51 protein-coding genes, 22 tRNA genes, 3 rRNA genes and 1 pseudogene are annotated in these 57,671 nt (G+C 39.0%); 19 read left to right on the top strand and 58 right to left on the bottom strand.

Going from position 1 to position 57,671, the window contains the following annotated elements; all coding sequences use genetic code 11:
• Window positions 1–58: 58 nt before the first annotated feature.
• The 9 genes from JFU18_RS18810 to JFU18_RS18770 form a co-directional block, all read right to left on the bottom strand.
• A complete protein-coding gene (locus JFU18_RS18810) occupies window positions 59–919 on the bottom strand; it encodes a M15 family metallopeptidase (protein ID WP_201034432.1) in 861 nt (286 codons plus the stop codon).
• Between the two features lie 82 nt (window positions 920–1,001).
• On the bottom strand, window positions 1,002–2,108 hold the full coding sequence (locus JFU18_RS18805; protein ID WP_201034433.1) for a HAMP domain-containing sensor histidine kinase: 1,107 nt from the start codon (window positions 2,106–2,108) through the stop codon (window positions 1,002–1,004).
• The gene (locus tag JFU18_RS18800; RefSeq protein WP_085312668.1) at window positions 2,101–2,799 is read right to left on the bottom strand and encodes a response regulator transcription factor; all 699 of its coding nucleotides are present in this window, start codon (window positions 2,797–2,799) and stop codon (window positions 2,101–2,103) included. Before JFU18_RS18800 ends, JFU18_RS18805 begins: the two co-directional genes overlap by 8 nt.
• Window positions 2,800–3,004: 205 nt before the next feature.
• The gene (gene menC, locus JFU18_RS18795; RefSeq protein WP_201034434.1) at window positions 3,005–4,111 is read right to left on the bottom strand and encodes an o-succinylbenzoate synthase; all 1,107 of its coding nucleotides are present in this window, start codon (window positions 4,109–4,111) and stop codon (window positions 3,005–3,007) included.
• Window positions 4,112–5,557, bottom strand: coding sequence for an o-succinylbenzoate--CoA ligase (locus tag JFU18_RS18790; protein ID WP_201034435.1), 1,446 nt, complete (start codon window positions 5,555–5,557; stop codon window positions 4,112–4,114). It abuts the gene before it with no gap.
• Window positions 5,558–6,010: 453 nt separating this feature from the next.
• Window positions 6,011–6,829 carry a 1,4-dihydroxy-2-naphthoyl-CoA synthase gene (gene menB / locus JFU18_RS18785; protein ID WP_002089233.1) on the bottom strand — a complete coding sequence of 273 codons (819 nt, stop codon included), beginning with the start codon at window positions 6,827–6,829 and terminating at the stop codon, window positions 6,011–6,013.
• Between the two features lie 68 nt (window positions 6,830–6,897).
• On the bottom strand, window positions 6,898–7,710 hold the full coding sequence (gene menH, locus JFU18_RS18780) for a 2-succinyl-6-hydroxy-2,4-cyclohexadiene-1-carboxylate synthase (RefSeq protein WP_201034436.1): 813 nt from the start codon (window positions 7,708–7,710) through the stop codon (window positions 6,898–6,900).
• Window positions 7,707–9,461 carry a 2-succinyl-5-enolpyruvyl-6-hydroxy-3-cyclohexene-1-carboxylic-acid synthase gene (gene menD, locus JFU18_RS18775; RefSeq protein WP_201031998.1) on the bottom strand — a complete coding sequence of 585 codons (1,755 nt, stop codon included), beginning with the start codon at window positions 9,459–9,461 and terminating at the stop codon, window positions 7,707–7,709. Before menD ends, menH begins: the two co-directional genes overlap by 4 nt.
• Entirely contained in the window at window positions 9,458–10,852 is a 1,395-nt protein-coding gene (locus JFU18_RS18770) for an isochorismate synthase (RefSeq protein ID WP_201034437.1), read from the bottom strand. The genes menD and JFU18_RS18770 overlap by 4 nt, the downstream gene beginning before the upstream one ends.
• 193 nt (window positions 10,853–11,045) lie before the next feature.
• On the opposite strand from JFU18_RS18770, the gene JFU18_RS18765 reads away from it, so the two are divergent.
• Together JFU18_RS18765 and JFU18_RS18760 are read left to right on the top strand one after the other, a co-directional pair.
• The gene (locus JFU18_RS18765; protein ID WP_002015811.1) at window positions 11,046–11,999 is read left to right on the top strand and encodes a 1,4-dihydroxy-2-naphthoate polyprenyltransferase; all 954 of its coding nucleotides are present in this window, start codon (window positions 11,046–11,048) and stop codon (window positions 11,997–11,999) included.
• Between the two features lie 124 nt (window positions 12,000–12,123).
• Window positions 12,124–12,855 (top strand): yteA family sporulation protein, encoded by a 732-nt coding sequence (locus JFU18_RS18760; RefSeq protein ID WP_201032000.1) that lies wholly within the window; start codon window positions 12,124–12,126, stop codon window positions 12,853–12,855.
• 43 nt (window positions 12,856–12,898) lie between these two features.
• Here the strand turns inward: JFU18_RS18760 and cspD are convergent, their stop codons facing one another.
• On the bottom strand, window positions 12,899–13,099 hold the full coding sequence (gene cspD, locus JFU18_RS18755; protein WP_001193051.1) for a cold-shock protein CspD: 201 nt from the start codon (window positions 13,097–13,099) through the stop codon (window positions 12,899–12,901).
• Window positions 13,100–13,420: 321 nt separating this feature from the next.
• Between cspD and JFU18_RS18750 the strand changes: the two genes are divergently transcribed.
• Complete coding sequence (locus JFU18_RS18750) at window positions 13,421–14,203, top strand: TIGR00266 family protein (protein WP_002015806.1); 783 nt, start codon at window positions 13,421–13,423, stop codon at window positions 14,201–14,203.
• A 79-nt stretch (window positions 14,204–14,282) separates the two neighbouring features.
• Here the strand turns inward: JFU18_RS18750 and JFU18_RS18745 are convergent.
• A pseudogene (locus JFU18_RS18745) lies at window positions 14,283–14,369 on the bottom strand (MerR family DNA-binding transcriptional regulator); the annotation flags it as partial.
• A gap of 142 nt (window positions 14,370–14,511) precedes the next feature.
• Here JFU18_RS18745 and JFU18_RS18740 point away from each other — a divergent pair.
• Window positions 14,512–15,234 carry a lipase family protein gene (locus JFU18_RS18740; protein ID WP_002034520.1) on the top strand — a complete coding sequence of 241 codons (723 nt, stop codon included), beginning with the start codon at window positions 14,512–14,514 and terminating at the stop codon, window positions 15,232–15,234.
• Window positions 15,235–15,310: 76 nt separating this feature from the next.
• The gene (locus JFU18_RS30230) at window positions 15,311–15,445 is read left to right on the top strand and encodes a hypothetical protein (protein WP_000911070.1); all 135 of its coding nucleotides are present in this window, start codon (window positions 15,311–15,313) and stop codon (window positions 15,443–15,445) included.
• 157 nt (window positions 15,446–15,602) lie between these two features.
• Here JFU18_RS30230 and glgP read toward each other — a convergent pair whose 3' ends face one another.
• The 8 genes from glgP to JFU18_RS18700 form a co-directional block, all read right to left on the bottom strand.
• A complete protein-coding gene (gene glgP / locus JFU18_RS18735; protein WP_201034438.1) occupies window positions 15,603–18,011 on the bottom strand; it encodes a glycogen phosphorylase in 2,409 nt (802 codons plus the stop codon).
• Window positions 18,012–18,029: 18 nt separating this feature from the next.
• Window positions 18,030–19,460 (bottom strand): glycogen synthase GlgA, encoded by a 1,431-nt coding sequence (glgA, locus tag JFU18_RS18730; RefSeq protein WP_201034439.1) that lies wholly within the window; start codon window positions 19,458–19,460, stop codon window positions 18,030–18,032.
• A 137-nt stretch (window positions 19,461–19,597) separates the two neighbouring features.
• A complete protein-coding gene (glgD, locus tag JFU18_RS18725) occupies window positions 19,598–20,632 on the bottom strand; it encodes a glucose-1-phosphate adenylyltransferase subunit GlgD (RefSeq protein WP_201034440.1) in 1,035 nt (344 codons plus the stop codon).
• A gap of 18 nt (window positions 20,633–20,650) precedes the next feature.
• A complete protein-coding gene (glgC, locus tag JFU18_RS18720) occupies window positions 20,651–21,781 on the bottom strand; it encodes a glucose-1-phosphate adenylyltransferase (protein WP_000057600.1) in 1,131 nt (376 codons plus the stop codon).
• A complete protein-coding gene (gene glgB / locus JFU18_RS18715; RefSeq protein WP_085312677.1) occupies window positions 21,729–23,666 on the bottom strand; it encodes a 1,4-alpha-glucan branching protein GlgB in 1,938 nt (645 codons plus the stop codon). The genes glgC and glgB overlap by 53 nt, the downstream gene beginning before the upstream one ends.
• 634 nt (window positions 23,667–24,300) lie before the next feature.
• Entirely contained in the window at window positions 24,301–25,245 is a 945-nt protein-coding gene (locus tag JFU18_RS18710) for an L-lactate dehydrogenase (RefSeq protein ID WP_002089250.1), read from the bottom strand.
• 620 nt (window positions 25,246–25,865) lie between these two features.
• On the bottom strand, window positions 25,866–26,036 hold the full coding sequence (locus tag JFU18_RS18705; RefSeq protein ID WP_002067841.1) for a hypothetical protein: 171 nt from the start codon (window positions 26,034–26,036) through the stop codon (window positions 25,866–25,868).
• Window positions 26,037–26,181: 145 nt separating this feature from the next.
• A complete protein-coding gene (locus tag JFU18_RS18700) occupies window positions 26,182–26,781 on the bottom strand; it encodes a TetR/AcrR family transcriptional regulator (protein ID WP_002067839.1) in 600 nt (199 codons plus the stop codon).
• Window positions 26,782–27,104: 323 nt separating this feature from the next.
• On the opposite strand from JFU18_RS18700, the gene JFU18_RS18695 reads away from it, so the two are divergent.
• Window positions 27,105–28,328 (top strand): MFS transporter, encoded by a 1,224-nt coding sequence (locus tag JFU18_RS18695; RefSeq protein ID WP_201034441.1) that lies wholly within the window; start codon window positions 27,105–27,107, stop codon window positions 28,326–28,328.
• Window positions 28,329–28,650: 322 nt separating this feature from the next.
• Here the strand turns inward: JFU18_RS18695 and JFU18_RS18690 are convergent.
• The 25 genes from JFU18_RS18690 to JFU18_RS18570 all read right to left on the bottom strand — a co-directional run bounded on the left by JFU18_RS18690 (window position 28,651) and on the right by JFU18_RS18570 (window position 35,461).
• Window positions 28,651–28,722 (bottom strand) — tRNA-Glu (locus JFU18_RS18690).
• A gap of 6 nt (window positions 28,723–28,728) precedes the next feature.
• Window positions 28,729–28,819, bottom strand: a tRNA-Ser gene (locus JFU18_RS18685).
• Between the two features lie 6 nt (window positions 28,820–28,825).
• Window positions 28,826–28,900: transfer RNA gene (locus tag JFU18_RS18680), tRNA-Asn, on the bottom strand.
• A gap of 7 nt (window positions 28,901–28,907) precedes the next feature.
• Window positions 28,908–28,984 (bottom strand) — tRNA-Ile (locus tag JFU18_RS18675).
• A 6-nt stretch (window positions 28,985–28,990) separates the two neighbouring features.
• Window positions 28,991–29,061: transfer RNA gene (locus JFU18_RS18670), tRNA-Gly, on the bottom strand.
• A gap of 13 nt (window positions 29,062–29,074) precedes the next feature.
• Window positions 29,075–29,150 (bottom strand) — tRNA-Lys (locus JFU18_RS18665).
• Window positions 29,151–29,160: 10 nt separating this feature from the next.
• A tRNA-Thr gene (locus JFU18_RS18660) sits at window positions 29,161–29,236 on the bottom strand.
• Window positions 29,237–29,250: 14 nt separating this feature from the next.
• Window positions 29,251–29,326, bottom strand: a tRNA-Phe gene (locus tag JFU18_RS18655).
• Between the two features lie 14 nt (window positions 29,327–29,340).
• Window positions 29,341–29,416, bottom strand: a tRNA-Asp gene (locus JFU18_RS18650).
• A gap of 3 nt (window positions 29,417–29,419) precedes the next feature.
• Window positions 29,420–29,496, bottom strand: a tRNA-Met gene (locus JFU18_RS18645).
• Between the two features lie 27 nt (window positions 29,497–29,523).
• Window positions 29,524–29,616: transfer RNA gene (locus JFU18_RS18640), tRNA-Ser, on the bottom strand.
• A 17-nt stretch (window positions 29,617–29,633) separates the two neighbouring features.
• Window positions 29,634–29,710: transfer RNA gene (locus JFU18_RS18635), tRNA-Ile, on the bottom strand.
• Between the two features lie 4 nt (window positions 29,711–29,714).
• Window positions 29,715–29,791 (bottom strand) — tRNA-Met (locus tag JFU18_RS18630).
• Window positions 29,792–29,811: 20 nt separating this feature from the next.
• A tRNA-Ala gene (locus tag JFU18_RS18625) sits at window positions 29,812–29,884 on the bottom strand.
• Window positions 29,885–29,898: 14 nt separating this feature from the next.
• Window positions 29,899–29,972, bottom strand: a tRNA-Pro gene (locus JFU18_RS18620).
• Between the two features lie 11 nt (window positions 29,973–29,983).
• Window positions 29,984–30,057 (bottom strand) — tRNA-Arg (locus tag JFU18_RS18615).
• A 3-nt stretch (window positions 30,058–30,060) separates the two neighbouring features.
• A tRNA-Leu gene (locus JFU18_RS18610) sits at window positions 30,061–30,149 on the bottom strand.
• Between the two features lie 16 nt (window positions 30,150–30,165).
• Window positions 30,166–30,240, bottom strand: a tRNA-Gly gene (locus JFU18_RS18605).
• A gap of 29 nt (window positions 30,241–30,269) precedes the next feature.
• Window positions 30,270–30,350: transfer RNA gene (locus JFU18_RS18600), tRNA-Leu, on the bottom strand.
• Window positions 30,351–30,374: 24 nt separating this feature from the next.
• Window positions 30,375–30,450: transfer RNA gene (locus tag JFU18_RS18595), tRNA-His, on the bottom strand.
• Window positions 30,451–30,460: 10 nt separating this feature from the next.
• Window positions 30,461–30,536 (bottom strand) — tRNA-Thr (locus tag JFU18_RS18590).
• 4 nt (window positions 30,537–30,540) lie between these two features.
• Window positions 30,541–30,616, bottom strand: a tRNA-Val gene (locus JFU18_RS18585).
• Window positions 30,617–30,621: 5 nt separating this feature from the next.
• Window positions 30,622–30,737, bottom strand: a 5S ribosomal RNA gene (gene rrf / locus JFU18_RS18580).
• Window positions 30,738–30,838: 101 nt separating this feature from the next.
• Window positions 30,839–33,763, bottom strand: a 23S ribosomal RNA gene (locus tag JFU18_RS18575).
• A gap of 146 nt (window positions 33,764–33,909) precedes the next feature.
• Window positions 33,910–35,461 (bottom strand): 16S ribosomal RNA (locus JFU18_RS18570).
• The 16S, 23S and 5S rRNA genes sit together here with 22 tRNA genes alongside, the layout of an rRNA operon.
• A 551-nt stretch (window positions 35,462–36,012) precedes the next feature.
• Between JFU18_RS18570 and JFU18_RS18565 the strand changes: the two genes are divergently transcribed.
• Both JFU18_RS18565 and JFU18_RS18560 read left to right on the top strand, forming a co-directional pair.
• Window positions 36,013–36,696: an MgtC/SapB family protein gene (locus JFU18_RS18565; RefSeq protein WP_002143579.1), complete on the top strand. Its 684-nt coding sequence runs from the start codon at window positions 36,013–36,015 to the stop codon at window positions 36,694–36,696.
• Between the two features lie 95 nt (window positions 36,697–36,791).
• Window positions 36,792–37,787 carry a potassium channel family protein gene (locus JFU18_RS18560; RefSeq protein ID WP_201034442.1) on the top strand — a complete coding sequence of 332 codons (996 nt, stop codon included), beginning with the start codon at window positions 36,792–36,794 and terminating at the stop codon, window positions 37,785–37,787.
• On the opposite strand, the gene JFU18_RS18555 is transcribed toward JFU18_RS18560, so the two are convergent.
• The 5 genes from JFU18_RS18555 to JFU18_RS18535 all read right to left on the bottom strand — a co-directional run bounded on the left by JFU18_RS18555 (window position 37,774) and on the right by JFU18_RS18535 (window position 40,952).
• Window positions 37,774–38,187, bottom strand: coding sequence for a YugN-like family protein (locus tag JFU18_RS18555; protein WP_002131278.1), 414 nt, complete (start codon window positions 38,185–38,187; stop codon window positions 37,774–37,776). The two genes, JFU18_RS18560 and JFU18_RS18555, sit on opposite strands and share 14 nt — an antisense overlap.
• Window positions 38,188–38,322: 135 nt before the next feature.
• Window positions 38,323–38,496: an IS3 family transposase gene (locus JFU18_RS30550; protein WP_374101403.1), complete on the bottom strand. Its 174-nt coding sequence runs from the start codon at window positions 38,494–38,496 to the stop codon at window positions 38,323–38,325.
• A gap of 44 nt (window positions 38,497–38,540) precedes the next feature.
• Window positions 38,541–39,203, bottom strand: coding sequence for an IS3 family transposase (locus JFU18_RS18545; RefSeq protein WP_201050328.1), 663 nt, complete (start codon window positions 39,201–39,203; stop codon window positions 38,541–38,543).
• Window positions 39,204–39,211: 8 nt separating this feature from the next.
• Window positions 39,212–39,508, bottom strand: a complete 297-nt coding sequence (locus JFU18_RS18540) for a transposase (RefSeq protein ID WP_201031948.1) — start codon at window positions 39,506–39,508, stop codon at window positions 39,212–39,214.
• Window positions 39,509–39,599: 91 nt separating this feature from the next.
• Window positions 39,600–40,952 (bottom strand): glucose-6-phosphate isomerase, encoded by a 1,353-nt coding sequence (locus tag JFU18_RS18535; RefSeq protein WP_002015845.1) that lies wholly within the window; start codon window positions 40,950–40,952, stop codon window positions 39,600–39,602.
• 282 nt (window positions 40,953–41,234) lie between these two features.
• Between JFU18_RS18535 and JFU18_RS18530 the strand changes: the two genes are divergently transcribed.
• Window positions 41,235–41,468, top strand: coding sequence for a DUF378 domain-containing protein (locus JFU18_RS18530; RefSeq protein WP_002034535.1), 234 nt, complete (start codon window positions 41,235–41,237; stop codon window positions 41,466–41,468).
• Between the two features lie 112 nt (window positions 41,469–41,580).
• Here JFU18_RS18530 and yugI read toward each other — a convergent pair whose 3' ends face one another.
• The 3 genes from yugI to JFU18_RS18515 all read right to left on the bottom strand — a co-directional run bounded on the left by yugI (window position 41,581) and on the right by JFU18_RS18515 (window position 43,862).
• Window positions 41,581–41,925, bottom strand: coding sequence for a S1 domain-containing post-transcriptional regulator GSP13 (gene yugI, locus JFU18_RS18525; RefSeq protein WP_002015848.1), 345 nt, complete (start codon window positions 41,923–41,925; stop codon window positions 41,581–41,583).
• 252 nt (window positions 41,926–42,177) lie between these two features.
• Window positions 42,178–43,368, bottom strand: a complete 1,191-nt coding sequence (locus tag JFU18_RS18520; RefSeq protein ID WP_201034443.1) for an aminotransferase — start codon at window positions 43,366–43,368, stop codon at window positions 42,178–42,180.
• Complete coding sequence (locus JFU18_RS18515) at window positions 43,365–43,862, bottom strand: Lrp/AsnC family transcriptional regulator (RefSeq protein ID WP_201034444.1); 498 nt, start codon at window positions 43,860–43,862, stop codon at window positions 43,365–43,367. Before JFU18_RS18515 ends, JFU18_RS18520 begins: the two co-directional genes overlap by 4 nt.
• A 262-nt stretch (window positions 43,863–44,124) precedes the next feature.
• On the opposite strand from JFU18_RS18515, the gene JFU18_RS18510 reads away from it, so the two are divergent.
• Both JFU18_RS18510 and JFU18_RS18505 read left to right on the top strand, forming a co-directional pair.
• Complete coding sequence (locus JFU18_RS18510) at window positions 44,125–45,105, top strand: 2-hydroxyacid dehydrogenase (protein ID WP_201034445.1); 981 nt, start codon at window positions 44,125–44,127, stop codon at window positions 45,103–45,105.
• A 110-nt stretch (window positions 45,106–45,215) separates the two neighbouring features.
• Entirely contained in the window at window positions 45,216–46,055 is an 840-nt protein-coding gene (locus tag JFU18_RS18505) for an alpha/beta fold hydrolase (RefSeq protein ID WP_002034539.1), read from the top strand.
• A 328-nt stretch (window positions 46,056–46,383) separates the two neighbouring features.
• Here the strand turns inward: JFU18_RS18505 and JFU18_RS18500 are convergent, their stop codons facing one another.
• Entirely contained in the window at window positions 46,384–46,635 is a 252-nt protein-coding gene (locus tag JFU18_RS18500) for a YugE family protein (RefSeq protein ID WP_201034446.1), read from the bottom strand.
• Window positions 46,636–46,752: 117 nt separating this feature from the next.
• On the opposite strand from JFU18_RS18500, the gene JFU18_RS18495 reads away from it, so the two are divergent.
• The gene (locus JFU18_RS18495) at window positions 46,753–47,904 is read left to right on the top strand and encodes a MalY/PatB family protein (RefSeq protein ID WP_201032005.1); all 1,152 of its coding nucleotides are present in this window, start codon (window positions 46,753–46,755) and stop codon (window positions 47,902–47,904) included.
• A gap of 117 nt (window positions 47,905–48,021) precedes the next feature.
• Here the strand turns inward: JFU18_RS18495 and JFU18_RS18490 are convergent, their stop codons facing one another.
• Entirely contained in the window at window positions 48,022–48,561 is a 540-nt protein-coding gene (locus tag JFU18_RS18490; protein WP_201032006.1) for a superoxide dismutase family protein, read from the bottom strand.
• A gap of 68 nt (window positions 48,562–48,629) precedes the next feature.
• Window positions 48,630–48,806, bottom strand: a complete 177-nt coding sequence (locus JFU18_RS18485; protein WP_000982764.1) for a hypothetical protein — start codon at window positions 48,804–48,806, stop codon at window positions 48,630–48,632.
• Between the two features lie 173 nt (window positions 48,807–48,979).
• On the opposite strand from JFU18_RS18485, the gene kapB reads away from it, so the two are divergent.
• A complete protein-coding gene (gene kapB, locus JFU18_RS18480) occupies window positions 48,980–49,363 on the top strand; it encodes a kinase-associated lipoprotein KapB (protein ID WP_201032007.1) in 384 nt (127 codons plus the stop codon).
• Window positions 49,364–49,403: 40 nt separating this feature from the next.
• Here the strand turns inward: kapB and kapD are convergent, their stop codons facing one another.
• Window positions 49,404–50,027 carry a 3'-5' exonuclease KapD gene (gene kapD, locus JFU18_RS18475; protein WP_063218136.1) on the bottom strand — a complete coding sequence of 208 codons (624 nt, stop codon included), beginning with the start codon at window positions 50,025–50,027 and terminating at the stop codon, window positions 49,404–49,406.
• Between the two features lie 290 nt (window positions 50,028–50,317).
• Between kapD and JFU18_RS18470 the strand changes: the two genes are divergently transcribed.
• Window positions 50,318–51,643 carry an ArsB/NhaD family transporter gene (locus JFU18_RS18470; RefSeq protein WP_078185140.1) on the top strand — a complete coding sequence of 442 codons (1,326 nt, stop codon included), beginning with the start codon at window positions 50,318–50,320 and terminating at the stop codon, window positions 51,641–51,643.
• 103 nt (window positions 51,644–51,746) lie between these two features.
• Here JFU18_RS18470 and JFU18_RS18465 read toward each other — a convergent pair whose 3' ends face one another.
• Complete coding sequence (locus tag JFU18_RS18465) at window positions 51,747–52,214, bottom strand: hypothetical protein (RefSeq protein WP_002034556.1); 468 nt, start codon at window positions 52,212–52,214, stop codon at window positions 51,747–51,749.
• Between the two features lie 118 nt (window positions 52,215–52,332).
• Between JFU18_RS18465 and JFU18_RS18460 the strand changes: the two genes are divergently transcribed.
• A complete protein-coding gene (locus JFU18_RS18460; protein ID WP_201034447.1) occupies window positions 52,333–53,046 on the top strand; it encodes a DNA alkylation repair protein in 714 nt (237 codons plus the stop codon).
• Window positions 53,047–53,391: 345 nt separating this feature from the next.
• Window positions 53,392–54,768, top strand: a complete 1,377-nt coding sequence (locus tag JFU18_RS18455; protein ID WP_002034552.1) for a glycine--tRNA ligase — start codon at window positions 53,392–53,394, stop codon at window positions 54,766–54,768.
• A gap of 37 nt (window positions 54,769–54,805) precedes the next feature.
• Here the strand turns inward: JFU18_RS18455 and JFU18_RS18450 are convergent, their stop codons facing one another.
• On the bottom strand, window positions 54,806–55,189 hold the full coding sequence (locus tag JFU18_RS18450; RefSeq protein WP_002034550.1) for a hotdog fold thioesterase: 384 nt from the start codon (window positions 55,187–55,189) through the stop codon (window positions 54,806–54,808).
• Window positions 55,190–55,285: 96 nt separating this feature from the next.
• Here JFU18_RS18450 and JFU18_RS18445 point away from each other — a divergent pair, with 96 nt between their 5' ends.
• From JFU18_RS18445 to JFU18_RS18435, 3 genes are all read left to right on the top strand, one after another.
• On the top strand, window positions 55,286–56,029 hold the full coding sequence (locus JFU18_RS18445) for a DUF3298 and DUF4163 domain-containing protein (protein ID WP_002089296.1): 744 nt from the start codon (window positions 55,286–55,288) through the stop codon (window positions 56,027–56,029).
• 50 nt (window positions 56,030–56,079) lie between these two features.
• Window positions 56,080–56,673 (top strand): biotin transporter BioY, encoded by a 594-nt coding sequence (locus tag JFU18_RS18440; protein ID WP_078185138.1) that lies wholly within the window; start codon window positions 56,080–56,082, stop codon window positions 56,671–56,673.
• Between the two features lie 149 nt (window positions 56,674–56,822).
• Window positions 56,823–57,671, top strand: coding sequence for a hypothetical protein (locus JFU18_RS18435; protein ID WP_201050326.1), 849 nt, complete (start codon window positions 56,823–56,825; stop codon window positions 57,669–57,671).

The raw sequence follows: 57,671 nt of genomic DNA, 5'->3' as shown, positions 1-57,671 counted from the left end.
ACGGCAATCTATTTCTTATATGCCAAAAGACTGACCCAAAACGGACCAGCCTTTTTCTCTATTCCTGAACCGTCACAATAACCCCGTCCATATTGTTCCCCGAAATTTCATACTGCTTATTCGCTGGAACATTCACTTTCATATTACCCGAAACTTTATAATACGAAACCGTATATTTCTTACCTTCAACATCAGTTGAAATTTCTTTTTTCTCTTTGAGGAAGTCTAAATATTCCTCTAATGTAATTTTCTCTTTTTGCATAATCGCACTATGTGGTAAGCCAACATAACGTATATGCCACGGCTCATATTGAATGCCTGTAATATCGCTTTTATTTTTCGGATAACGTAAAACAAATCCGTGCTTCCATACATTATCTTCAATCCATTTTCCTTCAGGCGCTTTCTCCATTTTCTTTTGAGTAGACCCAACGTCGAGTGATAATCCTAAATTATGTTCACTATATCCTGCTGGAAGTGCATAATCAGATCCCATTTCTTTATATAATTTACTTTGTTCTTGAAAATCTCGGTAACCGCTACTCATTAAGAAATGCTGTACTCCATCTTTCCCAGCTGCATCGACAACGTTCAAAAACTTTTTTACAACACCCTCTGATAAGCGAAGATTTCTATCAAATATTACATAGCCTCTTACTAATTCACTATTGTGATTTACATTTATAATATCGGACCTAACACTATCTTTTTTAACCGGATAATCTTTATTAACTAATAATAGATCACCTTTATAAATTTGTTCCTCTGTAACCTCTATCTTTTCAGTGTTCGCGGCTTTTACTTTGTAATCTTTTTCTGCAATTTTAACATCGATCTCCTTTTGAAATACTGGTGATATATAAAAGCCTACACATGCTGTACATACTATAAAAAGAGAAATAAATACCCACTTTTTCATTTCTAGTTCCCCCTTAACGTGACTTACGTATAGAATAGAAAAAACTATTAAAATAAAAAGTGGGGTAAAGTTTAAATTTTTATTAAATTGCTTTGCTCTCTTCTTTTGGTAATCTCACTTCAAATATCGTTCTAATTACATTACTTTCAGCAGAGATTGTCCCATCATGCTGTTCGATAATATTTTTCGCGATAAATAATCCAAGACCTGTTCCACCCTGCTGCTCTGATCTTGCTTTATCACCTGTATAAAACATATCAAAAAGATACGGTAAATCTTCTTCTGGAATGCTATCTCCGTAATTAATAATTTGTACAACTACCTCTTCCCGATCAATATATCCGTTCACATCAACAAACTTTCCATCGTATCCATAGCGAATCGCATTCGTTAAAAGATTTTCAAATACTCGAGCTAACAATTTTCCGTCACCGTTAATAGGTAAATTCGAATCCATATTCAATCTCGCTTCTAAATCCTTTTTTTCTAATGATGGATACAATTCTTCCTCTAACTGTATAAGTAGTTCACTTATATCAATTGGTCTTTTTTCCAGCTGCAACATGCCATAATTCATTCTCGTTATTTCAAATAATTCATCAAGTAAGCTTTCAAGCCTTTCAGATTTCGTAAAAGCAATTGTGGAAAAATGCTTAATTTGTTCTTTCGTCAAATTCTCATCTTTAAGAATTAAATCTAAATAACCTAAAACAGATGTTAACGGCGTTCTTAAATCATGAGCTAAGTTAACAATTAACTGATCCTTACTACTTTCCGCAAAGTCTCCTCGTTCAACCGCTTCTTTTAATTTCTCACTCGCTACATTCATTTCGCGGGCGATATATCCAAACTCATCATTTGATGAAACACGAACTTGATTTGTAAAATCACCGTTCGCCAAATGATGAATCCCGTTTGAAATCTCATCAAAATACTTTAAATAAGGCCTTGTAAGGAAGAAGAAAAACATAATGGATAGAGGGATGAAGATAATTAAAAAGAAATTAATATCCCCAATTTGTCTTACCATTGAACGAAATTGGGCTAAAGGATCCTCATAACGAACTACTAATTTATAATAGATCCGTAATCCTTTATAAATTAAATACGTTACGCCACCAGCTAATATCATGCTTAACGCAAATAGCATAACCATCTTTGAGCGAAAGCTTCTCATTTTTTTAGCCATTGAAAGTATACCCTACTCCCCATACCGTTTTTATTAACTTATTCTTTCTTTTATCTTCCCCAAGTTTTTTCCGCAGTGTACGAATATGTACCATAACTGTATTTCCACTTTCGTAATACCCTTCAGCCCATACTTGCTGAAAAATATTTTCCACACTGTACACTTTCTTCGGATGACTCGCTAATACATATAAAATATCAAATTCTTTTGGTGTTAATTCAATTGGCTCTCCGTACACATTTACTGTTCTTCGCTCAGGATCAATAGCGACTCCGCCTATTTCTAAAGCAGATTTATTCTCCGCTACTTTCGGCTGATTTAACGTAAGAAATCGACGTAATTGTGCATTTACACGCGCAACTAATTCAATCGGTGTGAAAGGCTTCGTCATATAATCATCCGCACCTAGCACAAGACCTGTCACTTTATCAAAATCAGATGTTTTCGCACTTAAGAAAATGATTGGCATATGATGTTTCGCACGAATCTGGCGTGTCACCTCATATCCATCCATTTTCGGCATCATAATATCTAAAACCACTAAGTCAATTAGCTGAGTTTGAATAATATGCATGGCTTCTTCTCCATCAGCTGCTTTAACGACGTGGTACCCCTCTTTTTCTAAATGTATCTCAATTAAATCAGCAATTTCTGCCTCATCATCAGCTATTAAAATTGAAATGTGCTTCATTTTACTCCCCCTACTTTATTCTGTTTTCATACGCTCGATTTTAAACTAGTCTATCCAATTTGTACAATAAGAAAAGGCTACCCGTAAGAGTAACCTTGATAAATGAAATTATATCGGCGATTTTTTAAATATATCGACTTACCGAAAATTAACGAGAAAATCATCCCGCTATTTGCAGGTAGTCAGTACTAATAAAAGCTCCTATTCATCGCTCAAAAATAATCCGCTGCTTTGTTATTTCTTCCAACCTGCCTCGATCTACTTCATACTCACGTTCAATACTTTGCGGTACCCTTACTTTTCCGCCTTCAAGCATCACTTCCGGTGAAATGATATCCTTCTCCCAATGTCTACTAGAAGCAGATATATCTCCAGGAATCGTAAAGTTTGGCAATGAAGCGAGTGCAACATTTTGAGCTCGTGAAATTCCCATTTCTACCATGCCACCGCACCAAACTGGTATGTTATGCTCCATACAATAATTATGGATTTGAACGGACTCTGTTAATCCGCCCACTCGCCCTGGTTTAATATTAACGACGCGGCAACTGCCAAGCGTAATCGCAACACGTGCGTCTTCTAAACTATGGATGCTTTCATCTAAACAAATCGGTGTCTCAATTTTCTTTTGCAGTTGTGCATGATCCAGAAAATCGTAATCCGCTAACGGTTGTTCAATCATCATAAGCCTAAATTCATCTAGTCGTTTCAACTTCTCCGTATCCGCTAATGTATAAGCTGAATTTGCATCAGCCATTAACGGGATGTTCGGAAACTCTTTGCGAATTTCTTTCAGTAATTCGTAATCATGTTCTGGCTTTATTTTCACTTTAAAGCGCTCGTATCCTTCTTCCGCGTACTTCTCGATTTGTTTTAACATAACGGGAATTGTATTGATCCCAATCACAACGCCGACTTCAATTTCAGACCTATTTCCGCCAAGCAATATCGCTAACGACTGCTTTTGACGCTTCGCATATAAATCCCAAACAGCACCTTCAATTCCGGCCTTTGCCATTCGGTTTCTCTTTATATGTTTGAACAAAGACGGTACTTCATTCGGATGAGAGATTTCAGCTTTCAATAAATCTAGTAATAAAAAATCCTGAAGTACATGCAGCGCTGTCTTCACCGTTTCCTCCGTATACCACGGTTCAGAAAATGCAACGACTTCACCAAAACCAATGTATCCATCTGTATCTTCTAATTCAATGACGATACTTTCACGCTTTTCATAAGTCCCGTAACTTGCCGCAAACGGGATAATGAGCGGCATTTCCGTTATATAAAGTGTCGCTTTTTTTATTTCCACCTACATCTCCTCCACTAATTGTCTTAACTCTCGTCTTAACAATTTCTTCGAAGCATTTCGTGGTAATTCCTCTAAGAAACATGCTTTCTTCGGCACTTTATATTTCGCTAATTTCTCTTCGCAAAAACGAAGAATTTCTTCTTCTGTTACGTCTACACTTTTTACAACAAAAGCAGCTGGTACTTGTCCCCAACTTTCGTCAGCCATACCGACAACACCCGCTTCTGCTACCGCCGGATGAGAGAGCAATACTTCTTCAATTTGAGCTGGATATATATTTTCTCCGCCAGAAATAATTAAATCACTGCGGCGATCTAATACGTATAAAAATCCTTCTTCATCTAAATAACCGAGGTCACCAGTATGAAGCCATCCATTTCTGATCGCCTCATGCGTCGCATCTTCACGGTTAAAGTAGCCACCTGTTACGTTCGGTCCTTTTACTACAATTTCTCCTTCAGCACGGGGCGGCACAACTACGCCGTCTTTTTCAATACGAAGCTGACACTGAAATAGTGGTTTTCCGGCTGATCCTACTTTCGTTAACATGTAATCTGCTGTTAACGTACAAATTTGCGATGATGTTTCTGTCATACCGTACGTTTGATACACAGGAATTCCTTTTTCCACACATGTTTCTAATAACGGCTTCGGTGCTGGTCCTCCCCCAAGTAACATGCATCGTAAAGAAGATGGATATGTACCTTCGCCAAGTCGTTCTAATAAATCTGTTAGCATTTTAGAAACGACAGAAATAATCGTAACGCCTCTCGTTTGAAGTGCTTTATGAATAAAATTAGCATCATATTTTGGAACGAGTAAAATGCGCATACCGTACATAATATTTTTCATTAAAAGAGATAACCCGCCAACGTGGAACATTGGCATACAAGCTAACCAACAATCATCATCACGAAGCCCTAAATTAAGCGAAGAACCGACTGCACTTGCCCAGTGGTTACCGTACGTTAAAACAACGCCTTTCGGTTTCCCTGTCGTCCCTGACGTATAAATAATTGTCATCGCTTCTTCTAAAGAGAATTCTTCTTGTATAAATGCTTCCGCCTTCGGTCCTTGCATCACTTCAGCAAATGAACATACTGGAACATTTTCCGTCTCAAACTCTTGATCCGTCACTAAACAAACAACTTCCGCATCATCCATTTGCCAAAGTAGCTCTTCTCTTGAAAGACGCGTATTTAAAAGCACAGCTACTGCACCTATGTAAGATAGGGCGTGAATAACTGTAATCATCTCCATACCATTTTTCATCAGAACAGCCACCTTTTGCGCCCGCTTCACTCCTACATGCGTGAGGTGTTCACAAACAGATACTACTTTTTCATGCAGCTGCACGAAAGTAACCTTCTCCTCTTCAATTTCAATTGCAGTGCGATCAGGTGTTAAAAATGCACGTTGCATTAACCAATTCGGCATCGTCTCCATCACTCATTCTCCTTTCATGAAAGAAAGAGACCTGATATGACATCAAGTCTCTTAGTTGTTTTGTTTCCGGTGTGATCTTTTAGGAGCGTCTCACATTGTGTGCGAGCCGCTTCCGTCTAAGAACCTTCCGCACGAGAAAGTAAAAAACACTTTCTGTGCGAAAGAACCTTAGCCTACGAGGCTAAACAGTCGGCTCCGCTTTTAAAACATCCAGCTACAGCGGCTAGAACAGTCGGTCGTTTCACGCCTTCCTACGAGGCAAAAAACGCCTCTACGTCAGGAGTTCCAACGCCCTCTTGTTCTAAGCGAGCCGCTTCCGCTTTTGGTTTCATCCAGCTACAGCGGCTAGAATGTTCGGTGGCTTCACTTCTTCCTACGAGGCAAAAAGCGCCTCTTTGTCAGAAGCTCCATCCCCCTCACATTCTAAGCGAGCCGCTTCCGCTTTTGGTTTGATCACGGGAAACGAGGGAATTGACCGAAGTCCGGAGTGCGTTTTTCTTTGAACGCGTCGCGGCCTTCTTTTGCTTCGTCAGTTGTGTAGTACAATAACGTTGCGTCTCCAGCTAGTTGTTGAATACCAGCTAAACCGTCTGTGTCTGCGTTGAATGCAGCTTTTAGGAAACGAAGTGCCATTGGGCTGTTTGCTAAAATTTCTTGTGACCATTGTACTGTTTCTGCTTCAAGTTCTTCTAATGGTACTACTGTGTTTACTAAGCCCATATCAAGCGCTTCTTGTGCGCTGTATTGACGGCATAGGTACCAAATTTCGCGAGCTTTCTTGTGGCCTACCATACGAGCTAAGTAACCAGCTCCGTATCCACCGTCAAAGCTTCCTACTTTAGGACCAGTTTGTCCGAATACAGCATTGTCTGCAGCGATTGTTAAGTCACATACGATATGAAGTACGTGTCCACCACCGATTGCATAACCTGCTACCATTGCGATAACCGGTTTAGGGATTGCGCGAATTAGACGTTGTAAGTCTAATACGTTTAAACGTGGGATTTGGTCGTCACCTACATAGCCACCATGACCGCGAACTTTTTGGTCGCCGCCAGAACAGAATGCACGTCCACCTTCACCTGTTAAAATGATAACGCCAACATTTGCATCATCACGAGCGTGTGCAAAAGCATTGATTAACTCCATTACCGTTTTAGGACGGAATGCATTATGTACTTCAGGGCGGTTAATCGAAATCTTTGCGATGCCATTGTATGTTGAATAAATAATATCTTCGTAATTGCCTTCTTTTACCCATTCAATAGTCATTACTATTACCTCCTTTTATATTTCTGATCTCCGCTATAAGTGCAACTTCCTTCTTGCTGAAAAAAGTATCACTGCATAGTTTTTAGAAATCCCTTTACTATTGTATCAAACTTTTCCGGTTGTTCCACATGAATTGCATGGCCAGCCCCATCAATTTTGACAAATTTCGCATGAGGGATGCATTTTTTGATGTTTTTTAATAGGCGAAAGAACTTTTCATCGCTTTCTCCATTCATTAAAAGGACAGGCATTTTTAGGTTTTGCAATTCGTTCCACCATGAAGGTTGAGCCCCTGTTCCCATGCCGCGAAGACTATTTGCAAGTCCTTTTGGATCATTAGCAAGTCGTTCTTTTCGCACCGCTTCTTTTACGTTTTGCACTAAACGTTTTTGCGTTTCAAATAGCGGAATATTTTCCCACATCGATACAAAACTTCGGATGCCTTCTTGCTCAATTTTATCGGCAAGTCGTTCATCTTTTTCCTTGCGTTCTTTTCGCTCCTTTGCACTCTCAAGTCCAGCTGTACAGTTTTCTAAAAGAAGCGAACGCACATATTCTGGATATAAGCATGCCATCGTAATCGCAAGTCTACCACCCATTGAATAGCCAAGTACATGTGCATTTTCAATATGAAGATGATCCAGTAGTTCTTTCATTTGCAGCGCCACATTTTGAATATCATAATGCGTCACATCTTCAGGACTTTCCGTTTTCCCGTGTCCAACAATGTCTACTAGAATGACTTGAAACTGCTCGCTCCAAGAAGGAATAAAGGAATCCCACGTTTCCATGCTTCCCGTAAAACCATGAAGAAGTAGAAGTGGTTCCCCGCTTCCGGCTACTTCATATTCATACGATACACCTTGCAATGTTACTTTCATTTTGATTCACCTTGCAAAGATGTAGTAATAACGTCCATTGTTTTTGCCCATAGTTCACGATGTAATTTCAAGTTTTCTTCGCGATTCGTACAAATTTCCACAACATGTAATCCATTCGTTTTCGTTCCAGTTTGTACTTCTTCTCGGAAGTTTTCCCAACCATTTACACGGCTAAATGAACCACCATACATTTTGACAACATGTTCATAATCAAGCCCAATTGGTGTTCCAAATAATGATTCGAAATGTTCCTTTTTCTCGTATTGTGGTAAGAATGAGAAAATACCTCCACCATCATTATTTACAACAACAATCGTTATATTTAACTCATGTAGTTTCGCGGCTAATAGTCCGTTTAAATCGTGATAAAATGATAAATCACCGATTACTAATACGAGCGGATCACAAATAATACTCGCTCCTAAAGCTGTTGAAATGATTCCATCAATACCATTTACACCGCGGTTCGCCATTACTTGAATGTTTTTATCCGATGTGAAGAAAAATGAATCGGTATCGCGAATTGGCATACTATTACTCGCAAATAACGTTGCCCCTTCTGGTAATACACGTACAATATCCGTAACTACTTTTCCTTCAAACGCCGTTTCATATGTTTCCATCTCACGAAGCGTTTCTCTCGTTTTCTCGTTTATATGTTTCCACATTCCGAACCAATCATTCTTTTTCATAACTGGCATTTTCTCTAGTAATGCTCTGCAAAATTCACTGTCACTAGCTTGTACAACTTCTGTCGCAACTAGAGCTGGATCTCTCCATTGTCCAGATTCATCAACAACGATATGAACAGCTTTCGTTTGTTTTTTAATGAACTGCGTTAATGCTTTAGAGACAGGCATTCCTCCGAAACGAATTAAAACATTCGGCTTCCACGTTTCTTTTAACAATTCATTTCGTAAAAATGTATCGTAACAATCTATAACCATCGTTTTATCATGATTACCACTACGGAGGTTAGAAAGTGGATCTGCTAAAATTGGATACCCTGTTTTCTCAGCTACTTTCATAACAACTTCTGTTATTTCTGGATGACTGCCGTCTCCACAAATAATAAGCCCCTTTTCCATATGTGAAAGGCGCCCTACAAGAGAATCTACATATTCACTCGGCATCGTCACGTTCCCTTGCTGAACTACTCCTGTATATTCACCACGCCCTTTATCCCATAAACTTTCTAATGAGAAATCCGGTATAAGCGGCTCGCGAACTGGAAAATTAAGATGAACAGGTCCTTGCGGCGCTAGAAGTGCGCTTGCTATCGTACGCTGCGTTGTCATTCGAGCGTAATGATACATTGCTTCACTCGCTTCAGGAAGTGCCATCTCTGTAAATTGCTTCACAAAAGTACCGTATAAATTAAATTGATTCATCGCCTGTGGTGCACCCACATCTCTTAATTCATGCGGTCTATCCGCTGTTAATACGATAAGCGGCACTCGTGAATGAAACGCTTCACATACAGCTGGATAATAGTTCGCTGCTGCCGTCCCTGACGTACATAATAGCGCAACAGGACGTTTTTTTGCTTTCGCAATACCGAGCGCAAAAAATCCTGCTGATCTTTCGTCTACATGTAAATATGTTTTCATTCCTTCATGTTGTTCCATTAGTAAGGCAATCGGCGTTGACCGTGAGCCAGGACTAATGACAACATCACATACATTTAGACGCGTCAGTTCGTCCACGAACGCGCCTAAATAATATGATAATGCTTCTATATGATTGTTCATTTCATTAATTCCTCCAAAGCACCAAGCATCGGTCTAAACTTCAAACTTGTTTCTTCATATTCAAGCTGCGCTACTGAATCAATTACGATACCACAGCCGGCAAACAAGGATGCCTTCTCGCCATTTAATAATCCGCAGCGAAGTGCAACCGCAAATTCACCATTTCCTTCATCATCTATAAAGCCAATTGGTGCACCATATAATCCTCTATCTAAAAGCTCTACATCACGAATTAATTTCAACGCCTCATGACGAGGTGTACCACCAAGAGCTGGTGTTGGATGTAATTCTTCTACCATCGTTAAAAGACTTGCATCACCTTTTGCTTCTACTGGCGTATATAAATGGATTAAATTTTTCGTCGTTAATAAGCCTGGGCTCTCCGGAATATTAACAGATTCGCAATGCTCACTTAGCACACCTCGAATCATGTTAACTACATAACCGTGTTCAGCCAAATTCTTTTCATCATGAAGAAGCGTCTCACCATTTTGTTTACTTTCTTCTATAGAATTGCCATGACCAATTGAACCAGCAAGGCACATCGATGTGAACTTCTCGCCTTCTTTTCGAATCAATCGCTCAGGTGTCGCCCCTAAGAAGCATGCTCCTTTATAATCAAAAGAAAATACGTAACAATCCGGTTGCCCAATGCGAAGCGCTTCTAAAACAAGAACGGAATCAATATGCTGATCCATCGTTAATTTTAGCTCCCTTGCTAATACAACCTTCTGCACGTTCCCTTGCTTCATTTCATGCTGCACTTTTCCAATCGCGTTCATCCAGCCACTCGGATCAACTTCTACTTTAGAAGTAACTGTTAATTTTGATCCTACTAGTGCACATTTACTCTCTTGTAAAATTCTCTCTTCTACAGAAATAATTTCGTTATAAAGAGTTTCTGCACAATCTTCAGCTGAAACGAACTGATTAATCGTTAACCACGCCTTTTCATTTTTTACAGTTAATAAAAATGCTGGTAGTGAAAATGTGGTATCATCAAATTCTTTCCAAAGATTCGTTTTTTCTTTTTCTTGGTCAAATGAAAATCCACCAAATAAAAGAGGACCTGTTCCAAATTCGTATCCTTCTCTTTGTACGAATGCTTTCTCCTTTACTTTATCCCACTCGTCACGAGCAGTTTGAAAGCGTTTGTGAGAAGAATTTGCTATAGTGAAAACAGAGCCAATTCCAGCAAATATTACATGCTGAGCTGGGTCTGCAAAATAACATCTATTTTCGAATGCGATCCTTTTTCCTGCTGCATAAAACAGAAGTGGATCCACCCAATCTATTTGTTTTACAAAACTAACTAATGTTTTTTCATCAGTCGTACGCTTAATAGCTGTAACAAGAACTTCTTGTAAGCCTTTTCGTTTCGTTTGAATCACAATTGTCTCCCCCCTATGGGCGAAAAATAGTCATAATTACGCTTGATTTTAAGATACACCTCAAAGGAAAGGCCTGTCAACGTTTAGCATTTCTGAGAAATTCACCTTCTCTTCCTAGAAAATAAACGTTGACACTAAATGATGCTTTTTCTACACTTAATTGTGTACAATATGTGACCAAGGAGGATTCAACATGGAAATGAACGTCGAAACGAATTCCTCTCCTACGGCGCCAAAGCCAAGTAAACAAACAGGCTGGCGAATTTGGTGGAGTTTATTACGTCCCCATACATTAACAGCAGCTTTCGTTCCTGTTTTCATCGGAACAGCTTTTGCAATGCAGGTCGGAGGTATAAATCAAATACATCTTCCTCTTTTCTTTATGATGCTTCTTGCTTGCCTTCTCATTCAAGCAGCAACGAACATGTTTAATGAATACTTTGATTATAAAAGAGGACTCGATCATGAAGGTTCAGTTGGAATCGGAGGTGCTATCGTCCGCGATGGCATTAAACCAAAAACCGTGCTTAACTTAGCATTCGGATTTTTAGGCATTGCAACGCTATTAGGTGTTTATATTTGTATGAACTCTAGCTGGTGGCTTGCTGCAATCGGTCTTGTTTGTATGGCCGTTGCTTACCTTTACACTGGTGGCCCCATTCCAATTGCGTACACACCATTTGGAGAGCTAACAGCAGGATTATTTATGGGTGTCATTATTATTGGTATTTCATTCTTTATCCAAACAGGCGCAGTAACATCAGAAGTGATTTTATTATCTATTCCAAGCTCCATTTTAATTGGTGCAATTTTACTATCTAACAATATTCGTGATTTAGATGGTGATAAAGAAAATGGTCGTAAAACGTTAGCAATTCTCGTTGGACGCGAAAGAGCCGTTGGTGTACTTGCTTCTATGTTTATCGTTGCCTACATTTGGACAATCGCTTTAATCATCGTTAACATCGTATCACCATGGATGCTTATCGTATTCTTAAGTGTACCGAAAGCATTTAAAGCGACGAAAGGCTTTATCGGCAAAAGCATTCCAATGGAAATGGTACCTGCGATGATTTCAACAGCAAAAACAAATACAATTTTCGGTCTCCTAATGGGAATCGGATTATTGCTTGGATACTTCCTATAGAAAGGAGCTGCTTATGCGGCTCCTTTTTTCATATACCGACTTCCCGGCTGAAATTCATCTCATAATTCCTACTCTCAACGCTCATACTATGTAAAGAAACTGAATTGTAGGAAGGTGGACGACTATGTTAACTCCACAACAAATAAATCAATTTAAATCTATTCTAGAAAAACAACAGCAAGAAGTTGAACAAACGATACAAACTCATGAAGATGAAAACCGTGCATCTGAACGTGATTCAGTAGGAGAATTGTCTAGCTATGACAACCATCCAGGTGATATGGCTACAGAATTGTACGAACGTGAGAAAGATTTCGGACTCATCGAATTTTGGCATAAACAGTTAGAAGATACGAAACATGCTCTGCAAAAAATTGAAGCTGGTACGTACGGAATTTGCGAAGTGTCTGGTGAGGAAATTCCATTTGAAAGATTAGAAGCAATGCCAACTGCTACAACGTGTATTCAGCACACTACAAATAAATTAGATATGAAGGCGCGCCCAGTTGAAGAAGAGGTGCTAAATTCTTCTTTTCATAAGCACGACGAAGATCATTCTGTAGAGTACGATGCTGAAGATGCTTGGCAAGACGTCGCAAATTACGGAACATCAGAAACACCATCCGATTTAGAAAGACAGGATTCAAAAAACTATAATGGCATGTACGTAAATAGTGAAGAAAATGTTGGGTATGTAGAGGATTTCGAAAACTTTATCGGAACAGATATGTATGGAAAAAACCCACAAGTTTTCGCAACAGAAGAACATGAAGAATATGAACAATTGCTTGATGACTTTGAAGAACGCACCTTTAAAGGTGAATTATCTTCAGATGAGTCTGGTTCTAAAGCATAAAAAAAGCATTCCGAAATTCGGAATGCTTTTTTTCGCTAGCTAATTAGTTTTTTGTAACGTTAGCTGCTTGTGGTCCGCGGTTTCCATCAACGATTTCGAAAGAAACTTCTTGACCTTCTTCTAAAGTTTTGAAGCCGTCGCCTTGAATAGCTGAGAAATGTACGAATACGTCTTCTCCGCCTTCAACTTCGATGAAGCCAAAACCTTTTTCGCCGTTAAACCATTTAACTTTACCTGTTTGCATGTCATGTACCTCCTAAATAAAAATGAAACTATGAATCCACATGAAAAGGTGGATATAAAGGACATGAATGTATAACAAGCTTACAGCCTTTAATACAACGTGCTTTATTTCCGTACCACATTATGTAGCTCAATAGTGTTTTCACTATATCATGCTATATCAAAAACGTCAAATGAGAACACTTTCGTCCCATCGTTTTTTATAATTCTAGTATAACCTTAAATTTTCATTCTATTTTTATTCAAAAATTAATAAAACTACAGTATTCTAATTCCTTTGATTTCTGTACAATATAATTACTACATATGATGAGGTGAAAAAATGCAAGCACATGAAATCGAGTATAAATTATATGGCGATGATATGCAGTTTGTTGAAATTGAATTGGATCCAGAAGAAAGCGTTGTCGCAGAGGCTGGCGCAATGATGATGATGGAAGATCATATCGAAATGGAAACGATTTTCGGTGATGGTTCTGGACCATCTAATGGTCTATTCGGTAAATTAATGGGCGCAGGTAAACGTCTCGTTACGGGTGAAAGTATGTTTATGACTGTATTTACAAATACAGGTCATGGCAAACGACACGTATCATTCGCCGCTCCTTATCCTGGAAAAATTATTCCTGTTGATTTAACAGAATATCAAGGAAAAGTAGTCTGCCAAAAAGATGCATTTCTTTGTGCCGCAAAAGGTGTTTCTATCGGAATTGAGTTTACTAAAAAAATAGGAACTGGTTTCTTCGGGGGTGAAGGTTTCATCATGCAGAAACTTGAAGGTGATGGTCTAGCTTTCATGCATGCAGGCGGAACTGTATATAAGCGTGAATTGAAACCTGGCGAGAAACTTCGCATTGATACAGGTTGTCTCGTTGCAATGACGAAAGATGTTAACTACGATGTTCAATTCGTTGGAAAAGTAAAAACGGCTCTATTTGGCGGCGAAGGTTTATTCTTCGCAACGCTAGAAGGTCCTGGAACGGTTTGGATTCAGTCCTTAACACTTAGCCGCTTAGCAGCACGTCTTACAAGCCCAGCAGCTCAAAACAGCGGTGAAGGTAGCGTTTTAGGCGGACTTGGTCGCCTTTTAGATGGAAAAGAGTAAAACACTAAAAACAGATAGTGCCCTTCATAGGGAACTATCTGTTTATTTTTGACTGTATAAACCATTTTTAATCATGTAATATTCCATCGTAATACTGTAGTGTTCGTATTGATATACCTGTTCTCTTTGAAAACTCACCAATTGAATAGCCTTCCTTTTTGCTCATCCTACACTCCTCCTAACAATATGTTTACAAAAATCATACTCCCTCACGTAACTGTAGGTTCAAGCCTTTTTTCAAAAAAGAATGAATCAAGTCCCTCACTGCATATATTGAACTATACCTTTTCTTAAGGAGGGCTTGCTTGATGCGTACTCCTTTATCCTTTGATAAAGATACTGCCATATTGTTAGCATCTTGTTGTGAGTTAACGTATGAACAATATAAACAAAATGGGATTTTTGAAATACCTGATGGATTCCAATATGTACAAGGCTTTCAAGGAAAAGCGATTCAAACGATGGAATGGTTTGGGTTCATATTAGAATCTGAAGATACGATTATTGTAGCTTTTAGAGGCACACAAACAGATACAGATTGGATTATCGATTCACTCGTCAACCAAAGACCATACCCATACGCTTTAAATAGCGGAAATGTTCATAACGGCTTTCTTTCAATTTATGAATCTTGCCGGGATTCTATTATGGATATGCTCGTGTCATTACCAGCCCATAAGAAACTTCTTGCAACAGGCCATAGCTTAGGCGGCGCGCTCGCCACACTACATATACTCGATGCGCGTATCAACACCGCCTTCGCACAGTACGGTCTTTATACATTTGCCTCTCCCAAAGTGGGCGATATTGTATTTCGTAATTATTATAAACTACAAGTAGCTAGTAGCTTTCGCTTTGTTAATTTATTTGATGTCGTTCCTCTTCTCCCTCCGCGCAATGTCCATTTTAATGAACAAGACTGGGAATATGCACATGTTCATCACAACATGACTTTTACAAAAAACACAAAATCTATTACAAATAATCATGCCATGACAACATACAAAACATGTCTGACTTCTCATTTTTAACCAGGTAATGATTGGAAACCCTATATCCTTATACTATAATAATATATGAAGTTATTTTTGGATGAGGGGACCTTACATGCTAAAATTTATCTTTGCACTTTTTCTAATTGTAATTTTTACGTTTACAGGTTTCTTTACATTTTCATACTTTGCGACGGGAGAATATGATGGAACAGGTATCATATATACCGCTATCCCATTTCTTTCTTAAGCAAAAAAAGAAAACCGAGCTTAATGAGATTAAGCTCGGTTTTTTAAGTGATTATATTCCTCTTTTAAAAGTGAATACACTTTAGCGTCCCTATACGTATTATTCATTTTTACACTTTGTCTCCATGAATAAAAGTCCCTTCAAAAGGGACTTTCACTTAATACTGTGTAACCGCATTACCAATACTCCAAATCTCATTACTATACTGTAAAATCGTTCGATCACTCGCAAAATGACCAGACTGTGCAATATTTAAAATCGACATTTCTAGCCACTTCGTTCGGTTTTCATACGCTCTACCAACAGCTTCTTGCCTTTCCGCATATGGACCAAAATCTCGCAGAACGAAGTATTCATCATTTTGAATTACGAGAGAATCATAAATCGCTTCAAATTCAGCTCCCGAATGTGCAAAGAAACCATTCGTTAACTGATCTACTACTTTTTTAATATGCATATTGTGGTGATAATAATCACTTGCACGATATCCACCATTTTGATAGTAATGAAGAACCTCTTCCGCTGTTAAACCAAAAATGAAACAGTTATCATCACCGACCCGGTCTTTTATTTCAACATTAGCTCCGTCTAACGTTCCGAGTGTAATCGCACCATTCATCATAAATTTCATATTCCCTGTTCCTGATGCTTCTTTACTCGCAGTTGAAATTTGCTCACTCACATCCGCAGCTGGGAATATATCTTCCGCTAAAGACACTCGATAGTTTTCTAGAAAGATAACTTTCATATATTGGCTTACGTACGGATCATTATTTACTTTCCTTGCGAGTTCATTGATTAATTTAATAATTTTTTTCGCATAGTAATAGCCAGGTGATGCTTTCGCTCCAAAGATAAAAGTACGCGGATAAAATGTAAAACTAGCATCCTCTTTCAAACGGTTATACAAATATAAAATATGAAGAACGTTTAATAGTTGTCGTTTGTAAGCATGTAGTCTTTTTACTTGCACATCAAAAATAGAATTAGGATCAATTGTAATCCCCATTTTATTATGAATACGCTCCGCTAAAATCTCTTTACGCTCTTGTTTTACCTCTGCAAATTTCTCTTGGAAACTCGCATCGTGTTGAACTGTTTGCAGCGCTTGAAGCTTAATCGGTTCTTTCTTCCACTCTGTTCCAATCGCCTCTGAAATCAGGTTTGTCAGCTGCGGATTCGCCTTCATTAACCAACGTCTATGAGCGATTCCATTCGTTTTATTATTAAACTTATCTGGATAAAACTCATAAAACAATCGCATTTCACGTTGCTTTAAAATTTCCGTATGAATTTTTGCTACACCATTTACGCTATGGCTACCGACAATTGCTAAATGAGCCATTTTCACAAGATCATGCGCAATAATCGCCATCTCTTCAATACGATGCCATTCATATGGATAACGTCCCCAAAGTTCATGACAGAAACGTTCATTAATCTCTTCAATAATCATATAAATTCTCGGTAATAACGGTTTAAAAATGTGAATTGGCCACTTCTCAAGCGCTTCTGATAACGTCGTATGATTCGTATAGGAAATCGTCTGCGTTGTTATGTGCCAAGCTTCTTCCCATGTCAATTTTTCTTCGTCTAATAAAATACGCATAAGTTCTGGAATTGCTAGAACCGGATGTGTATCGTTTATATGAATCGCGATTTTTTCATGTAACTGACGAAGACTACCGTGTCTCTCCCTATGCATACGAACGATATTTTGCAAACTTGCTGATACGAGGAAATACTGTTGTTTTAAACGAAGTATTTTCCCCTCATCATGCGTATCATCCGGATATAAAAACTCCGATACGGCCTCTGTTTCACGCTTATATTTCAAAATATCTTTACAATTTTGCGGGAAAGGAACTGGCTCCGCATTCCAAAGCCGAAGCGTATTTACAGTACTCGTTTCATACCCTACAACTGGAACGTCATATGGTACTGCCATAATAACTTCTGCATTTGTATGCCTGAACTCTAAACGCCCATCAATGTATAGCGGTTCAACATTACCGAAATAACTTACTTCTACAGCTTGATCATGCCTTCTTACTTCCCATACGTTTTCATGAAGAAGCCACTGTTCTGGAAATTCAACTTGATAACCATCAACAATTTTTTGATCAAATAAGCCGTGTTTGTAACGAATTCCACAGCCATGACCTGGTAAGTTTAAAGATGCAAGTGAATCAAGGAAACAGGCTGCTAAACGTCCAAGTCCGCCGTTACCAAGGCCAGCATCTGCTTCAATCTCTTCTAACTCGTGCAAAGAAATTCCAAGTTCAAAAAGTCCTTTTTCACATACATCTCGAATGCCTAAATTTAATATGTTACTGCCTAGTAAACGCCCAAGTAAAAATTCAATGGATAAATAATACATTTGTTTTTGATCTCCAGAACGATAACTTTCATTCGTTGCAATCCATTGACTATTCATATACTCACGTACCATATGACCGAGCGTATTATACTGATCACGAGTTGTAGAATCTTTGAAACTTTTCCCATACATCGTTTCTAATTTTTCTAGAAAAGCGGATTTGAAGCTTTCAACATGAGTAAACATTTTTTCACCACCTCAATGTTATTCCATGAGACTTTTATACAATTTCTTGTATGCAAGAGCAGATTTCCCCCAGCTATAATCTTCAGTCATCGCTTGCTTTACAAGCTTATCCCATACCGGTTTATCTTGATAAAACTCAATTGCACGAAGAATCGTATGTAACATGTCATGCGCATTAAAATTCGTAAAGCTAAAGCCATTCCCAATTCCAGTGTCCTCATCGTAAGAATGTACAGTATCATTTAATCCGCCTGTTTCTCTTACAATTGGAATCGTGCCATATGCTAGCGCAATAAGTTGTCCAAGTCCACACGGTTCAAACAGCGATGGCATTAAAAACAAATCGCTTCCCGCGTACACTTGGTGCGCTAACGCTTCATTAAACCCAATATATACTTTTACCTTTTCTGGATACTCGTATGCCATCCATTCAAAGAACTGCTCGTATTCAGAATCGCCTGATCCTAAAATAATACATTGTACATCTTCTTCCATTATTTCACGGAATACAGTACGTACTAGATCAAGCCCCTTTTGTTTCGTTAATCGTGTTACCATCGAAATAACTGGTGTATCTTCTTTTTCTGGTAAACCAAAATAACGCTGCAATGCGCGTTTATTTTCATTCTTTTCATCTAGCGATTCTGCACTATACTGAGCCGTAATATATGGATCTGTTTCTGGATTATATACGCTCGTATCAATTCCATTTACAATGCCACTAAGCTTATCGTTATGCTTTCGTAGCAATCCATCTAACTTCTCACCGAAAAACTCATATTGAATCTCTTCTTTATATGTCGGGCTAACCGCTGTAATTTGGTCAGATGCGATAATACCGCCTTTCATAAAGTTCACGTTTCCATAAAACTCAAGCTGTTCACTATGAAGATATTCATGACCAAGCTCCAGTAAGTCGTACATCACTTCAGGAGGAAACACACCTTGGAACTGCAAGTTATGAATCGTATATACCGTTTTAATATGCTCATATAACGGGTTATCTTGATACTTTTCACGAAGTAAGAAATTAACCATAGCTGTATGCCAATCATGGCTATGAAGAACATCTACTTCGAAATCAAGATGCGGAATACACTCTAAAACTGCTTTTGAAAAATAAGAAAAACGCTCCCCATCATCATAATGGCCATATAGAGAATCTCTCTTAAAATAATATTCATTGTCTATTAAGTAATACGTAATCCCGTCCTGCTCACCTTTTAAAATCCCGCAATATTGATTTCTCCATCCAAGGGGAACGCTAATTACTTTATGAAGCGTACATCCTTCTCTTAACTCTTTCGGGATAAGACTGTAGTTTGGAAGTATAATGCGAACATTCACTCCTAATTTTTTTAATTCTTTTGGAAGCGCTCCTGCTACATCAGCTAGACCTCCGGATTTAATAAACGGTACACATTCTGATACTGCAAATAAAATATTCACCTGTTGTTCCACTGCACGAAAAGCGTATACATCATAAATCGCTCTTCTTACAGCTTCCTCCCTTCAAGTTTTCATATAGAGTAAAACCTTAATTAGTGGGGGTTTTCTAAATCCCCCACTAATTATGCACCTGCTATTTACGAATAACTGCTGATTGTACTACTTTGTACACTACCTTTTTCTACAACATATGGCTCATCAGCACTTCCTTTTAACACTACGCCGTCGCCAAGTTTCACATCTTTATCAATAATAACACCGTCTATTATGCAATTATCTCCAATTTTGCTCTTTTGCATAATAATACTATTACGAACAATTGAACCTTTTCCAATTTTAACAGAACGGGAGATAACACTATTTTCCACTTCACCTTCAATAATACTACCGTTTGCAATCATCGTATTTTTCACTACTGCACCCTTCATATAACGAGTTGGCGGCTCATCTTTTACTTTCGTAAAGATTGGTGCTTCTTTCTTAAATAATTGCTTCCAAATAGAAGGCTGCAAAATTTCTAGACTATGTTTATAGTAACTTTCAATAGAATCAATAATAGCTACATATCCTGTATGTTCGTACGTAGCAATATGCAGTGATTTCCCGCTCTTTTCTCTCACTACATCAAATAAACTGTATTGCTCCACATCTTTATATGTCTCAAATAAGTCTAGCAATAATTGTTTCTTTAACACATATGTTTGAAGCGAAACCCCTTCATGACAAACTTCAGTAATATCTGCGGACGTATGTATATGTCGCTTTAGCACCGCTTGAAAATTTAACGCTGTTACAAGATGGCTATTCGTAATAACAACATACTCTTCTCTGCTTCTTAGGAAATAATCAATATGTCTTCTAAAATGTGCAAAAGATCCAAATTCGTCATGATCACATTGGCAGTTCGGTGGGAATAAAAACAGTCCATCACGCTTTCTATCTAAATCCCACTGTTTTCCTGAACCGACATGATCCATTAAAGAACGATTTTTATGACTTGTAAAAACCGCCACGCTATGAATATTAGAATTCACCATATTTGAAAGCATGAAATCAATGAGTCGGTAACGGCCTCCAAACGGTAACGCCGCTAATGAACGATGCCCTGTTACTTTCTTTAAGGAAGGAAAACTTCCCGTTGCATTAATAATTCCTAACATTTTTTCTCCCATTCATTTCATCCCCCTTTTCTATTTCCCTTCAGCAATTAGTACTACATCGTCAACATTTTTTTCTGGGCGAATTATTGTCCCATCTTCAATAACCATTTCCGATCCAACAATCGCTCTTTCAATCACAACGTTTTTACCAATCTTTGCCCCAGGCATAACGACAGAATCGATTACCATACTACCTTCTTCTACCGTTACTCCTTGGAATAAAACAGAATGCTTCACGTCCCCTTCAATGACGCATCCTTCATTAATAAGTGATTCTTCTACTTTTGCCTGTTCTGCAATATATTGAGGCGGCTCGTTTGGATTTACAGAATAAATGCGCCAATTACGATCGTTCAAGTTCAACGATGTTTCATCGCGAAGTAAATCCATATTCGCTTCCCATAAGCTTTTCACCGTTCCAACATCTTTCCAATATCCTTCAAATGGATACGCCATCAACTTCTTCCCTTCATCTAACAAGAGCGGAAGTACATCTTTTCCGAAGTCATTACTAGATTCAGGGTTTCTTGCATCCATCTCTAAATATTCTTTTAAAATAGCCCAGTTAAAAATATAAATTCCCATTGATGCAAGATTACTTCTTGGAAATTGCGGTTTCTCCTCAAATTCAACAACTTCCATCTCTTCATTTGTATTCATGATGCCAAAGCGACTTGCTTCATCCCACGGCACTTCAATAACAGAAATCGAAACGTCCGCTTCTTTCTCAATATGGTAATCTAGCATTTTGCTGTAATCCATTTTATAAATATGATCGCCTGATAAAATAAGGACATATTCTGGTTCATACTGACTTAAATAGTTTAAGTTTTGATAAATAGCACTTGCCGTACCTGTATACCACTTCACACCTGAAGACTCCGCATAAGGAGGTAACACAGTGACTCCACCATTTACACGATCAAGATCCCAAGCATTTCCGATTCCAATATAATTATGAAGTTCTAACGGTTGATATTGTGTTAAAATCCCCACCGTTTCAATACCGGAGTTTGCACAGTTACTTAACGTAAAATCAATAATGCGATATTTACCACCAAATGGAACAGCTGGCTTGGCTAAATTTTTTGTTAATGCACTTAAACGACTACCTTTTCCCCCTGCTAGTAACATTGCTACGCACTTTTGTTTTTGAGCCATCTTGTTTTTTGCTCCCCTTTCTCGTCTTCACTGGTCGTAATATGGATACGCCAAATGGTGGAATTGTAATTTCTACATGTGCCGCTTGATTATGATATGGCTCTAGAATCGTCTTGAGACGTTTCTTATTAACTTGCCCCGATCCGCCATATTGCGCCGAGTCACTGTTTAAAATTTCGTTATAGTACTCGAAATCTGGTACACCTACTTTATAGTTTTCATATGTAGCTTTCGTAAAATTACATACGACAACTAACGCATCTTCCTGCTTATCCCCTTGGCGGATAAACGAGAAAATACTTTGCTCATTATTATTAGCATCAATCCACTGAAATCCTTCAGGCGAGTGATCTAACTGCCAAAGTGGTTTTGAGCGCTTATACAATGCTATGAGCTCTTTAAAGTAATCATGCATATTACGATGCATTTCAAAATCATGTAAATTCCAATCTAAATCTTCAAGGTCTTTCCACTCATCAAATTGCCCGAATTCTCCACCCATAAAGAGTAATTTCTTACCTGGATGAGTAAAGAAATATCCATATAATAAACGAAGCTGAGCAAACTTATCCCAGTAATCTCCTGGCATTTTATTTAATAACGACTTTTTCCCATGAACGACTTCATCATGAGAAAGCGGCAATATGAAGTTTTCAGAGTGAGCATATATTAAAGAGAATGTCATTTTCTCATGAATGTATTTCCGGTACTCTGGCGCACATTCCATATATTTCAGCACATCATTCATCCAACCCATATTCCATTTATAATTGAATCCAAGTCCACCCTCGTATGTTGGAGCTGTTACAAGTGGCCAAGCTGTTGAATCTTCCGCTGTCATAAGAAACTCTTCATCTTCTGCAAACACGGCTTCATTTAACTCTCGTAAGAAAGAAACAGCATGTTCATTGCTTTGCTCTTTTCCTTCTTTATTCCAGTACAGCATATTCGCAACTGCATCTACCCTGAAACCATCAATATGGAAATGCCTCATCCAAAATAACGCATTTGAAATTAAGAAATTACGTACTTCTCTCTTCCCTAAATCAAAATTAACAGTTCCCCATACAAGGTTTTCTTGTACGTCTCTATCTTTATATTCATAAGTCGGTGTCCCATCAAACAAATATAAACCGTGAGCATCTTTACAAAAATGCCCCGGTACCCAATCTAAAATGACACCGATTCCATATTTATGACATTCATCGACAAAATACATCAAATCATGTGGCGTGCCGAATCTACTTGTCGCTGCATAATATCCTGTTCCCTGATATCCCCAAGAACGATCATATGGATGCTCAACAAGCGGCATAATTTCAATATGTGTAAATTGATGTTCCACCACATACGGAATGAGCTCCTCGGCCATTTCTCTGTAAGAATACAGAGCGCCATCCTCTTTCTTTTTCCAAGAACCGAAATGTAATTCATAAACTGTCATCGCTTCTTTATAAATCGATTTTTTCTTTCTCTTACGAATCCAGTTTTTATCATTCCATTCATATCCCTCTATATCAAAAACTACAGATGCCGTATTTGGTCTTACTTCTGCATATACTGCATAAGGATCCGCTTTTAAAATAACGTCACCGTCCATCGTTTCAATCGCATACTTATATATATCATTCTCTTCAATATGCGGTGCAAACAAGGACCAAATCCCCTCTTCTGTCACTTGTAGCATCTTATGTTGCTCATAATCCCATTCATTAAAATCCCCAACAACACTCATTGCTTTCGCATGAGGAGCCCATACTGTGAATCGTACACCTCGCATCCCATCTTCCGTCACAATATGTGCCCCAAAGATGTTATAACTGTCATAGTACTTTTCTGTATGAAACTCATCTCGTTTCACTTCTTCACAATTTATTACATCCAATATGTTCACCTCACTAAGATGACAGAAATTTTTTACTCTTTATCATTTCTGCGAAAAACTGAAATATCCTTGTTATTTTTTAAAAAATATTCGTTTTTTTCTTAAATTTCACTTAAAATATTCACATTTTCCGTGTAAATTATCGAATTTTGACGAATATTCATTGCAAACGCTTTATTCCCCTTACTATTTCTCACCTTTCATTTTTGCTCAATATTTATTTTATTGGCTTTTCTCCATTTTTCACGCTATTTCTCACGTAAAATACATGCGAAATAATCTATTGTTTAAAAATATTTCTCAACATTTTTTGTCCCAAATTTTATCACTTCCCGACGGAAAACTCCCACCTCAAGGAATATCTAATGAGTATGCGGAAGATAAATGCCGTTTTGGAAAAATCGCCACAAGGTTAACTCCTAAAGAATAAGGTGAAACTCTGCTCGCAAATAGTGGGATAACGCACAAAAGCACTCTATTCAAAAATAGAGTGCTTTTTCTATAAACGACCCTTCTCCAGCAAAAGGGGTATATTGGGGATATACAAGGGAAACCGGAAAAGGAATTTATATTAAATTATATAAAAACTCAGAGGTAGGAAGCAGTTTCCCGCCTCTGAATTATTTAGCAATTATTATAGTACTGGTGCCATTGTTTCTTTTAATACTTTTACAGAATGAGCGAACTTCACTTTTTCTTCTTCGTTTAATTCAAGTTCTACGATTTCACGTACACCTTCGCGGTTAATAACAGCTGGAACACCTACGTAAGCATCTTTCTCACCATATTGACCTTCAAGGTATGCAGATACAGTTAATACGCTGTTCTCGTTGCTTAAGATCGCTTTAGTTACACGAAGTAGTGACATACCGATTCCGTAGTAAGTTGCGCCTTTACGCTCAATAATGTGGTAAGCTGCATCGCGTACATTTTCAAAGATTTTATCTAAATCTTCTTGGTTATACTGTTCGTTGTTCGCTAAGATTGTTTCTAGTTTTTGTACACCTACAGTAGCGTGGCTCCATACTGGAAGTTCAGTGTCACCATGCTCACCAACGATGTAAGCATGAACGTTACGTGGATCTACATCTAAGTAGTCACCTAACATGTAACGGAAACGAGCAGAGTCTAAAGTAGTACCAGAACCGATTACGCGCTCTTTCGGTAAACCAGATTCTTTCCAAGTTACGTAAGTTAAAATATCAACTGGGTTAGTTGCGATTAAGAAGATTCCATCGAATCCGCTATCCATAATGCCGCGAACGATTTGTTTAAAGATCTTTGTATTTTTCTCAACTAAGTCTAAACGAGTTTCGCCTGGCTTTTGTGGTAATCCAGCAGTGATAACTACTAAATCTGCATCTTTGCAATCTGCATAGCTACCGCTCCAAACTTTTGTTGGTGCTGGAGAGAATGGTACCGCATGGCTTAAGTCCATTGCTTCTCCTTCTGCTTTTGCTTCATTAACATCTACTAGTACGAATTCTTCAGCTACACCTTGGTTGATCATTGAGTAAGCGTAACTACAACCTACAGCTCCTGTTCCTACTAATACTACGCGATTGATACCTTTTTTCATGTTAATTTCCCCTTTCAATTGTTTACATCTATTTTTTATTATTGTTTAAGTAATTAATTAAAATACTAATTTAATGTTGTTTAACTTCTTTACATACATATTGTAGCACGGATCATTGTGAATCCCTTCACAAATTATGACCTATTTGTGAACTTTTTCACATAGAGTGTAAAATGATTAGATCAAGTGTGGAATCAATACCAATGAAGATGTTTTATAAAGATTGTGAATCGAAATAAACAAGTTTAATTACCACTTTAAAAATGTTTTTACCCCTCTCCATTTTTAGCAACGTACAGATAATATCGTTTCATCAATAGAAGAAATAAAAGAGTAGCCTCAAACTACTCCTCATGCAGTAACACACTATATAAAGTGAAACTTTAATCAGTGGGGGTTTTGTTCATCCCCCACTGATTATTAGTTGAACCAATCGGGCTTTTACGGGCAGTTGATCCCCCACCTAACTTCTTTGCTTTCGCTGAATTTTGAGGTGGGGGTCTTACTGCCCGTTAATGCGGGATAAACGAAACTGGGCATTTCTTCCCTGATGCCCTAAGCATATGGGAATCTATTCTACAAACCATTTTCCAAGATACAAGTAAGCAAAACGTAACATATTAAACTTCCAGCTGATCTACTATGAGAAGAATAAATACAACAACAATATCTACCCCAGCTAAAATACCAAAGTAAAATCCCTCAACGTTGAAGAAAAATGCAACTGGTGGAAACAATATTGTTTCTACTCCAAATAGAATAACTACTACACCTACTCGTCTTGCTAACACCCTTTCATTCTTTTTTCAATATATTACTTCCTATCCATATAAATAAACAGCCTGCTAATGCGAAAGGAGCAAATAAATTAACATGCGCTGTATCACCTCCATTTTAACAATTACTGTATATCAATTTTAAAAATATCCGTTAAGATCATGCATTCATTTCTAACACCAAACCATTCAATATAAGTGATAGGCTATGTAAAGCTTTAGACAACTGTGCCTCGGCATCTTCAGAATTCGCAATCCAACAAGCGAGGTCCACTAATCCCCCATTTATGAGCCGTGCTAAAGCTTCACAGTCTGTTTTTTCAATAATATGCTCCTGCATCAATTGCAGAAGCATATTACCCATTGTTGCTAAACATTGTGACTGTGATGATTGATAATAGCTAGTTCCTAATACTGCTGGTGCATCCCGAAGTACGATTCTCTGAATTTCTGGATCAAGTGCCATCGTTAAATAAGCTCGACAGCGCCCAACAAATCCTTCCCAATTTCCTTCCGCCTCATCTGATACTTTCCGTAATTTATTATCCATTTCCATATCAATTTCTTTTACAACTGCTTCTAGCAATCCTTTTTTATCGCCAAAATGATGATAAATTGCACCACGCGTTAAACCGACAGATGCAGTAAAATCATCCATAGATGTGTTTACATATCCAACTGTACCGAAAGCCTCTCTTGCTGCACTCAGCAATTTAGCGCGTGTTTCAATGATCATTTCTGCTCTTGTTTTTTTAACCATCTTTTCCTCCTACTTCTATTCATTCTCTTTATTCAAAATGAATCCCATTATAGTATCGTTCTCTATGTAAAAGAATAACTCCTTTGAATGTCAGCTCTCTATCCAGAGATAAAACATTTCAATTGACATACGCACCGTATGTTAATATGATATTGGCATACGGTGCGTATGTCAATTATTTCTAGCTTATAAGATAATCTAACTTCTTACTTATACCCTAAATTGACTCACTGTCCCTTTTTATAGAAGGTATTAACGACACAGAGGAGGAGTTACAAGAATGAAGAATGTATATGTAAACGTCAAATACTTTGGTGATTATTATGTTTAATTCCTACCGTGAGATTTTCAGTGCTTCTGGTACAAAAGGATTCTCATTAGCAGGCTTTATAGCTCGGATGCCCATATCAATGATGGGGATTGGTATTGTTACAATGTTATCTCAGTTACGTGGTGACTATTGGCTTGCCGGAGCCGTTGCAGCCACCTTCACATTATCATCAGCTTTACTAGCTCCTCATATTTCTCGTATGGCTGATCAATTAGGGCAATCTCGTATACTTCTTCCGACTACAGGTATCAGTGTTTTCTTTACGATTCTCTTACTTCTATGTACGAAATATGAGGCTCCTTATTGGACGCTATTTCTATCCGCCTTATGTGCGGGTTGTATGCCCAACATGTCGGCCATGGTACGTGCACGTTGGACTAAACTATACCGTGGATCTCATAAATTGCATACAGCATTTTCCTTCGAATCGGTCGTCGATGAACTTTGCTTCATCATTGGTCCTGTATTATCCGTCAGTTTAAGTGTTATGTTCTTCCCAGAAGCAGGCCCACTTTTATCATCTGTTTTTCTTACAATCGGGGTATGCCTATTCACCATGCAAAAAAGCACAGAACCACATGTACATCCCCACGACATTACAAACAAAGGAACAGTATTTAAAATTGGTACATTACGAGTGCTTGTATTCACACTCATCGCTATAGGTACTATATTTGGCACAATAGATGTAGTTAGTGTGGCTTTTGCTGAGCATCAAGGAAACACAGTAGCTGCTAGCTTTGTGCTTTCCGTCTATGCAATCGGTTCATGCCTGGCAGGTCTTATTTTCGGCACTCTTAAACTCAGTACTCCACCATATAATCAATTTTTAATAGCAGTCACACTATCAATGGTAACAATGCTGCCACTAGTTTTCGTAAACACTATTGCTTGGCTAGTAGTTATTGTTTTCTTTGCAGGCTTATCTGTTGCCCCTACTATGATTATTACTATGGGACTGGTGGAAAAAATCGTACCTGAATCAAAAATAACCGAAGGAATGACCTGGGCAATTACAGGACTTGGTATTGGAGTCTCTCTAGGATCAGCGGTAGCTGGTTTAGTTATTGATACTTTTGGAGCTCGCGCAGGATTTAGTGTGGCTATTATTGCAGGAGGCCTTGCCTTAATTATTGCACTTTTAGGATACAAAACTCTCCACTCCGCATATAGTCATGCTGTTATGAAACCGGATGGGCATTCAGCGGAGAGTTAAAACATATTCAAAAAATAGGATTACCTCTTCTTATGTATAAGAAGAGGTAATCCCATTTAAATTAATATAACTTTTTTGTATCGTATCTTGAACGATATCCTCTGCTTCTGCTTGGTGTTACTCCAATTTTAAGCAAATATCTATAAATACTTTTTGATGTTTCTATAATGACCTTTTCATACTCCATCGCTCTCTCCTTTCTATTAGTTAGACGGTTCAAATAGAAAAAAGTATACAAAAATCTATAAAAAAAAGCAGACTATCAAAAGTCCACTTTTATACAACAAAAAAGAGATAGCAGATTATGCTATCTCTTTTAGTATGACCCGTACGGGATTCGAACCCGTGTTACCGCCGTGAAAGGGCGGTGTCTTAACCACTTGACCAACGGGCCAAAATCTGGCAGAGAAGAAGGGATTCGAACCCTCGCACCGCGTTCGCGATCTACTCCCTTAGCAGGGGAGCCCCTTGAGCCACTTGGGTACTTCTCTATAATATGGCTCCGCAGGTAGGACTCGAACCTACGACCGATCGGTTAACAGCCGATAGCTCTACCACTGAGCTACTGCGGAATAATTATGGTGGGCCTAAATGGACTCGAACCATCGACCTCACGCTTATCAGGCGTGCGCTCTAACCAGCTGAGCTATAGGCCCATAAAAAGCGGGTGAAGAGAATCGAACTCTCGACCAGAGCTTGGAAGGCTCTTGTTTTACCACTAAACTACACCCGCATTAAATTAAAAATGGTGAGCCATGAAGGATTCGAACCTTCGACCCTCTGATTAAAAGTCAGATGCTCTACCAACTGAGCTAATGGCTCATTTTGAAAGTGGTGCCGGCTAGAGGACTTGAACCCCCAACCTACTGATTACAAGTCAGTTGCTCTACCAATTGAGCTAAGCCGGCTTGCGATTTCAAAATGGTGGCTCGGGACGGAATCGAACCGCCGACACGAGGATTTTCAGTCCTCTGCTCTACCGACTGAGCTACCGAGCCTTTATGTAAAAAAATGGCGGTCCCGACCGGGGTCGAACCGGCGATCTCCTGCGTGACAGGCAGGCATGTTAACCACTACACCACGGGACCATTTGGTTGCGGGGACAGGATTTGAACCTGCGACCTTCGGGTTATGAGCCCGACGAGCTACCGTACTGCTCCACCCCGCGATGATATAATATTTAATTTAGAAAAAATGGAGGAGGTAGAGGGATTCGAACCCCCGCGCGACTCTCGCCGCCTGTCGGTTTTCAAGACCGATCCCTTCAGCCGAACTTGGGTATACCTCCGAGATATGAACTTTGAGTGGTGGACCTTGTAGGACTCGAACCTACGACCGGACGGTTATGAGCCGTCTGCTCTAACCAGCTGAGCTAAAGGTCCTTTATGGTAGCGGCGGAGGGGATCGAACCCCCGACCTCACGGGTATGAACCGTACGCTCTAGCCAGCTGAGCTACACCGCCATAATTTATATTCAAATAAGTGGAGCCTAGCGGGATCGAACCGCTGACCTCCTGCGTGCAAGGCAGGCGCTCTCCCAGCTGAGCTAAGGCCCCATATTTTGAAAATATCGGGAAGACAGGATTTGAACCTGCGACCCCCTGGTCCCAAACCAGGTGCTCTACCAAGCTGAGCCACTTCCCGTTAATAAAAAACGCGCCCGAGAGGAGTCGAACCCCTAACCTCTTGATCCGTAGTCAAACGCTCTATCCAATTGAGCTACGGGCGCATATGGTGCCGAGGGCGGGGGTCGAACCCGCACGGTGGTCACCCACCGCAGGATTTTAAGTCCTGTGCGTCTGCCTGTTCCGCCACCCCGGCATGTCATACTGAAAATTGGAGCGGAAGACGGGATTCGAACCCGCGACCCCAACCTTGGCAAGGTTGTATTCTACCACTGAACTACTTCCGCAAGACATGTTTGAGTTATTTTATTAAAAGTGCGGGTGAAGGGAGTCGAACCCCCACGCCAAAGGCGCTAGATCCTAAGTCTAGTGCGTCTGCCAATTCCGCCACACCCGCATATTATAATTTAAAAAGAAAAAATGGGGCGACTGATGGGAATTGAACCCACGAGTGCCGGAGCCACAATCCGGTGCGTTAACCACTTCGCCACAACCGCCATGATTTTCTGGTGCCGACTAGAGGACTTGAACCCCCAACCTACTGATTACAAGTCAGTTGCTCTACCAATTGAGCTAAGTCGGCTAAATGGTGGAGGATGACGGGATCGAACCGCCGACCCCCTGCTTGTAAGGCAGGTGCTCTCCCAGCTGAGCTAATCCTCCGAATTGCCTGGCAACGTCCTACTCTCACAGGGACAAGGTCCCAACTACCATCGGCGCTAGAGAGCTTAACTTCCGTGTTCGGTATGGGAACGGGTGTGACCTCTCTGCCATCATTACCAGACTGTATTCATTTAAGACAAGAATTATCATAACTTATTCGACATTTAAAGTCAACAAGTTTTTTATATTCTTTCAAAACTAGATAACATTGCTTCATATTATATGGTTAAGTCCTCGATCTATTAGTATTCGTCAGCTCCACATGTCACCATGCTTCCACCTCGAACCTATCAACCTGATCATCTTTCAGGGATCTTACTAGCTTACGCTATGGGAAATCTCATCTTGAGGGGGGCTTCATGCTTAGATGCTTTCAGCATTTATCCCTTCCGCACATAGCTACCCAGCTATGCCCTTGGCAGAACAACTGGTACACCGGCCGGTGCGTCCATCCCGGTCCTCTCGTACTAAGGACAGCTCCTCTCAAATTTCCTGCGCCCACGACGGATAGGGACCGAACTGTCTCACGACGTTCTGAACCCAGCTCGCGTACCGCTTTAATGGGCGAACAGCCCAACCCTTGGGACCGACTACAGCCCCAGGATGCGATGAGCCGACATCGAGGTGCCAAACCTCCCCGTCGATGTGGACTCTTGGGGGAGATAAGCCTGTTATCCCCGGGGTAGCTTTTATCCGTTGAGCGATGGCCCTTCCATGCGGAACCACCGGATCACTAAGCCCGACTTTCGTCCCTGCTCGACTTGTAGGTCTCGCAGTCAAGCTCCCTTATGCCTTTGCACTCTACGAATGATTTCCAACCATTCTGAGGGAACCTTTGGGCGCCTCCGTTACACTTTAGGAGGCGACCGCCCCAGTCAAACTGCCCACCTGACACTGTCTCCCGGGTCGATGAGACCCGTAGGTTAGAATTTCAATACAGTCAGGGCGGTATCCCACCGCCGCCTCCACCGAAGCTAGCGCTCCGGTTTCAATGGCTCCCGCCTATCCTGTACAAACTGTACCAAAATTCAATATCAGGCTACAGTAAAGCTCCACGGGGTCTTTCCGTCCTGTCGCGGGTAACCTGCATCTTCACAGGTACTATAATTTCACCGAGTCTCTGGTTGAGACAGTGCCCAAATCGTTACACCTTTCGTGCGGGTCGGAACTTACCCGACAAGGAATTTCGCTACCTTAGGACCGTTATAGTTACGGCCGCCGTTTACTGGGGCTTCAGTTCAGAGCTTCGCTTACGCTAACCCCTCTCCTTAACCTTCCGAAGCACCGGGCAGGTGTCAGCCCCTATACTTCGCCTTACGGCTTCGCAGAGACCTGTGTTTTTGCTAAACAGTCGCTTGGGCCTATTCACTGCGGCTTTCCGTTAAGAAAGCACCCCTTCTCCCGAAGTTACGGGGTCATTTTGCCGAGTTCCTTAACCAGAGTTCTCTCGCACACCTTAGGATTCTCTCCTCGCCTACCTGTGTCGGTTTGCGGTACAGGCACCTTTTATCTCGCTAGAAGCTTTTCTTGGCAGCGGGGAATCAAAGACTTCGCTCCATAAGGAGCTTCCCCATCACAGCTCAGCCTTCACGATAAGCGGATTTGCCTACTTATCAGCCTAACTGCTTGGACGTGCACAACCAATCGCACGCTTCTTCTATCCTTCTGCGTCCCTCCATTGCTCAAACGATAAAGAGGTGGTACAGGAATATCAACCTGTTGTCCATCGCCTACGCCTGTCGGCCTCGGCTTAGGTCCTGACTAACCCTGAGCGGACGAGCCTTCCTCAGGAAACCTTAGGCATTCGGTGGACGGGATTCTCACCCGTCTTTCGCTACTCATACCGGCATTCTCACTTCTAAGCGCTCCACCAGTCCTTCCGGTCTGACTTCACTGCACTTAGAACGCTCCCCTACCACTGATACCATTGGTATCAATTCGCAGCTTCGGTGGTGTATTTAGCCCCGGTACATTTTCGGCGCAGAGTCACTCGACTAGTGAGCTATTACGCACTCTTTAAATGGTGGCTGCTTCTGAGCCAACATCCTAGTTGTCTAAGCAACTCCACATCCTTTTCCACTTAATACACACTTTGGGACCTTAGCTGGCGATCTGGGCTGTTTCCCTCTTGACTACGGATCTTATCACTCGCAGTCTGACTCCTAAGGATAAGTCATTGGCATTCGGAGTTTGACTGAATTCGGTAATCCGATGAGGACCCCTAGTTCAATCAGTGCTCTACCTCCAAGACTCTTACACTTAAGGCTAGCCCTAAAGCTATTTCGGGGAGAACCGACTATCTCCAGGTTCGATTGGAATTTCTCCGCTACCCACACCTCATCCCCGCACTTTTCAACGTGCGTGGGTTCGGGCCTCCATTCAGTGTTACCTGAACTTCACCCTGGACATGGGTAGATCACCTGGTTTCGGGTCTACGACCACGTACTAAACGCCCTATTCAGACTCGCTTTCGCTGCGGCTCCGCCTCTTCAGCTTAACCTCGCACGGGATCGTAACTCGCCGGTTCATTCTACAAAAGGCACGCCATCACCCATTAACGGGCTCTGACTATTTGTAGGCACACGGTTTCAGGATCTCTTTCACTCCCCTTCCGGGGTGCTTTTCACCTTTCCCTCACGGTACTGGTTCACTATCGATCACTAGGGAGTATTTAGCCTTGGGAGATGGTCCTCCCAGATTCCGACGGAATTTCACGTGTTCCGCCGTACTCAGGATACATTCAAGAGAGAACGAAGTTTCGACTACGGGGTTATTACCCTCTGTGACGGACCTTTCCAGGTCGCTTCGTCTACCTCGTTCCTTTGTAACTCCGTATAGAATGTCCTACAACCCCAAGAGGCAAGCCTCTTGGTTTGGGCTAGATTCCGTTTCGCTCGCCGCTACTCAGGAAATCGCATTTGCTTTCTCTTCCTCCAGGTACTTAGATGTTTCAGTTCCCTGGGTCTGTCTTCCATACCCTATGTATTCAGGTAAGGATACCATACCATTACGTATAGTGGGTTTCCCCATTCGGAAATCTTCGGATCAAAGCTTACTTACAGCTCCCCGAAGCATATCGGCGTTAGTCCCGTCCTTCATCGACTCCTAGTGTCAAGGCATCCACCGTGCGCCCTTTCTAACTTAACCAAACTAAAATTAAAAAAATATGAGCTACACTGTTATCTAGTTTTCAAAGAACATACATTTAAACTTGAGAGATAGTTCTCTCAAAACTGAACGAAACAAAACAAGTCAACGTTTATTGATGAACTGCGTTCATCAATTCTCCATAGAAAGGAGGTGATCCAGCCGCACCTTCCGATACGGCTACCTTGTTACGACTTCACCCCAATCATCTGTCCCACCTTAGGCGGTCGGCTCCATAAAGGTTACCCCACCGACTTCGGGTGTTACAAACTCTCGTGGTGTGACGGGCGGTGTGTACAAGGCCCGGGAACGTATTCACCGCGGCATGCTGATCCGCGATTACTAGCGATTCCGACTTCATGTAGGCGAGTTGCAGCCTACAATCCGAACTGAGAACGGTTTTATGAGATTAGCTCCACCTCGCGGTCTTGCAGCTCTTTGTACCGTCCATTGTAGCACGTGTGTAGCCCAGGTCATAAGGGGCATGATGATTTGACGTCATCCCCACCTTCCTCCGGTTTGTCACCGGCAGTCACCTTAGAGTGCCCAACTTAATGATGGCAACTAAGATCAAGGGTTGCGCTCGTTGCGGGACTTAACCCAACATCTCACGACACGAGCTGACGACAACCATGCACCACCTGTCACTCTGCTCCCGAAGGAGAAGCTCTATCTCTAGAGTTTTCAGAGGATGTCAAGACCTGGTAAGGTTCTTCGCGTTGCTTCGAATTAAACCACATGCTCCACCGCTTGTGCGGGCCCCCGTCAATTCCTTTGAGTTTCAGCCTTGCGGCCGTACTCCCCAGGCGGAGTGCTTAATGCGTTAACTTCAGCACTAAAGGGCGGAAACCCTCTAACACTTAGCACTCATCGTTTACGGCGTGGACTACCAGGGTATCTAATCCTGTTTGCTCCCCACGCTTTCGCGCCTCAGTGTCAGTTACAGACCAGAAAGTCGCCTTCGCCACTGGTGTTCCTCCATATCTCTACGCATTTCACCGCTACACATGGAATTCCACTTTCCTCTTCTGCACTCAAGTCTCCCAGTTTCCAATGACCCTCCACGGTTGAGCCGTGGGCTTTCACATCAGACTTAAGAAACCACCTGCGCGCGCTTTACGCCCAATAATTCCGGATAACGCTTGCCACCTACGTATTACCGCGGCTGTCGGCACGTAGTTAGCCGTGGCTTTCTGGTTAGGTACCGTCAAGGTGCCGGCTTATTCAACTAGCACTTGTTCTTCCCTAACAACAGAGTTTTACGACCCGAAAGCCTTCATCACTCACGCGGCGTTGCTCCGTCAGACTTTCGTCCATTGCGGAAGATTCCCTACTGCTGCCTCCCGTAGGAGTCTGGGCCGTGTCTCAGTCCCAGTGTGGCCGATCACCCTCTCAGGTCGGCTACGCATCGTCGCCTTGGTGAGCCGTTACCTCACCAACTAGCTAATGCGACGCGGGTCCATCCATAAGTGACAGCCGAAGCCGCCTTTCAATTTCGAACTATGCAGTTCAAAATATTATCCGGTATTAGCCCCGGTTTCCCGGAGTTATCCCAGTCTTATGGGTAGGTTACCCACGTGTTACTCACCCGTCCGCCGCTAACTTCATAAGAGCAAGCTCTTAATCCATTCGCTCGACTTGCATGTATTAGGCACGCCGCCAGCGTTCATCCTGAGCCAGGATCAAACTCTCCAATAAAGTTAGTTTGTCTAGCATCTAAAAATAAAAATTGACGTTCACGTTGTTTGTTTCGTTCAGTTTTCAAAGAACTTATCTGCCGCTTCAGAAGCGACTTCATCATATTAACATCTTCATTTTTCGATGTCAACTATGTTTTTCAATTTCTTTTTTGTCGTTTTCTGCGTTTCTGCATCAGCGACGTTTATTAATATATCATGTGAAAAAATGAAATGCAACACCTTTTGAAAACTTTTTTGAAACCAACTACATTTCTTTTTTAATATCATATACTTAAACGAAACATCTCTTTCATTTCTAAGTAATTCCTACATATATTCTATAGAAAGTCACTCTGTCAAAAACGTTTCTTTCTATATAAAGTGAAACTTTAATCAGTGTGGGGTGTTAATCCCCCACTGATTATTAGCCTTCACCAATCGGGCATTAACGGGCAGTCGTCTCCCACCTAACTTTCTCGCATTCGGCGAATTTTGAGGCGGGGCTGACTGCCCGCAAATAGTGGGATAAACGTTTTATTCATATACCATATCATACAAGGAGGAATATACATGGACTACACCGACTTATTAATAAAACTAGGTCTCTCGGCTATTTTAGGATTCGCTATCGGTTTAGAGCGCGAATTAAAACGTAAACCACTCGGCTTAAAAACGTGTTTAGTTATTTCTATTATTAGTTGCCTCCTAACTATTGTTTCTATTAAAGCAGCTTACAACTTACCACATACCGATCATATGAATATGGATCCACTTCGACTTGCCGCTCAAATTGTATCAGGAATTGGTTTTTTAGGTGCCGGTGTAATTTTACGTAGAGGAAACGATAGTATTGCGGGGTTAACGACCGCCGCTATGATTTGGGGTGCTTCTGGCATCGGTATTGCCGTTGGAGCTGGTTTCTATATCGAGGCTATTTTCGGAATGTGTTTCCTTATGATTAGTGTAGAACTTATACCATTAGCGATGAAATACGTCGGTCCTAGATCATTTCGCCAACGTGATATCGCAGTGAGACTCGTTGTACGAAATATGGACAATATCCCGACCGTAATTGAAGAAATAAAAGAAATGGATATAAAAGTTAAGAACATGAAGCTCAAAACATTGGAAAATGGTTCGCACTATTTACATTTAAAATTGTCTATCGATCAAAAAAGACATACTGCTGATGTTTATTATGCTCTTCAGCATCTTGAAAGTGTTCAACAAACTGAAGTTGAAAGTATGTATTAATTATGAAATGAACTCTCTTTTTAATTAGAGAGTTTTTCTTTTTTCTATAATGGTAACAATGAATGTAGTCCTGAAAAGTAAGGAGGAATAGGAACTTGAAATCCCGTCCGAATTTAGTAGATACATTTCGTGATTCCATTATTTTTCGTTTAATTTGCTTTATTATTGTACTTACTGCCCTCTCCGGCTTTCTTATACATATATTAGAGCCATCTCACTTCACCACATGGTTCGACGGGGTTTGGTGGTCAATCGTTACCATTTTCACCGTTGGATACGGCGATTTCGCCCCCCATACAACGATAGGAAAACTTATTGGTATATGTATTATTTTATTAGGAACGGGATTTTGTTCTTATTATATGGTTCTATTCGCTACCGACATGATTAATAAACAATATATGAGAATTAAAGGTGAAACAGCTGCTACCTCTAATGGTCATATGATTATCGTTGGCTGGAATGAGCGTGCAAAACATGTTGTAAAACAAATGCACATATTACAACCGAACCTTGATATCGTTTTAATTGATGAAACACTTTCTTTACTTCCAAAGCCATTTCATCATTTAGAATTTATAAAAGGTTGTCCGCATCACGATCAAACTTTATTAAAAGCTAACATTACAACAGCTCACACTATATTAATAACAGCGGATAAAGAGAAGAACGAAAGCTTAGCAGATACACAGTCCATTTTAAATATTTTAACTGCAAAAGGACTTAATCCAAACATTCACTGCATCGCTGAACTTCTTACTTCTGAACAAATCCAAAATGCAACGAGAGCTGGCGTATCAGAAATTATAGAAGGAAATAAATTAACGAGCTATGTATTTACCGCTTCTCTTTTATTCCCTTCCATTTCAGGTGTACTATTCTCACTTTACGATGAAATCTCTGATAACAAATTACAACTGATGGAGATTCCCCCGTCCTGCCCCGGACAATCCTTTGCAAATTGTAGCTATACTCTTTTAAAGCAAAACATTCTCTTACTAGGTGTAAAGCGCGACGAACAATATATGATCAATCCAGTTCATTCTTTCATTCTCATCGAAAGCGACATACTCATCGTTATTCACCATTAAAAAAATGATTTTCTAGTTCTTGTACCAATACTTTACCAATATTGACATACTTTCTTTTCACATCTCCATCTGGATCTTGCGGCTCCGCAAATTGATCCAATCCACTCGTTCCAGCTGTTAAAGCATTAACATTATCATCTAGTTCGTCTTGATATACGTGCGAAAGAATATACGGTGTTTCAAGACGGACTATTACACCAGGCACATCTAGTTCCCCATCCACCGCTGTAAATGGTACGCGTAAAAATTGATACCCTTCTTCTTCGTCTATTTTATAATCAAAGCATCCTTTATCATAATCCCAATTGCCGCCAATACTATATCCAAGTGGTTTCATAACCTCTTCTAACTTATATAACGCATATGTACATCCTTCTAATTTTGATTGAATCGGAATCAAGCCCATCCCTCCTAGACTTTTCCTTTAGCATACCCATTCTAGTTTGAATATACCGATGTACCTTTCAATAAAATAATAAAAAGCGACCGGAGATGCAGTGACCCCTGTCAAGTAGACAGTATTAAAAAAGCGCAACTAAGCAACCTGAGTTCTATATTTATATGGACTCAGGTTATTTAATTTCTTTTGAAATCTTTGATGATTATAAAAGTACATATATTTACGCACGGCAAGTTTGACCTCATTCGCTTTATGGAAGGAGTGTAAATGAAAACACTCTGCCTTAAAGTGACTGAAGAAGTTTTCCATACAAGCATTATCCCAACAGTTGCCTCTTCGAGACATACTTGTCTTCATCTGATATTTTTAAGTAATTGATTATATTGACGAGATGTATACTGGGACCCTTGATCACTATGTAAGAGGATTCCCTTCACATTTCGTTTTTTCTTTGCCTTTTTAAGTGTATCTAACACAAGTTTTAAGTCGTTTCTACGACTGGTTTCATAGGCAACAATTTCATTATTGTATAAATCCTTAATAGCGGATAAGTACAAGCGCTGTCCATTGAAAATCAAATAGGTAATATCGGTTACCCATTTCTCATTCGGTTTTGAAGCTTGAAACTCCCTATTTAGATGGTTCTCTGAAATCACATAAGCTTCTTTTTTTCCGTAATAAGGTCGTTTTTTCCTAATTACGGCTTTGATACCTAGTTCACTCATCAATCTTTGGATGCGTTTATGATTCAAATGAAGGTTATATGTGGCTTTCAGCCACACTTGTATTCTTCTATATCCATAAATTCCTCTTAATTTTTTATGACACTTCAATATCTTTTTCTTAATTTCGATATCCTCTGATTGTTTTTTTGAAGGCGTCGTATGCCGTTTTATCCATTTGTAGTACCCACTTCTGGTTACACCAGCAATATCGCATAGAATGGTCACTGTATAACCTGTTTTTGTCATTTCATGGATGACTTCGAATTTTTTTATTTTGGATACGACTTTCATTCCTCCTTTTACATCCCTAAGAGCTTTTTTAACATTTCATTTTCCGCTTCTAATCGTCTGATCTTAGCTTCAGGATCTTCGGGTCTAACCCTTGGTCTACCTAAACCTGGTCCTTTCGCTTTACCGCGTTTTTCTTCTAGTCCTTTGATTCCTTCAGCTTCAAAGTGTTTCACCCAACGACTTACAACCGAGTGATGAATACCTAATTCTTTCGCAATGGTTTTATAGCTCATGCCTTCTATTAAGTATAAATCTATAGCTTGTTTCTTAAATTCTACATCGTAAGTGACTCTAATTTTTCCCATGAAAAAATCCCCTCCATAGTAAACAGGTTAATGTGCTTTCTTTTTCCTGTCTACTATAAGGGGATCATATCAGAGACCCGATCGCTTTTTATTATTTTAAACGCTCTTCTAATTCTGCTTTTAATTCTTCAAATCCTGGTTTACCAAGTAAAGCAAACATGTTTTTCTTGTATGCTTCTACTCCTGGTTGGTCAAATGGATTTACGCCTAATAGGTAGCCGCTCATCGCACATGCTTTTTCGAAGAAGTATACAAGGTAACCGAATGTGTACTCATTTAATTCAGGGATGTTTACGATTAAGTTTGGTACTCCGCCATCGCTATGTGCAAGTAATGTACCTTCGTATGCTTTTGTGTTTACGAAGTCTATCGTTTCACCAGCAAGGTAGTTTAATCCATCTAAATCGTTGTCGTCTAATTCGATTTTTAGTTCGTGTGTAGATTTACCTACTTTAAGAACTGTTTCGAATAGGTCACGACGACCTTCTTGAATGTATTGACCTAATGAGTGTAAGTCAGTTGAGAAGTTTGCTGAAGATGGGAAAATACCTTTTTGATCTTTTCCTTCACTTTCACCAAATAACTGTTTCCACCACTCAGAGAAGTAGTGAAGTGCTGGCTCATAGTTAACAAGCATTTCAATTGTTTTCCCTTTATTATATAGAGCATTACGAACTACTGCGTATTGGTAAGCTGGGTTTTCTTCAAGTTCTGATTTCGCGAAATCATTATGACCAGCAGCTGCACCTTTCATCATCTCTTCAATGTTTAGGCCACTTACAGCGATTGGCAATAAACCTACTGGTGTTAATACAGAGAAACGACCGCCAACATCATCTGGAATAACGAACGTTTCGTAGCCTTCATTATCAGATAATGTTTTTAAAGCACCGCGCGCTTTATCTGTAGTCGCATAAATACGTTTGCGTGCTTCTTCTTTTCCATACTTTTCTTCTAATAATTTACGGAAAATACGGAATGCGATTGCAGGCTCTGTTGTTGTACCTGATTTGGAAATAACGTTAATAGAAAAGTCTTTACCTTCTAGTACGTCCATTAAATCTTTCATGTAAGTGGAGCTAATGTTTTGTCCAACAAATAGCACTTGTGGAGTTTTACGTTGTTCTTTAGAAAGCGTGTTATAGAAAGAATGGTTTAACATTTCAATTGCTGCGCGTGCTCCTAGGTAAGAACCACCAATACCTACAACAAGTAAAATGTCAGAGTCATTTTTAATTTTTTCTGCGCATTTTTGAATGCGAGCGAATTCTTCTTTGTCATATTGAAGCGGAAGCTCTACCCACCCAAGGAAATCGTTCCCAGCTCCAGTTTTTTCGTGGATTGCATGATGTGTTACTTTTACTGCATCACGTAAATAAGTTAGTTCATTTTCACCGATGAAGGATAACGCTTTAGAATAGTCGAACGTTACATGTGTACTCATCTTTTTCCCTCCAATTATGTATATGTATTTCTGTATTCACTTTAGCGAAACTAAAGTTGTAAATCAAGCGATTCAACAATTGTAAACGTAACCATTATTTATTTTTTAGAAAAAGTTCATTTTTTGCATAAAAATTCGAATTTTTCGGTATAGATGTATATACATCGTTTTTCGTACATTTTTCATGTATAAAAACAACAAAACTATACCATTCTATAAAGGAGTTAAATTTTCTTATTAACTCCTTGCTTGCTCACGCTTCACATTAAGGGGGGGCTTTTCATGAGTACCTTGCAACGTATCGCATTAGTCTTCACTGTAATCGGCGCTGTTAACTGGGGACTGATCGGGTTCTTCCAGTTTGACTTAGTAGCGGCTATTTTCGGGGGACAGAACTCAGCTCTTGCACGTATTATTTACGGCATCGTTGGTATTTCTGGGCTTATCAATCTCGGCTTACTATTTAAACCATCCGAGAATCTTGGTACTCACCCAGAAACACATGAAATTCAATAGTCAGTATGTCTTTTTCGCCTCCGACATACGAATATGATTGCATGCAATCATATTTGCAAATATATATATCATAAGTCACAGTAAAAGAGGAACGCTCATATGCGTTCCTCTTTTACTTTATTACCTCCGACTCTTCAATCCATTCTGCTAGCTTTTCTCGCAGTGTATTAAATCCGTTCTCTGATGGATTCGGTATAAGAATTCGTCCTTGCTTTCTTTTCGCCGCTTTTAACGATAAACTCATTTTTCTGTGTTCTTCATCAATTGAAAGTACTTTTACTTCTACTGTATCTCCGACCTTTAAAAAGTCATGAATGTCTTTTACATACCCATTTGTGATTTCAGATATATGCACAAGTCCTTGTGTTTCTGCATCCAAAGCTACAAATGCACCGTAATCTTGAATTCCAGTTACTTTCCCTGTTACAACCACTCCCGTTGTATATTGTTCTGACATGTGAAACACTCCCATACGTTTACCATTTTCTCTACAATTGTAAATAGCAAAGCAGATGTATTTATTGTTAAATATCCGATTAGTGGTAAGTATCCTAAGTAAAACACCGAGGTTACTCCCACCTTATATTAGTAAATTATACCACTTTGATAGAACTCATTCAAAATTCACGAAAAAATTTCCTGTAATACGTATAATTCTCCAATATTAGGATAGAATACTAACACATGGCTTTCTAGTATTCCCCCCCTTTTATGGACAAAACGTATTGTGTTTTGTCCTTTTTTTATTCTCTATGAACCGTTCCATTCTCTTCATTGCTTCCATAAGTTGCTCAAGCGATGTTGCATACGAACAACGAATAAATCCTTCACCACTCCCGCCAAACACATTTCCAGGAACAACAGCCACTTTTTCTTCTAATAATAATTGTTCTGCAAATTCTGCTGAAGATAGTCCGGTTGAAGCTATAGAAGGGAAGACATAAAATGCCCCGCCTGGCACATGACATGTTAAGCCCATTTCATTGAAAGATGTCGTCATAAAGTTACGACGTTTTTTATAGCTATCTCTCATTCGAATTACTTCATCATTTCCCCCGCGTAATGCTTCAAGTGCTGCAAATTGAGACATCGTCGGTGCACACATCATTGAATACTGGTGGATTTTGAGCATTAATTCTGAAAATTGAACAGGGGCTGCAATCATCCCAAGACGCCATCCCGTCATGGCAAACCCTTTTGAAAATCCTGAAATTAAAATCGTATGGTCACGCATATTTTTAATACTCGCGAAACTCGTATATGCTCCGTCGTATACGAGCTCTGCATAAATTTCATCCGATAACACGATTAAATTATACTTCTCAACAATAACAGCTAGCTTTTCTAATTCGGATTTATTTAACATTGCGCCTGTTGGGTTATTGGGAGAACAAAGTAATATTGCCTTTGTTTTCGTTGTAATAGCTGCTTCAATTTGATCTGGCTGTACTTTAAATTCATCTTCTAATGAAGTCGCCACTGGAACAGGGACCCCGCCCGCTAACGTAACAAGCGGTGCATACGAAACGAAACTTGGTTCAATAATAAGTATTTCATCATCAGGATTTACAATAGCACGCATCGCTACATCTAGCGCTTGACTCGCTCCAACTGTAACAATGATTTCATCATTCGGATCATAAGATACTGCAAATTGTTTTTTTAGATACTTTGCTATTTCTTGACGGAGCTCCAATAATCCTGCATTTGCTGTATATGACGTATATCCTTGTTCTAAAGAACGAATACATGCTTGCCTTACATTCCAAGGTGTAACAAAGTCCGGCTCTCCCACTCCAAGTGAAATAACACCTTTCATACTTGCCGCTAAATCAAAAAACTTTCGTATACCGGACGGTTGTAAAGATTCTGCTACTCTAGATAGGTCAAATTGCTTCACGGTGTCACCACAATTCTCTTATCATCATCTGTCTTTTCATAAATAATCCCCTCATGTTTATACTTCTTCAAAATAAAATGAGTTGTCGTTGAAACGACAGATTCAATTGTTGCTAATTTCTCAGAAACAAACATCGCTACTTCTCCCATCGTCTTTCCTTCTAATGTAATAGAAAGGTCATATGTCCCAGACATTAAATAAACGGATTTCACTTCTGAATAGCGATAAATTTGTTCAGCTACTGCATCAAAACCGACACCACGCTTCGGTGTAACTTTCACATCAATCATCGCCGTTAAACCAGTATGTTCTTTCACTTTTGTCCAATCGATATGTGTTACATAGTCCACGATAATCTTTTCACTTTCTAATTTCTTAACCATTTTTTTCACTTCTTCTACTTCTATATTTAACAACTTCGCTAATGTATCTACAGATAAACGACTATTCTTTTCAAGACAAGCTAATAATTCCAATTCTTTCTCTGTCACCATATAAATCATCCTTCCTTTTAGTTTCTGTCTAAATTATACAAATACTCTTTCCAATTTGAAAAGAAGATTTTTTTAGTGAATTATGTCAAAATAAAGTGAAACTTTAATCAGTGGAAAGACTCACCCCGCTGATTATTATTTGAACCAATCGAGCTTTTACGGACCGTTGCTTTCCCACCTAACCTCTTTGCTTAAGCTGCTTTTTGAGGCGGGAGGCTTACTGTCCGTTAAATCGGGGTAAAGTGAAAAAACGCAGGATAAAGTGAAAGGGGATGGAACCGTGAAACCAAAAGTATATATTGCCGAACCAGTTCCAACATTTGTAGAAAACTATTTATCAGAACACTGTGATTTTGATAAATGGGATCAAAACGAGAAAGTACCTCGTGATGTTCTATTAGAAAAAATAAAAGATAAAGATGGGTTATTAAATTTCGGATCTACTATAAATGAAGAATTATTGCAGGTTGCTCCTAATTTAAAAGTAGTAAGTAACATTTCTGTTGGCCATGATAACTTTGATTTAAAAGCGATGGAGAAACAAAATGTTATCGGAACGAATACTCCATATGTGTTAGATGATACAGTAGCCGATCTCGTTTTCGCTCTTATGTTATCTGCTGGTCGCCGTGTTTGCGAACTCAATTCCTATGTGAAAAATGGTGAATGGAACGCTGAAATTGGAAAAGAACACTTCGGACTAGATGTACATCATAGTACGATTGGTATTATCGGAATGGGACGAATTGGAGAAGCTGTCGCAAAACGAGCGAAATTCGGCTTTGATATGAATGTCCTTTACTATAACCGTCGCCGTAAAGAAGAAGCTGAGCAAAAATTTGATGCTACATATTGTGATTTACAAACTTTAATCAAACAATCTGATTTTATTATTCTTCTTACTCCATTAACAGATGAAACGTATCATCTTATCGGTGAAAAGGAATTTTCACTAATGAAAGAAACAGCAATTTTCATTAATGCTTCTCGCGGGAAAACAGTAGATGAAACTGCATTAATTCATGCGTTAACAGAAAAGAAAATATTTGCAGCCGGCATCGACACATTTACACAAGAGCCGATTCAAAAAGAGAATCCGCTCTTATCATTACAAAACGTTGTAACTTTACCGCACATCGGATCTGCAACATTAAAAACTCGGCAGCAAATGGCAATGACAGCTGCTGAAAATTTAGTAGCAGGATTACAAGGAAAAACACCACCTAATATTGTGCGTGGGTAATTATAAATAAGCGAAAGGCAAGATGACGATGTCATCTTGCCTTTTTTTGTTAACATATTTTGTTTCTTGCCGGGAGATGATATGAACAAAAATCAATGGAGTGACAAAAAATGAACCATGAATGCAAATGCCCTTACTTCACTTTTTCCACTCGCGGGACTACTATTCATTACGAATTGTATGAACATAATACTAAAAAAGAACGACCTACTTTCGTACTCGTTCACGGCTTCCTCTCTTCCTCATTTAGCTATCGACGACTCATTCCTTTACTAACAAAGGAAGGTACAGTAATTGCCCTTGATTTACCACCATTCGGAAAAAGTGATAAATCTCATCTCTTTAAATATTCTTATCACAATTTAGCAGCTATTATTATCGATTTAATCGAACATTTATCTCTCTCGAATATTGTACTAGTTGGCCATTCTATGGGCGGACAAATTTCACTCTTTGTAAACCGACTACGCCCTGAATTAATTTCAAAGACGATTTTACTATGTAGCTCTAGTTATTTAGCACGCGCAAACTTACCTTTACTGTACTCCTCTTATTTACCGTTCTTCCACTTATACGTGAAGAACTGGATTATTCGAAGGGGCATCGTCCATAACTTAATGAATGTCGTTCATGACCATTCATTAATTGACAATGAAATGATGGAAGGCTATGCTGCTCCTTTTTATGATGATCGTATATTCCCTGCTTTAACTCGAATGATAAGAGACCGTGAAGGTGACTTATCTTCAACTGAATTACAAAAAATCGAAACCCCAGTATTACTCATTTGGGGTGAAAAAGATCGCGTCGTCCCTGTACATGTAGGACACCGTCTCCATAAGGACCTACCTAATTCAACTTTCATTTCTTACGAAAATACAGGGCACTTACTACCTGAAGAAAAGCCCGACCATGTTTATGAAGAAATTATTACGTTTGCGACGCAATAAAGTGAAGCTTTAATCCGTGGGGGTTTTTACGGGCAGTTTGATTTCTCGCCTAACCTCCTTGCTTCAACCGAATTTTGAGGCGGGAGTCTTACTGCCCGTTAAAACGGGATAAAGTGAAGCTTTAATCCGTGGGAGGCTCTATCCCCACGGATTATTAGCCTTCACCAATCGGGTTTTTACGGGCAGTTTGATTTCTCGCCTAACCTCTTTGCTTCAACCGAATTTTGAGGCAGGAGTCTTACTGCCCGCAAATAGCGGGATAAAGTGAAGCTTTAATCAATCAGCACAAATGAAAATAAACAAAAAGGCTGTCGTAAATTCCGACAGCCTATAACGAACAACTTCCGCCTTCTTTTAGTACGAGTAACTCTACTGCTAATTTTTCGCATTTTTCAAGTGCAGGTACTTCTTCAAAAGACATAAAGTATATATGTTGAATCTTCTTTGCGATGTATTTCGGATCATCAAACACACTTACGACGTTTACAACATCGCTCGCTTCTGTTTCATAAAACTCCGGTCCCATTTGAAACGGATCCCAATTTTTCACAACCTCAATCATTTTGTCATATCCACCCATCTGCTTCCCGCCTTTTCACTTTTTAATGCTTTTCTTTATCGTATCACATCAGCTATTCTATAAGAAGAGTGAGAATTTTCATAACTTAACAGTTTGACAGAAGAAAGGAGCAAACATATGCAACTATTTCATAAAACGGTAAATCGTCGCGGAACGCATAGTACAAAATGGGATACATATAAAAATGAAGAGCTCATCCACGCTTGGATTGCCGATATGGATTTTGAAGTACCAAAACCAATTCAAACTGCATTACAAAAACGCACAGAACATCCTATTTTCGGTTATACACTTCCTCCTGAAAATATTGGGGATATCATTTGTAATTGGACGAAAAGCCAATACAATTGGGAAATACAAAAAGAATGGATTGTATTTAGCGCAGGTATCGTTCCAGCTCTTAGTACGAGCATACAAGCTATAACGAAAGAAGGAGAAGCCGTACTCGTACAACCTCCTATTTATCCACCATTTTTTGAAATGGTCAAAACAAATAATAGACAATTATGTGAGAGTCCCTTATTTAAACAAAATGGCATATATAAGATAGACTTCGAGCATCTAGAAACTCAATTTAAACAAGGTGTAAAACTAATGCTTCTTTGCAGCCCTCACAATCCTATCGGGCGCGTTTGGACGAAAGAGGAGCTAACAAAACTCGGTGCGTTATGTACGCAATATAATGTAACCGTTGTCGCGGATGAAATTCACGCCGATATTATTTATAGAGGCCATACTCATACACCGTTTGCTTCTTTATCTGAAGAATTAGCAGCACGCACTATTACTTGTATGGCTCCGAGCAAAACATTTAATATCGCTGGATTACAAGCATCGATCATTATTATTCCGAATGAAAATCTCCGTAATGCCTTTATGTCTATCCAATATAGACAAGGATTCCACGGATTAAATACATTTGCTTATACAGCAATGCAAAGTGCCTATACAGAATGTAATGATTGGCTAAATGAAATTCGATTGTATGTTGAAGATAACGCTCAATTTGCTTGTAAGTATATTCAAAATCACATACCAGCTCTTTCTGTAATTAAACCAGAAGGTAGTTTTTTACTGTGGATTGATTGTTCCCACTTGGATCTTTCTCAAGATGAACGAACAGCATTGCTTGAAGAGAAAGGTAAAATCATCATTGAGCCCGGTGAGAAATACGGAACAGGCGGGGAAGCCCATATCCGAATTAACATTGGCTGTCCTAGATCTGTTTTAGAAGAGATTTTAAACAGACTACACCATACATTCTCATAATAAAAAAGGAGGCTATCCCAAAATGATATTGGGATAGCCTCCTTTTTTCGGTAAATCGATATAATTCCACTTACTATCATGCGGTTTTACAACAAAAGCTATCATTCACGGTAGCTTCTATTTTTTCTTCAGATCCGACGCTTTTTTTACGATAACACCGCAAGCAATTCGGCCACCAGATTTACCAGTTGGTTGCGTCATACCATCATCAGCGTTTTCTGTAATAATAATAGACGCTCCATCTTTTCTATGAATCGTCGTTTTTCCTTCTTCAAGCGTTATATGCGGAGCATCGATTTCTGCTTTAATCTTTCCAGAACCATCCGCCACTACATTCGGTAAATCACCATTTTCCGCACCTTTCGGATTCAAGAGCCCATGTTTTTTATTATCTGGATTAAAATGATTCCCAGATGATTCGAAACTAGGCGCTTTACATTCTCCGATTTCGTGTACATGTATACCGTGTGGTCCTGGTGTAAAGCCTTCCGCTTTAATCGTAATTTTCACTCCACTTGTTTGCTGAGCTACTTTTGCAGTCCCAACTTCATCACCTGAAGCATTATGTAATTTCACATCAATTTCTTTCGGCTTCCCTTGGTCACAACCCACCATTAGAAATAATAAACAACAACTGAAAAAAAGCCGTCTTTTCATTCAATTCCCTCCAAAATGCTTTCTGCCCTTAGATTGTCCGAGCATAGAGGGAAACATACAAAAATGAATTACCGTTTCTTTTCAGCTAAAAGCTTTTCTTCTACTTTCTGTAATCGCTCTGCTTCTCGTTTTGATACACGAATAAACATACGCCACGTAGCGACCGCACCGATGATAAATAGAACGCAAACAATACCTGGAATAATATACTCCGTTTTATCTTCAGGAAAATATAAAGGCATCATATGAAACACTCCTTATCGGGAAATTTATAGTAAGAATAAACATCGGAATTTTCTGTTTTATCATCTTAAATTATAATTGAAGCCTGTCATATTCTCAAGGGGGCGTTCCGAAAGCGAATGATTTCTTTGACTCCTTCGCGCACTTTCCTTACTATAAACTTGAGGTGAAAAATATGAGAGAAACATTTGAAATTGGTGAAATCGTTACTGGTATTTATAAAACTGGAAAATACATCGGCGAAATTACAAATAGCCGTCCTGGCAGTTACATCGTAAAAGTACTAGCTGTTTTAAAACATCCAGTGCAAGGTGATTTACATAATGTAAAACAAGCTGACGTACCATTCTTCCATGAAAGACGTGCTTTAGCTTTTCGTGAACAGACGAACATTCCAGAGCAAATGGTGAAGAAATATGAAGGAGAAATTCCGGATTATACAGAGTCACTAAAATTAGCATTAGAAACTCAAATGAATTCATTTTCTGAAGATGATTCACCTTTTGCGGGGCGTAGTCTAGAAACACTTCAGCAATTGAAGCAAGATTACAAACTTTAAAAAACAAAACGACCAAATTACATATTTTGCAATTTGGTCGTTACTGTGTACTCACTTTCTTTAACACTTTCGAAAAATCAACAAGTTCCCCTAATGTCGGAGGTGCTGGTTTGACTAAATACTCTTTATCTTTTTCTACTAACTTAAAAATATTATATGTCGTCATCGCATCATCAAGCGCACAATGATGCTTTCCTGTTCCTGCTTTTCCATACGCCTCAATTGCTTTCCACAGCCCTGTTTGATTTCTCTCTCCAAAAAACTTCTTATACTCAAGCGATAAATCACGACACTGTCCAAAGAATGGAAATTCTACTCCTGCCATTTCACAGTTATGCTTTAAGACTTTCATATCCATATTTCCCCACGTTACAATTGTCGGTTTACCAATCTTTTCATATTCTGCAAGTTTCTCAACAAGTTCATGAAAAGAAATTCCTTTGTCCACTACTTCCTGTTTAATTCCTAAAAATTTTTTACATCGATCCGTTAAAGACGGAAATGTTTTCGGTCTAATATGCGATGAATACGTATCTTCCACCTTACAACCAACAACTGAAACGAGTCCGACCTCAATAATTTCTGGGAAAAAACCTTTTGGCTTTTTTCTATGCTGGGGCATCGTAAACTCAAAGTCTAAAAACAAAAATCGTTGTTCATCCATACGATCCCTTCCTTATCATATTTGTCATTCCTTTCTATTTGACACTCCTACACGAACAAGCTCGAATGCTGATTCGATTTTAAATATTCAGATTGGATGTATCTTATATATATGTCAGATGCCCACAAATATTTTTAAAAATAAGAAAAAATGACCTATGCAGAAAATATGACAAAATAAACCCTTTCATTTACATCCGCTATTTTTCTACTTTATAATGACGTTATGTGTGTTTCATCTAGTTAATTTTTTGACACACTAAGAAAAGTGAATGAAAGGAGATGAGAGTTTTGCACGAAACAACGCAAGAGCTCGCAAACTGGCAGTATTATTTCGCTATCGCAGTCTTTTTAATTACATATGCCATTATTATTTCTGAAAAAATTAACCGTGCTGTCATCGCACTTCTTGGTGCAGCATTCATGGTAATTGCAGGGGTCGTTGACTTACACAATGCCTTTACGAAACATATTGAATGGGGAACAATTACATTACTCATCGGTATGATGATACTGGTAAACATTACAAGTAAGTCAGGTGTCTTCCAATACGTTGCCATTAAAGCCGCAAAAGGAGCACAAGGAAATCCAATTAAAATTTTAATTTCACTTTCCTTACTTACCGCGCTTGGCTCCGCATTTTTAGATAACGTTACAACAGTACTTCTTGTTGTTCCAGTTACTTTATCTATTACGCGCATCTTGCAAGTAAATCCTGTTCCATATTTACTTTCTGAAATTATTTTTTCAAATATCGGAGGAACAGCAACATTAATTGGTGATCCGCCAAATATTATGATTGGTTCTGCAAATAAGCATTTAGATTTCAATGCTTTCTTATTCAACTTAGCACCTATCGTAATTATCATTATTGCTGTTACGGCAACAATGCTTTACTTCATGTACCGTAAGCAATTAATTGCTGATCCTGTACAAATTAAAAAGTTAATGAGCTTAGATGAAAAACAATACATTAAAGACCCAGTATTAATGAAGAAATCTTTAACAGTACTTGGCCTTACTATTGTAGGCTTCATGACTCATTCTATTTTCCATATTGATGCAGCAATTATCGCCTTAACTGGCGCTACTGTACTTATGCTAATCGGTGTGAAAGAGCATGAAATTGAAGAGGTATTCGCAAGTGTAGAGTGGGTAACAATCTTCTTCTTCGCGGGACTATTCGTACTCGTTGGAGGACTTATCGATATCGGGCTTATCAAAATGTTAGCTCAAAAAGTAATTGGAATAACAGGCGGAGATATTTCTCAGGCATCTATCCTTATTCTATGGGTATCTGGTATCGCCTCTGCAACAATCGATAACATTCCATTCGTTGCAACAATGATTCCACTTATTAACGATATGGCAGTTGGGCTAGGTTTATCACCTTCTGACGCACAAGTCGACGTACTATGGTGGGCATTAGCATTAGGTGCTTGCTTAGGTGGAAACGGAACATTAATCGGGGCTTCTGCTAACGTAATCGTAGCTGGTATCGCAAGTCGTGAAGGACATAAATTCAGCTACATGGAATTCCTTAAAGTCGGCTTCCCAATTATGATCGTTTCATTAATCATTTCTCATATTTACATTTACTTACGCTATCTTATGTAGTAGAAAAAAGCGCCCTGCTCAGCAGGGCGCTTTCGTTCTTTTTTCAGCATATCCGAATTATTATAGAACCAAATATATCGACCGCAGGGCAACTTTGATACGCCTACTCGTTATACCTAACCGGCTCATTCCGAATAATGAACAAATGAATCGGCAAGAAAACCGAAAATGTGATTGTATGAATGATCGTAAATAGTATGGAATTCGTTCCGTATCTATCCAAAATAGCATAGATAAGATAAATAGACAGTACAAGTGATACAGCTGTTGCTAATATATATAGAATTGGTACGAAATTAAAGATGAAGCATCCAACATATATGCCAAATACTTTCCACCCTGCTTCTTCTTTCAAGAAATCTGGTAATTTATCTTTCGCTAAATCACCCCATATCTTACTATTTATAAACGGAATAAAAGCAAGAACACCATCAGTTGCACCATCATTTTTCGCCATCGTATAAAGTGCAAAAGCCGTTAACAAATACGAAATAATTGCCCAAATTATTATAACAAGCATAAACGCAAAACTAAGAGCAAAGAAACCTGCTAGTACGCCTTGATCTTCCATCTTATCCTCTCCTCTCTCTTCTCAACATATTTCATTACAGTGCAAGTTATGTTTTAAAATTTAACCAAACTCTTTGTATAATAAGAAGAGAAAGATAATGAGAGAGGAGCACATACCTATGCATCCATTTGTAAAGGCATTACAAGAGCATTTTACAGCTCATCAAAATCCCGAAAAAGCAGAACCGATGGCACTTTATATGAAAAATCACTTCCCGTTTCTCGGTATTCAAACTCCTGAGAGAAGACAGTTATTGAAAGACGTCATTCAAATACATACTCTCCCAGATAAAAAGGACTTCCAAATTATCGTGCGTGAACTTTGGGACCTACCAGAACGTGAATTTCAAGCTGCCGCACTCGATATCATGCAAAAATATAAAAAACACATAAACGAAACTCACATCCCATTTTTAGAAGAACTTATTGTCACAAAATCTTGGTGGGATTCTGTTGATAGCATCGTCCCTACATTTTTAGGTGCTATCTTTTTAAAACATCCAGAATTAATTTCTGCATATATTCCAAAGTGGATTGCATCAGAAAACATATGGTTACAACGTGCCGCTATTTTATTCCAGCTGAAATATAAACAAAAAATGGATGAAGAACTCCTTTTCTGGATTATCGGACAACTACATTCCTCAAAAGAATTTTTCATTCAAAAAGCAATCGGCTGGGTCCTTCGCGAATATGCAAAAACAAAACCAGATGTGGTATGGGAATACGTTCAAAACAACGAACTCGCTCCATTAAGTAAACGCGAAGCAATTAAGCACATTAAGCAAAATTACGGAATAAATAACGAAAAAATAGGCGAAACTCTATCCTAGATGGGCACGTTCCTCTATTGAGATTTAAAAAAGAACGTGTTAAAATATGTTCATTATTATTAATATAAGTAGCGATGACGGACTTATAAGTACTTGCATAAAAAGCGATTCAGGGATAGTGAAAGCCTGAAGCTGCGAGGAAACGGCAGTCTCGAGCAATACGTGATAAAGTGGATGCACATTTTGTGTATCAACTAGGGTGGAACCGCGGGCAAACGCTCGTCCCTAGGCGATTAAGCCTTGGGATGAGCGTTTTTTTATGTTTTTTAAAGCATATATTGCTCGTTTCCAAAGTACCCATCACGTCATCGCAAATACGTTAACTTTCAAAAGGAGGATTTTATTATGTATTCAATGGAACAAGTTGTAAACTTAGCGAAACATCGCGGTTTCGTTTTCCCTGGTTCTGAAATTTACGGTGGTCTTGCAAACACATGGGATTACGGTCCACTTGGAATCGAATTAAAAAATAACGTCAAAAAAGCTTGGTGGAAAAAATTCATTCAAGAATCTCCACACAACGTTGGTTTAGACGCTGCTATTTTAATGAACCCAAAAACTTGGATCGCTTCTGGTCACGTTGGTAACTTTAATGATCCAATGATCGACTGTAAAAAATGTAAAGCTCGTCACCGTGCTGACAAATTAATTGAAGATGCATTAGACGTAAAAGGTATCGAAATGGTCGTTGACGGTCTTACTTTCGACCAAATGGCTGACTTAATGAAAGAACATGAAGTAAAATGCCCAGATTGCGGTAGCCAAGAATTCACGGAAATCCGTCAGTTCAACTTAATGTTCAAAACATTCCAAGGTGTTACAGAGTCTAGCACAAACGAAATCTTCCTTCGTCCTGAAACAGCACAAGGTATTTTCGTAAACTTTAAAAACGTACAACGCTCTATGCGTAAAAAACTTCCATTTGGTATCGGCCAAATCGGTAAAAGTTTCCGTAACGAAATCACACCTGGTAACTTCACATTCCGTACACGTGAATTCGAACAAATGGAACTTGAATTCTTCTGTAAGCCTGGTGAAGATTTAGAGTGGTTCGCATTCTGGCGTGAAACTTGTAAAAACTGGTTACTTTCACTTGGTATGACTGAAGAAAGCATGCGTCTTCGTGACCACGGTGAAGACGAATTATCTCATTACAGTAACGCAACAACTGATATTGAATTCAGATTCCCATTCGGTTGGGGCGAACTATGGGGCGTTGCATCTCGTACAGACTTCGATTTAAAACGTCATATGGAACACTCTAACGAAGACTTTAACTATATCGATCCACAAACGAATGAGCGTTACGTGCCTTACTGCATCGAGCCATCTCTAGGTGCAGACCGTGTAACATTAGCATTCTTATGTGATGCATATGAAGAAGAGCAATTAGAAAACGATTCTCGTACAGTTCTTCGTTTCCACCCTGCTTTAGCACCATATAAAGCAGCTATCTTACCATTATCTAAAAAGCTATCTGAAGGTGCTACTGAAGTATTCGCAGAACTAGCTAAAGACTTCATGGTAGACTTTGATGAAACTGGTTCTATCGGTAAACGTTACCGTCGTCAAGACGAAATCGGTACTCCATTCTGTATCACATACGACTTCGACTCTGTTGAAGACAAAGCTGTTACAGTACGTGACCGTGACACAATGGAACAAGTTCGTATGCCAATTAGCGAACTAAAAGGTTTCTTAGAGAAAAAAATCCAGTTCTAATTATAAAAAAGAGGCGCTCTATTGAGCTGCCTCTTTTCTATTTTTCACGTTTTTCTTTAATTGCTACTGTACATCTTGATATGCATAGTAACTCATCATTTTCATCAATGATGCGAATATCCCAAACCATTGTCGATTGTCCTCTATGTATCGGTGTTCCAATTGCTGTTACAATTCCATCTTGCTTTGAGCGAATATGATTTGCATTAATTTCTAATCCGAAACAAATACATTTTTCTTGATCAATTAAATTGTATGAGCCAACACTTGCCACAGTTTCTGCTAATGCAACAGATGCACCGCCATGTAAAAATCCAAACGGCTGATGCGTGCGTTCATCAACAGGCATTGTAGCAACTACTTTATCCTCTGTCATTTCTAACAACTCAATTCCAAGCGAATCCATTAAAGTTTTTGACATATCGTTTTCAACCTCTCTCCCTTTAGATCAAATGTATAATTTTACCTGTTTAATTTCAAACTACCTATAACACTTATATAAGGAGGTTTCACCTAAATGAAACAGAAATTTTGTATACTATTGCTTATGTTCTCCTTGCTGACTATTGTACCAAATTGTGCAATAGCAGCCAAAGCATCCAACCTGACAATCAATGTTAAGACTGTAACGCAAAAAGGTAAGAAACCTTATATAGAATATCAAATTAATAGGCCTTCCTTTCACAACTTTTCTGATTCGAAATTTCAAAATAAGCTGAATTCCTATTACAAAAACTCTACTACTAAATTTAAAAGTAAATTAGAAAAAGAAGCGAAGAAATATTATGAAGAAACAGAAGGATCTAGCACACCTTTTCATCCATACGTTGCAAATGTTGACTATAAAGTAGCTTTAAACAAACCACCTTTCCTCAGCCTATATGTGAATTACTATCAATATACAGGCGGAGCGCACGGACTGTATACGTGGAAGGCAAATACATTTGATTTAAACGAAAAAAAATTATTACACTTAGACGATTTATTTCAACAAGAGGATAAATATAAGGAAATAATTCGCACAGAGATTGTAAGACAAATTAAACAAAATGAAAGCATTTATTTTCCTGATGCAGTCGAAAAAGTAACGAGCACTAAAAAGTTTCACTACTTTTTAGAACCCGATAATCTTGTGATTTATTTCCCTTTATATGAAATTGCTCCTTATTCAAGCGGAATTCCGCAGTTTCGTATTCCATACACATTGCTTAGAGACTATTTAAAGCCTTCTTATCAAAATATTTTGATTGACAACAAGTAAATATTTTCGCTACGATAATGTTAACCTAAACGCAACTGGAGGTTAACATTATGAAGAAGCTTCATGTTTTAGATTTAGCATTAGCTGCCATGTTCGTCGCTCTTATGGCTATTGGTGCAAATATTGTATCGTGGGCACCATTCTTACAAATAGCGGGCATTCCATTATCTATGCAACCATTTTTCGCAATTTTAGCAGGTCTTCTTCTCGGGAGTAGACTTGGGGCATTATCAATGACTGTTTACATGCTTGTTGGAGTAGCAGGTGCGCCAATCTTCGCTAACTTCAAAGCTGGATTTGGAGCACTTTTAGATCCTACTGGTGGTTTTATTATCGCATTTATTATCGTTGCTTACGTATCAGGAAAACTAGTAGAACAAAAAGAACGACCAACATTCAGTACATTTGCTATCGCTTCTTTCGTCGGAATCATTTTAACGTATATTATCGGTACTACTTATATGTACGGGGCAGTCAATATTTTCATGGGTGGTAATATGAGTTATAAAGCTGCCTGGATGATTATGATGTGGTTCGCAGTAAAGGATATTGCGTTTACAATTATCGGCGCTATTATCGCACCTCGCATATACTATGCTGTACGTCGTTCCGCTTATCAGCATTCTCATTCGACAATTTCATAATAAAAAATGAGTTATTTCAGTATACTGAAATAACTCATTTTTTATTTTCGACAATATACGACACATATTAGAAATAAATTTTGTTATGATAGTTCAGCAAATCTTACATTTTGCACATCTAATTAAAACAATATTTTGGAGGAAAATCAGTGAAGCTATCAAAAAATACACTTATTAAAATAAGTGTCGGAGTACTATCTTTATTTTTCATACTTGGTATGAGCATCAGTTACAAATTATATGGAAATAGCGAGTTAGGAATGCAATATACCTTTGGAAACGGTCTAGCATTTTTCTTTTTAATACTTACTATAATTAGTTTATGCGCAGCTTTAATCTTTATTGTTATTGGGTTAATTAAGAAAGCACGAAAATTACCAGCAAAAAAATCTTTATTAACATCTATAATACTCTTTCTTACATCAGTTATATCAATCATCATCCTTCTCTTTACGATAACAAAAGTAACGAATATGGAGGAAGAATATCAAGCTATTCAAGCCCAAAAGAAAAAAGAAGCTGATTACTTAATTGCTGCAGCATCTTTTTATAATGATATAGAAACCTTTAGATATTCAGCTTCTTATGTATTATCCGAGTATTCAACTACATGGTCAAAAGCGATTGATCAAAGAAATGACTTCAATAATGCGCTTAGATCTAAGAGAACAGAAATTGATGGGACGGTTGCAACTGTAGATACGTTTTACAGCAATATGGGAACGGATTTAAAGTTAGTCTCTGAAGCTGCAAAAGAACAGCCAAATAAGTATAAAGAAACCTATGAAGAATATAAAAAAATATATGGTATTATTACAGCTCTCAATGAACAAGCTCAATCTCCAAGTGGCAGTTTAATCACATTCAACCAAAACGTTAATACATTAATTCAGGAATACAAAAAAGCAGCTGGAAATATTAATATCGCTATTACTGATGAAATTAAATCAAAAGCTAATGAATTGAATCCTACCGATAAAAATTTAAGTTCTAATTAA

The organism is Bacillus sp. TH22, from assembly GCF_016651015.1.
Lineage (GTDB): Bacteria > Bacillota > Bacilli > Bacillales > Bacillaceae_G > Bacillus_A > Bacillus_A mycoides.
The sequence above is the reverse complement of the archived record's forward strand: the minus strand, read 5'-3'. Positions and strand labels throughout refer to the sequence as shown.

What these genes read in the sequence shown, in the direction of transcription:
- JFU18_RS18790 (WP_201034435.1), bottom strand. Translation starts at nt 5,557, where the DNA reads ATGGAGACGATGCCGAATTGGTTAATGCAACGTGCATTTTTAACACCT.
- JFU18_RS18505 (WP_002034539.1), top strand. Translation starts at nt 45,216, where the DNA reads ATGAACCATGAATGCAAATGCCCTTACTTCACTTTTTCCACTCGCGGG.
- JFU18_RS18455 (WP_002034552.1), top strand. Translation starts at nt 53,392, where the DNA reads ATGTATTCAATGGAACAAGTTGTAAACTTAGCGAAACATCGCGGTTTC.
- JFU18_RS30550 (WP_374101403.1), bottom strand. Translation starts at nt 38,496, where the DNA reads ATGGAAAACTTCTTCAGTCACTTTAAGGCAGAGTGTTTTCATTTACAC.
- JFU18_RS18495 (WP_201032005.1), top strand. Translation starts at nt 46,753, where the DNA reads ATGCAACTATTTCATAAAACGGTAAATCGTCGCGGAACGCATAGTACA.
- cspD (WP_001193051.1), bottom strand. Translation starts at nt 13,099, where the DNA reads ATGCAAACAGGTAAAGTTAAATGGTTTAACGGCGAAAAAGGTTTTGGC.
- JFU18_RS18490 (WP_201032006.1), bottom strand. Translation starts at nt 48,561, where the DNA reads ATGAAAAGACGGCTTTTTTTCAGTTGTTGTTTATTATTTCTAATGGTG.
- JFU18_RS18700 (WP_002067839.1), bottom strand. Translation starts at nt 26,781, where the DNA reads ATGGTTAAAAAAACAAGAGCAGAAATGATCATTGAAACACGCGCTAAA.
- JFU18_RS18810 (WP_201034432.1), bottom strand. Translation starts at nt 919, where the DNA reads ATGAAAAAGTGGGTATTTATTTCTCTTTTTATAGTATGTACAGCATGT.
- menB (WP_002089233.1), bottom strand. Translation starts at nt 6,829, where the DNA reads ATGACTATTGAATGGGTAAAAGAAGGCAATTACGAAGATATTATTTAT.
- JFU18_RS18515 (WP_201034444.1), bottom strand. Translation starts at nt 43,862, where the DNA reads ATGGTGACAGAGAAAGAATTGGAATTATTAGCTTGTCTTGAAAAGAAT.
- JFU18_RS18760 (WP_201032000.1), top strand. Translation starts at nt 12,124, where the DNA reads ATGTTAACTCCACAACAAATAAATCAATTTAAATCTATTCTAGAAAAA.
- JFU18_RS18500 (WP_201034446.1), bottom strand. Translation starts at nt 46,635, where the DNA reads ATGGGTGGATATGACAAAATGATTGAGGTTGTGAAAAATTGGGATCCG.
- JFU18_RS18460 (WP_201034447.1), top strand. Translation starts at nt 52,333, where the DNA reads ATGCATCCATTTGTAAAGGCATTACAAGAGCATTTTACAGCTCATCAA.
- menH (WP_201034436.1), bottom strand. Translation starts at nt 7,710, where the DNA reads ATGAAAGTAACATTGCAAGGTGTATCGTATGAATATGAAGTAGCCGGA.
- kapB (WP_201032007.1), top strand. Translation starts at nt 48,980, where the DNA reads ATGAGAGAAACATTTGAAATTGGTGAAATCGTTACTGGTATTTATAAA.
- kapD (WP_063218136.1), bottom strand. Translation starts at nt 50,027, where the DNA reads ATGGATGAACAACGATTTTTGTTTTTAGACTTTGAGTTTACGATGCCC.
- JFU18_RS18710 (WP_002089250.1), bottom strand. Translation starts at nt 25,245, where the DNA reads ATGAAAAAAGGTATCAATCGCGTAGTATTAGTAGGAACAGGAGCTGTA.
- JFU18_RS18805 (WP_201034433.1), bottom strand. Translation starts at nt 2,108, where the DNA reads ATGGCTAAAAAAATGAGAAGCTTTCGCTCAAAGATGGTTATGCTATTT.
- JFU18_RS18565 (WP_002143579.1), top strand. Translation starts at nt 36,013, where the DNA reads ATGGACTACACCGACTTATTAATAAAACTAGGTCTCTCGGCTATTTTA.
- JFU18_RS18540 (WP_201031948.1), bottom strand. Translation starts at nt 39,508, where the DNA reads ATGGGAAAAATTAGAGTCACTTACGATGTAGAATTTAAGAAACAAGCT.
- JFU18_RS18740 (WP_002034520.1), top strand. Translation starts at nt 14,512, where the DNA reads ATGCGTACTCCTTTATCCTTTGATAAAGATACTGCCATATTGTTAGCA.
- JFU18_RS18450 (WP_002034550.1), bottom strand. Translation starts at nt 55,189, where the DNA reads ATGTCAAAAACTTTAATGGATTCGCTTGGAATTGAGTTGTTAGAAATG.
- glgP (WP_201034438.1), bottom strand. Translation starts at nt 18,011, where the DNA reads ATGTTTACTCATGTTGAAAGCTTCAAATCCGCTTTTCTAGAAAAATTA.
- glgC (WP_000057600.1), bottom strand. Translation starts at nt 21,781, where the DNA reads ATGGCTCAAAAACAAAAGTGCGTAGCAATGTTACTAGCAGGGGGAAAA.
- JFU18_RS18765 (WP_002015811.1), top strand. Translation starts at nt 11,046, where the DNA reads ATGGAAATGAACGTCGAAACGAATTCCTCTCCTACGGCGCCAAAGCCA.
- JFU18_RS18465 (WP_002034556.1), bottom strand. Translation starts at nt 52,214, where the DNA reads ATGGAAGATCAAGGCGTACTAGCAGGTTTCTTTGCTCTTAGTTTTGCG.
- JFU18_RS18445 (WP_002089296.1), top strand. Translation starts at nt 55,286, where the DNA reads ATGAAACAGAAATTTTGTATACTATTGCTTATGTTCTCCTTGCTGACT.
- JFU18_RS18800 (WP_085312668.1), bottom strand. Translation starts at nt 2,799, where the DNA reads ATGAAGCACATTTCAATTTTAATAGCTGATGATGAGGCAGAAATTGCT.
- JFU18_RS18530 (WP_002034535.1), top strand. Translation starts at nt 41,235, where the DNA reads ATGAGTACCTTGCAACGTATCGCATTAGTCTTCACTGTAATCGGCGCT.
- JFU18_RS18695 (WP_201034441.1), top strand. Translation starts at nt 27,105, where the DNA reads ATGTTTAATTCCTACCGTGAGATTTTCAGTGCTTCTGGTACAAAAGGA.
- JFU18_RS18485 (WP_000982764.1), bottom strand. Translation starts at nt 48,806, where the DNA reads ATGATGCCTTTATATTTTCCTGAAGATAAAACGGAGTATATTATTCCA.
- JFU18_RS18535 (WP_002015845.1), bottom strand. Translation starts at nt 40,952, where the DNA reads ATGAGTACACATGTAACGTTCGACTATTCTAAAGCGTTATCCTTCATC.
- JFU18_RS18750 (WP_002015806.1), top strand. Translation starts at nt 13,421, where the DNA reads ATGCAAGCACATGAAATCGAGTATAAATTATATGGCGATGATATGCAG.
- yugI (WP_002015848.1), bottom strand. Translation starts at nt 41,925, where the DNA reads ATGTCAGAACAATATACAACGGGAGTGGTTGTAACAGGGAAAGTAACT.
- JFU18_RS18440 (WP_078185138.1), top strand. Translation starts at nt 56,080, where the DNA reads ATGAAGAAGCTTCATGTTTTAGATTTAGCATTAGCTGCCATGTTCGTC.
- JFU18_RS18545 (WP_201050328.1), bottom strand. Translation starts at nt 39,203, where the DNA reads ATGAAAGTCGTATCCAAAATAAAAAAATTCGAAGTCATCCATGAAATG.
- menD (WP_201031998.1), bottom strand. Translation starts at nt 9,461, where the DNA reads ATGAACAATCATATAGAAGCATTATCATATTATTTAGGCGCGTTCGTG.
- glgD (WP_201034440.1), bottom strand. Translation starts at nt 20,632, where the DNA reads ATGGGAGAAAAAATGTTAGGAATTATTAATGCAACGGGAAGTTTTCCT.
- JFU18_RS30230 (WP_000911070.1), top strand. Translation starts at nt 15,311, where the DNA reads ATGCTAAAATTTATCTTTGCACTTTTTCTAATTGTAATTTTTACGTTT.